Source organism: Oenococcus kitaharae, from assembly GCF_025758695.1.
GTDB lineage: Bacteria > Bacillota > Bacilli > Lactobacillales > Lactobacillaceae > Oenococcus > Oenococcus kitaharae_A.
Genome location: NZ_JANJQP010000003.1, coordinates 230,686 through 288,356, shown reverse-complemented (window position 1 = coordinate 288,356; position 57,671 = coordinate 230,686). Strand labels below are relative to the sequence as shown.

Here is a 57,671-nt window from a genome sequence, read left to right as displayed (position 1 = left end):
TTGGAGCTTGCGATGAAGATCGGCTAGCGTTGATCGGAAGCTGGCCACTGATAACCGAAGATGAATCACGCCCGTTTACAGTACCAGAAGAAGCTATATCGCTTTGTGCACTAGCAGAATCCATATTAGCAAGATTGCCGCGTGTTCCCCGCTTAACAATTAAAGCGACCATTGTAATAACTACAAAAGAAGCAAGTACGATCAGTAATGATCTGGATTTCATCTTTTCTCCTTTTACACGCCTCAATTCAGACTATCATTTGGAGTCCACTTCAAGTCAAGCCTTTTTCCTTGTGAAAAAAGTAATTCATTTTTATTGTATTTTTTCTTGACTTAGAGTCAGCTCCAAGGAATATGATCATTTCTGTTGACCGCTCGCTAATGAAAAGTTAGTAATCAATGAAAAAAATGAGGAGACATTGAATGGCATATCAAACAGTAAATCCATATACGAATGAAGTCGTTAAGACTTATGACTTCGCAACTAAAGAAGAAATTCAAGAGAGCCTAGCAACGACTCACAGTTTATATAAAGAATGGCGCAATCAGCCCATTGCTGACCGGGCCAAAATTTTGCACAAGGTCGCTGACATCTTCCGTCAAAAAGAAGACGAATTAGCTAAAATCGCAACCACTGATATGGGCAAACTTTTTAAAGAGTCAAAAGGCGAAGTTGAACTTTGTGCTTTGATCGCTGATTATTTTGCTGATCATGGTGAAGAATTATTGGCACCAACACCCATTGCAACACGGGCAACCGGTGCTGCCGAGATTGAAAAACAGTCTACCGGTGTCATCATGGCCGTTGAACCATGGAATTTCCCTTATTATCAAATCATGCGTGTGTTCGCTCCCAACTTTATCGTTGGCAATCCAATGATTTTAAAACACGCTTCTAACACACCTGGTTCCGCTGCGGCCTTTCAAGCAGCTGTTGAAGAAGCAGGTGCACCTAAGGGCAGCTTAATCAACCTGTTCCTCGACTATGATCAAGTCGGCGATATTATTTCTGATCCTCGTGTTCAAGGCATTGCTTTGACCGGATCTAAGCGTGGCGGCCAGTCTGTTGCCAAAGCCGCTGGTGAAAGTTTGAAAAAGAACTCCATGGAATTGGGCGGCACTGATGCCTTTATCGTCTTGAGTGATGCTGATGTCAAAAAAGCCGTTGACTTAGCTTGGCGCGCACGTTTGTATAACGCCGGACAAGTCTGCACTTCTTCTAAGCGTTTTATCGTGGCTGATAATCTTTACGACGACTTCTTGGCACAGTTAAAGGCCAAGTTTGCCGCAGTTAAACCTGGCGACCCCATGGATCCCAAGACAACTTTGGCACCAATGAACTCTAAGAGAGCTAAAGACAAGCTGCAGGCACAAGTTGATCAAGCCGTACAAGCCGGTGCTAAAGTGTATTATGGCAATCAGCCGATTGACCTGCCAGGACAGTTCCTGCAGCCGACTATTTTGACCAATATTGATCAAAAAAATCCTGCCTATTATGAAGAAATGTTTGGCCCAATCGCCCAAGTCTACAAGGTTCACAATGATGAAGAAGCGATTGAATTAGCCAATGATTCAGAACTCGGATTGGGTGGTATTGTCTTCTCTGCTGATCCAAAACATGGTAAAGAAGTTGCTAAACAAATCGAGACTGGCATGGTTTTCGTTAATACCTTCTTGAGTTCATTACCAGAATTGCCTTTTGGCGGAGTAAAAGGCTCTGGTTATGGTCGAGAATTAAGTTCGCTTGGCCTGATGGCCTTCGTGAATGAGAAATTAATCCTGACTGCACAAGCACCTGACTACACAAACGGTGCCGGCGGTCTGGCAGTTATGTAATCAATATTATTTGCACACTCGATACAGTAGATAATATTAATTTCAGGAGTAGACAAAGCTACTCCTTTTGTGTTTTTATAACAGGCTGTGTCATTTTCAAAATCTGGAGAGTAAAATGGAAAAAATTAAAAAACAAAGGATCATTCTGACAGCTGTCTTGATCAGCTATTTCCTGATTATTATGAGTAATTCAGTGATCTTTACAGGAGTGGTAAACATCCAACGCGATCTATCACTATCAGCTAAAGCATTGCCATGGGTCAGCAACAGTTATTCATTAACTTTTGGCGGCCTACTGCTGTTAGCTGGCAGATTGGGAGACATTTTTGAGAAAAAACTGATTTTCATTATCGGGATTGTCGTCTTTGGTATCAGTTCCTTGCTGGTCGGGATTGCTAATACTAGTGGTTTGATGATCTTAGCGCGAGCTGTTCAAGGTATTGGTGCCTCGATTATCGCGCCGACTTCATTAGCGCTTCTGCTAGATACTTTTGCCGGCGCCGAACGGACAAAAGCAATCGCTCTTTATGGTGCAACAGCCGGCATCGGATCCAGCGTCGGACTCGTGGTGGGCGGCTTGTTTGCCAGCTTGTGGACTTGGCGGATTGGTTTTTTAATTAATTTTCCGATTGCTGCCGTATTGCTCTATCTCGTTTTGAAATACGTGTCGTCGCAAGCGCAGCACGAAGGCTCTAAAATTGATTTTGGCGGTAGTTTGTTGTCAATTTTGGCGGTAGCCAGTATCTTATATGCGATGACCGCTGACAGTAATCAGTTAATATTCTTAGCTATCGGCATCGTCTTATTAATTGCCTTTATTGTGTTAGAGAAAAAAATTTCAAGGCCGATTATGCCGATAACACTTTTTCAGGATCCGGAACGTATTGGCGCTTATATTGCACGATTTTTTTACATGGCCGCGATGATGAGTTTTTGGTTTTTCACACCGCAATTGATGCAGAACACAATGAACTTCACGCCTCTATGGGTCGGATTCGGCTTCTTTCCTATGACCATGGTCATGTATATTGTTGCAATGCGCCTGCCAATCATGACTGAAAAAATCGGCAATGCCCGTATTCTGCGTATCGGTATGGTATTAACGTTATTGGGTATGATTTGGGTTTGCTGCTTTCAAAGCGGTTTCGGTTACTGGTTTGGCATCGCCGCGCCAATGATTCTTGTTGGGGCCGGGCAAAGCATGGTAATCAGTCCTTTGACAGTTTCCGGCGTTGTCAGGACTCGCGGTGAAGAATCCGGTGCAGCTTCCGGATTAGTAAACGCCGTGCACCAAATTGGTGGTGCTGTCGGTTTGGCCTTAATCACACTATTAGCAGGAAGTATCGGTAATCAGGTTTTCCGTTATCGCATCTCAATGATTGTGGCCACTGTTTTGGTGGGCCTTGCATATATCGCGACGCTGCTGTTAGTGCGTATCGAAAAGAACGATTAAGAAGTTTTGATAGTATAGAGTTATCAAGTTGGTTTGTTGACACAGATCGACTCAATTAAAGGGAGAAAAAAATGAATATGTTAATACTAGCGGCTAACGGTGCGATCGCACGTTTGGTCGAAGAAAAAATCCTCAGTGATGCAAAATATAAAGACGTTCAGTTGACATTGTTTTTGCGCAATAAATCGCGTTTGAGCGACTTGGCTGATAATGCACGTGTGAAACTGGTTGAAGGCGACTTGTTGAACGCAAGCGACGTAAATGCCGCCGCTGCTGGCCAAGATTTGGTTTTCATCGCCTTTGGTGCGACTAGCAATCTTCAGATGACACAGAACGTCGTTGACGCAATGCAAGCAAATCAAGTTAAGCGTGTAGTCGAAATCAATGACCTAGGCATCTACGATGAGGTTCCTGGCAAGTTTGGTGCTTGGAACAAACAGATTATCGGTGCCGGTATCCAAGTTGGTTTCCAAGCCGATGCATTATTAGAAAAATCCGGTTTAGACTACACCACTTTGCGTTTACCTTGGTTGAATAACCGTGACGAAGTTAAATACGTGCTGACTGAAAAAGATGAAACCTTCCCAGGCACATCCGGTTCGCGTAAAAGCATCGCTGATGTCGTTTTGAGAATTGTTGCAGACCCATCTTTTGGCAGCAAAGCCAGCCTTGGTATTGCAGATCCAGCGACTGCCGGATTAGATAAACCCGTCTATTAAACAACAATTAGCTGCTATTTAAAAAACACCTGAGAATCTTTTAAAGAAATTCTCAGGTGTTTTTATTTTCCCCCACACAAAAAGCAGGTTTCCCTGCTTGAGTTGACTGTGTGTTGTTTGTTGTGTCTTAGCCCTGCTGGTTGCTAGGACGCATGACAATTTCATTGATGTCCGAATCAACTGGCAAGTCGACAGCTAAGGCAATGGCGGCAGCTACACGCTGGGCCGGCATGGAGATATGGGCATAGAAGTCGGTTAAGGCTTTTTTTGTGTCCGGATCTGTGACATGGTTGACTAGTTCCGTATCCACAGCACCAGGAGAGAGCACTGTGACTCTGACATGGCTTTTAGCCGCCACTTCTTCTTGCCTTAAGGCTTCAGAGATCATCCAGACACCGGCTTTAGTGGCACTGTAGACGCCACCACCAGCATGGACCGCATGAGCAGCCACCGAAGCGATGTTGATAAACTGGCCGCTTGACTGCTGGCGCATAATGGGCAAAGCCGCATCAATGCCGTAAAGCACCCCGCGCAAATTGATATCAATCATCTGGTTCCAGTCTGCCACCCGGCCCTTGATAAATTCAGAGTGCGGCATCAGACCAGCGTTATTCATCCAGACATCCAAGCGGCCAAAGCTGGCAACAGCTTTATCAGCTAAGGCTTTCACCTGATCTAAGTCAGCGACGTCTGTGACCTGGTAGACTGCTTGGCCACCGGCTTCAGTAATGTCTTTGACAATGGCTTGTAGTCTGGCTTCTCTTCTAGCAGCTAAGACCAGTTTGTTTCCTTTAGAAGCCAGCAGCTTAGCTGTGGCTTCTCCGATACCCGATGAGGCACCGGTAATGACGATGACTTTTGACATAGAATCTCCATTGAATATTTTTGTATATGACAATAAGACTAATTAGTCCCAGATTTCTTTAGCCAGTGTGAAAGCTGACCAGGCCTTTGGCCAACCAGCATAAAAAGCCAGTTGGGTAATCAAAGCGATGATTTCAGTTTTGGTGACGCCGTTTTTCTTGGCTAATGCCATATGATCTTTTAATTGTGGAAAAAGGCCCAAAGACATTAAGCTGGACACCGTGATCATACTGCGGTCATGACGGCCTAACTCGTCTTCCTTATCCCAGACTTGGCCAAAAAGAACATCATCATTTAATTTGGCAAATTGCGGTGCGAAATCGCCTAAGCGATCTTGACCAGCGGTTTGTTTTTCTGCCATTAGTTTTCCTCCAAACGGTTATAGTCTTCATCGGAAACAGCTTCCAACCATTCTGGATGGCCGGCTGTGATTGCAATGTGACTGAACCAACTGTCTTTCGTTGCACCATGCCAATGTTTGACACCATCATGAGTCACAACGACATCACCGGGCTTTAACAAGCGGGCTGGATGGCCAGCTTCCTGGTACCAGCCTTTACCGCCAGTAACCAAAAGAATCTGGAAACCATCATGATGAATATGCCAATGATTACGCGTACCTGGTTCAAAAGTAACGACACCCACACCAACGTTTACGTCCGGGTCATTAACCAAGCCTTCCAGATAGCTTTGCCCCGTGAAATACTTAGCAAAAGCTTCATTCTTATCGCCAAGCGGAAAAATCACGCCTTGGCTGACAGCTTCATTTTCAACCATTGTTTCTCCTTGTGATCGTTTAGATCTTTTCCCTTAATCCACGTGCCGAACTAAGCTGTGGATACGTTCAACAGCGGCCGGGTCACGGTGGTCAAAGAACTGAGACTCTTTTTTATCTAAAGCAGCGATCGCAGTCAGTTCGTCATCCGTGAGCTTAAAGTCCAGGCTGTTGAAGTTTTCAGCCATACGAGTCTGATGCGTGGACTTAGCTAAGGCAATGACGCCGCGCTGAGTCAGCCAGCGCAAGATGACTTGACCCACTGACTTGTTGTACTTAGCACCGATTTCAGATAAGACCGGGTTGGTAAAGATCTCATGCTTGCCTTCGGCAAAAGGCGCCCAGGCTTCCGGCTGGATGTTGTGATCTTCTAAGAAGGCCACCGCGTCTTTTTGCTGGGTCCAAGGGCTGGTCTCAATCTGGTTCACGGCTGGGGTGACGTCGTTATAGAGCATCAAATCCATGACACGGTCGGAATCAAAGTTGGACACGCCAATGGATTTGACCTTGCCTTCTTTTTTTAGATCTTCCATGGCCCGCCAAGAACCATAGACATCGCCATAAGGCTGGTGGATTAAATACAGGTCTAGGTAGTCTAACTGCAGCTTTTTAAGCGAAGTCTCAAAAGCCTTCTTCGTGGCGTCATAACCTGTATCAGAGACCCAGAGCTTAGTCGTGATAAACAGCTCATCACGAGAAACACCTGACTCCTTGATGCCTTTGCCAACCGCTTCTTCGTTGCCGTAGGAAGCCGCTGTATCAATCAAGCGGTAGCCGCTACTAATGGCATCGACCACGGCCTGGGCCGCTTGTTTTGGATCCGGGATCTGAAAGACCCCAAAACCAAGTACAGGCAGTTTGTTGCCATCATTTAATGTTTTAAATTCCATTATGAATAACTCCTTTTTTAACTTACCCATTCAGTAAACACCTTAAAGTCCACTTCAAGTCAAGGGGAAAAAGAAAAAAAGAGAATCTGGGAGAGAAAAATTAAAAAATCCTCGGTACAAAGATAATAATTAACACAATCATCAGCAGAATCCAAATGATCAGGCCGATCGGGTTCTGTGGGTTAATTGTCAAACCAATGCCGATTTGTTTCGGCACAAATATTGGCGCGTTTTTATTGATTGGGCCGGGATAGATAAAACGGTAAAGTATCCAAGAAGCAATCATGATAAACATAACCAGTACGAAAAGTAGCGCGTTTATCAAATGAGAATTCCAAATATTGTGCACCTTAAATAAATTGAACGATACAGGAATGACAATCAAAAGCAGGGTCACAGTCAGTAACGAAAATTCCAGCTTTCTAATTTTCCTTTGACGACGAAGTTCTTGTGCATCTTCTTTGACTTTTTTCAAAATACCCACATCTCCTTTAATTAATAAATCCAGAGACAGATCATAGGCCCGACTCAATTCAATCAGAACATCCAAATCGGGATAATTTTTGCCCCTCTCCCAGTTCGAAACGGCCTGGCGATTAACGTGGAGCAGTTGAGCTACTTGTTCTTGAGTCATCCCCAGCTCTTTTCTTTTCTTAGAAATAAGTTCGCTAAAGGCCACGATTTTCTCCTTCAACATAAGCATAACGAGATTGGCCAACTTTACCTAGCAAGTATTTATTGCGTCCAGATATATCTGATTTTTTTAAATGCGGTAATAAAATTTTTTAGCATAATGTGCAGCAATTCATCCAAACACTTTTCACGGAATTTTTAATGGCGTGAATGAGCATACCAGACGCCATGAAAAAACTTTTTTCAGTTCACAGTGTGATCAATGTGGCAAAAAAATTTAAAATGTGGCAAAAGTGGCAAAAAATCAGAGAAAAATAGGGAAACATAGAGAAGGCTGGAATCCTTGCCATGACTGCGTTTAGACGCAAAAAAGCCCCCTATCAGCTTTTACTGACAAGGGGCCTAAATGGAGTAGATGGGAGTCGAACCCATGTCCAAATTATTCAATCACATAAACATCTACGCTTATAGTTAACAAACAAATTCGCCTTAGACCAAGTTGCTAACTTCTGGATAAAAGACTAGTTCGATTCGTTTTCACCAAGTCGGCTCCGAACAGAAGCCTTGTCAGCAGATCCACTATCAAGCCGAAAATGTTGCCGTGGACTCAACAAAGGGCTACGCGACTGCGATCAAGCAGCTAATGCGTAAGATGGTTCATTATTTTTTGCAGTTATTTCTGCAGTCTATGACCCGACAAACGGAAGCGCCGTCCATGTTTGTAATAACCTGTCGAATTCCGGAACTACCCCGAATGGCACACATCTATTATAACATGCCGCTTTTGTCGCTAAGATTGGGGTATCCTGCTTAGCAAACGAGCTGTTCGCTGTTTTTTTTGTTACAATATTAAACGTGCTTTGGCTCCATGGTCAAGTGGCTAAGACGTCGCGTTCTCAGCGCGGAATCATGGGTTCGATCCCCATTGGAGCTATATCAAACATTAAGAGCGTTCGTCTAGAACGCTTTTTTGTTGACTTATCAGCCGGCCTGGAAAAACAAAATCAGCCCTCTTACAGCAAAGATAACCAGCAGAATACCGTTTCCAATACCCGTTATTGCGCTATTAGCAACCTGAAAATAGGTCGCAATAGGATGAGCCAGCAGCGTTACCAACAGCATCGCCGCCGTCAGAATAAATAATCCTGAATCCTGAAAAACAAAAGCCAAAGCAATAAAATGAATCGCTACAACCGCACTGACCCAAACCACGGTCCAACTCATTTGCTTCAAATACACCAGCAGTATGACACCAATGACTGCAAACAACAGTTCCGCATAGAAAAAAATCAGATACCAAACAAAATTTTTTCCTTCACTTAAAGCCGAAGCATCATGCCAATGGTACACGCTTAAAATACCACCCCATATCGCAATTCCTAAAGCCACAATTGACAAAATAGCCAGCCACCAACGCCATTCCGGGCGAGGATTTTCCTGTGCCCAGCCAAACCAGACAAAAGCAAAAAATCCAAAAATGGCGGCATACATTGTATGATCACGAATAAAGTTCATGTGGACCTCCGAGATACCGTTTAATAATAATTACCCGACACGTAGGCACTTCTTCTTATGTAAGCGCTAACAATTCAGGTTCCACGTTCATTATATAATTTATTAACCAACTTGTGAAAATTGAGCAAATAAAAACACTCTTCCCAGAGTGTTTACCAAATCAATCTTCTTTTGCGTAAATATACTTGCGTGTCATCGGCAAGCCGGTCGAACTAGCGCCATTTGAAATCAAGAACTGCATCACGTCAATATTACCGCCTTCAAAAGAGCCAGCAGCCCCCTGCAAATACAGGTCCCACATGCGAGCGAAGGGCTCACCATAGGAATCAATGACCTGATCGTAGACTTTTTTAAAATTAGCATGCCAAATTTCCAAAGTCTTTTGATAATGGCGCCGTAATGGTTCAAGGTCGTCCAACTGTAAACCAGCGTCCATCACATGGCCCAGCATTTCTTCGACGTTAGGGATGTATCCGCCTGGGAAAATGTACTTATTCAAGAAGGGATCGACACCCACACCTTTATGCTGACCGGTAATCCCGTGAATCAAGGCAACACCGTTATCCACTAAGATATCTTTGACAACCTGCAAATACTCAGCTAAATTCTCTTTACCCACGTGCTCAAACATGCCAATCGAGGTCACGTAATCAAATTTCTCGCCTTTCAGATCACGGTAATCCATCAATCGTACTTCAACCTGACTCTCCAGACCTTCTTTTTTAATCTGAGCCTGTGTATAGTCGTATTGTTCCTGACTAAGGGTCACGCCAAGTGTTTTTAAACCATATTCCTTGGCCGCAATCATAATCAACGTGCCCCAGCCACTGCCAATATCAACTAAGCGACGGCCCGGCTGAGCGTCCAATTTATTTAAAACATGATGAACTTTATTCAACTGTGCCTCTTCCAATGAATCGCTGTCGGATTTAAAGTAGGCACAGGAATAGGTCATGCTCGGATCCAACCATTTAGCATAAAAATCATTGCCAATATCGTAGTGACTTTGAATTTCACTTTTGCTGGCTTTTCTTGAATGAGACATTTTTGGCAAAAACTTAGCAAATTTTGCACTGGTTAAAAAACTGCCGTGGGCCTGGTAAGCAGCCGCAATCAATTCCTGAACCGATCCAGAAACCTCAATCTGCTTACTCATGTAAGCTTCAGCCAAGGTCAGTGTCGGTTGACTCGTGAGATCGGAAATCGGAATAGGGTTATGGATAGATATCGTTGCAAGCGGATCACCTTCTCCATATGACTCTGTCGTATCATCCCAATAATTCACTTTGATGCTTTTAGCAAAAGCGTGATTGAACAGCTCACGATATAATGTTTTTTCAAGTACCAAATTGTTTCCTCCATTTATATTTTTCATGATGAATCTATCAAAAAAACAATCTTTCAAAGATCTACTTTGTTTCATTTTTGATAAAAACTTTGACTGAATATTAAAAATATCAGCCATCTTACTTTTGGATAGTCGCCCTTTTAGCATCAGGCATGGGATTATTCTAACGCCAAGGGCGGCAAGACTGCAAACCATAAAATTCTAGCAAATAAAAAAACCGCACAACGGTGCGGTTTTAGAAGAATCTACTTAAGCCAGCGCACCCATTGGATCCCACGGATCGAGAATTTTCGGTGAGGCACTTTGAGCTTGAGCAAGCTCTGGCGACAAGTATTTTTTATTGACAACAACTTGATAGGCATACAAGCTCATCCAGGCGTCAGACATGACAAAGTAGCCGTTTTTCCCGGCTTTTTCGCCCCAGGAATTTTCCACCTTCCAGCGCAAAGGCTTGCCATTCTCATCCAAATCAACACCAGTTAAAACCATGGCGTGGGTCATCAAAGAATCACCGTAATCTAACTGCTCAGCCTTAGAAAGTCCTAAATCAATCCCCAAGGCATCTTCTTGAGCAAAGTTATCCAAATCCATGATGCCAGAATCGCGATCCACCTGAGGACCCATATCGACACCAAACCAGACAGACTGGCCATCCTTCAATTGAGAAACAGCCAATTGCTTGAAAGTATCCAGCTCAACATTTAAATGTTTGACCTCACGGCCGCCAACAACATTGCCAAGATTTTCAATCGTATAGGTCTTGTTGTATGGCTTGTCGGCCGTCGGCGCATTAATGATCGAGACATAGTCTTCTAAGTTCTGATTCACAAACTTCTCAAAAAAGCTCTTTGGTGTCAAACCTTTTTCTAGATGATAATTCTTATCTTCGTCACGATACTCGAAGTCAAAGTGAGCAACATCAGCCGGATCGCCAAAAACCAAACTCAGCAAACGATAGTTATCTGAATTGAATTCTTTGATTTTCTCATCAATTTCAGCTTGATTAGACTTCTGTGCAGCCAAGGAACGCAATTCGACAGCATCTTTGCGCAATTTACGATTAAAAAGCCGGTTCAGAGGAAATGAGTGGCTGGAATCATAGCTTTCAGGAAAAACACTCTGTGGCACAAGGCCGTATTTTTCAATAATGGCGCAAATCATATCCCACTGGCCGCCATCCTGCTGAGGCGTTGCCATCAAATAGGAAACTTTGCGGTCATCAAGCGGTAAATCAGCTGTTTTCACAACATTATTGTAAAAATAATTAGCTTTTTCAAATTTGTCCCAGAAAAAAGTGTAACTCTGCGACAATTCAAATTTGTCTGAAATATTGAATAAATCAGCTGTATGATGCCGCATCGTGTTCAAAGCCGCAAACATCCAGCAGCGGCCTGAGGCCATCTGATTGGCAACTTTTCCTGTCTTAACCTCGACTGAAAAAACCGGCTGGGACTGAATCGCCGCTTTAGGGTCTAAAGTCGCTTTATTGATACCGTTGCTGCTGATGGCACGATGAATCGCATTAGCGGCTGGAAAACTTTTCAAACCTTTGTCGAATTCTTTGATCTGCTCCAATGAAATTTCTGTCATTTACTTAACATCTCCTGCACTTTTTCGCTACCCTTTGAGTAATTAGCCACGTCACTATTAATCAGCTTTTCGAACTCGTCGACAGACATTTCTTGTGTCTTATCGCTGCCGCGTAATCTAACTGTGACCGTCCCATTCTGAACTTCCTGATCCCCAACAACAAGGATATAAGGTGTTTTCAGACTGACTTGCGCGTCACGAATCAAATATCCCAGTTTTTCATCACGCTTGTCAAACTTAATCCGGCGGCCGTCTTTCATCAAGCGGCTGTAAATACTTTGCGCGTAATTGCCGTGAGCACCGTAATTAACTGGAATAATCACAGCCTGTACAGGTGCCAGCCAAGTCGGGAATTGACCCTTGTATTTTTCAATTAAGAAAGCCACAAAACGTTCCATCGTACCGACAACGCCACGGTGAATCAGAACTGGACGATGGTCCTGTCCGTCTTCACCCGTGTATTTCATGTCAAAGCGTTCTGGCAATAAGAAGTCCAATTGGATCGTTGACATGGTTTCTTCGTTACCCAGAGCTGTCCGGAACTGGATATCAAGCTTTGGCCCGTAGAAAGCAGCTTCGCCTTCGGCTTCAAAATAATCCAAGTGCATGTCGTCCATCGCGCGTTTCAAAGCGGCTTGTGCGTGCTCCCACATGGCGTCATCGTCATAATATTTCTTCGTATTCTTCGGATCGCGGTATGAAAGGCGGAAACGATAATCTTTGTCTGTGAAACCAAAATCAACATAAACTTCACGGATCAAACGCAGAATTTCCTTGAATTCAGATTCAACTTGTTCAGGTGCGACAACCGTGTGGCCATCGTTGAGCGTCATTTCACGAACACGCGACAGGCCAGTCAAGGCACCAGATTTCTCCCAACGGTGCATCTGGCCGAATTCAGCAATGCGGTAAGGCAGGTCGCGGTATGAACGCGGTTCATGTTCGAAGACTTCGATATGCGATGGGCAGTTCATCGGACGCAGCTCCAACTCCTCGCCATCATCGGCTTTCATCGGCGGGAACATGTCATCACGATAATGATCCCAGTGTCCAGAACGCTTGTAGAGATCAAGGTTGGAAACAACCGGCGTGTAAACATGCAGATAACCATTCTCACGCTCTTTTTCAGCCACATAGTCCTCAATCGTACGACGAATCGCAGCACCATTTGGCAGCCAGACAGGCAAACCGGCACCAATTTCCTGGTTCGTGAAAAACAGCTCCATTTGCCGGCCGATCGTCCGGTGATCGCGCTCTTTGCGCTCTGTAATAGCTGTCTGTTGAGCCTGCAGATCTTCAGCCGTCCATTCAGACAAACCGTAAATACGCTGCATCATTGGGTTATCAGATTTGCCGCGCCAATAAGCGCCGGCCACTGAAGACAGTGCAAAGTGTTTGATCCAGCCTGTCGACGGCACCAAACCACCACGGTCAAGATCTGTATAATCGCCTTGAACAGCAATTGTAATTTCTTCGTCTTCAGGAAGATCATTAATCAGCTCTACCTTGTATGGGTCATCAGCAAAAATTTGCAAAGCTTCTTGACGTGAAACGGGACGATTATTAATCGGCAAATCTGCTTTGACAATTTTAGCCATCTCAGCTTCGATAGCCGGGAATTCGTCTGCCGCAACTTGTTTGTCTGATTCACCAGAATCATCTGTATCGTAATAAAAGCCGTTTGAAATCGATGGGCCGACACCCAAATGGATCTTCGGGTGCAAATGGCGCAAAGCCTGAGCTAGAAGGTGTGCAGTCGAATGCCGCAGAATGTCCAAAGCCTCGTCTTCGTCTTTTGTGACTAATTTGAATTGGCCGCTAAAACGAATTGCTTCGTTCATACCAATGTAATGCTTGTCCACTCGAGCTGCTACCGACCTTTTTGCTAGTGACGGGCTGATTGCCTGAGCAATCTGCATTGGAGTCGTTTCTTGATTGATGTCTTTAATGCTGCCATCGGGCATCGTTAATTTAAAATCTGCCATAATTCCTCAAAAAATAAAAATGCCCTTCGCTAAAACTAGTGAGGGACGTCTTTCAACGCGGTACCACCCAACTTCATCGCCATAAAAATGACGACCTCTTTGGTCTTTTATTTGTGATTTATTAGAGCTAGTCAGTTTCGCGTTGATCTGTGTCGGCTTTCATCAATCCCGATTTTCTGTAACAAACAACTGCGGCTTCTGGTCTCGATGTCTATAAGTATAACCCGGAATGGTACCTTTGCAAGCCCTTAATTGCGCAAATAAAAACCCGCCCGAAGGCAGGCACTATTTTATAGATAGATTTTCGCAATGAGTTCTATCATGCTTAACAGCCTTGCAATCATCCAGGTATCATTTGGTCGAAAAACAGTATTTCGAAATAGTCAAGTTATCAGATTGCCGGCTACTAGGATCGCATCAGTTATCAGTTGATGCACCAACTCATTGCCTGTTGTTAATATAACATATTTTGTAAGCGCTTGCAATTTCAAAATCGGCTGTTCTTCGTTAAAATTGAAACTATGCAGATAGATATCATTTACACAACGATTACAGGAAATAGTGAAACCATCGTCACAGCCTTGGACGATGAATTTTTCAAACAAGGTTATGAGGCCGATATTCGTGAATTTGAGGAGACTGAGCTTTCCGACTTAAGCAAGTCGGATATTGTTGTTATCGTTCCCTATACTTACGATAAAGGCACCGTGCCCGATGAATCAATGGACTTTTTTGACGATTTAAATACAGCAGACTGGTCAAACAAAGTCTGTGGTGTCATCGGATCTGGGGATAAATTTTATGGCAAAGACTACGGCAAAGCAGTTGAAAAGTTTGCCAATCAAGTCAAAAAAGCCGGCGCTAATCTTGCAACTGCGCCGGTTAAAATCCAGTTGGCAATTGACGATGATGATCTACCAATCATTCATAAGTTTGTCAGCGAACTGCTGGCTGCTAAAAATTAATTTAATTCAACGATCGTAGCACCGTCGCCAGCGCCGTTAGCATTGGCAAATTCATAATGTTTGATACGGCGATCCGAACGCAGCATCTGTGTGACGCCTTCTCTTAAAGCACCAGTGCCCTTGCCATGAATGATTTCAATCGTGTCGATATTGTTCAGCATGGCTTGGTCAATATATCGGTCCAAATCCATCATCGCTTGTTCGTAACGCTCGCCGCGCAGGTCAATATGCCCAGAGACGTTGCGTGAGGCCGTTTTGACGACACGTGTATTGTGCATGACCGGCTTGTTTTTGGCTATTTTTTCCACTTGACTTTCCGGCAGTTTTTCCAAATCGTTTTCATGGACGGTCATCTTCAAAATGCCCATCTGAATCTGCCATTCATGATTGGAAACCTTGTCCGTAATCCTGCCAGGCTGATGGTAACTAGTTACCATGACATCCTCACCGATACGGAACTGTTTGGCACGCTTAGCTTTTTGCAGCACCTTATTCTTTTCAAGGGAATCATTTTGCCTAAGCTTGTCAAACTGATTGACGATCCGGTTCAGTTCCTGCTCATTTTTTTCCGATCCTTGGCCGGCTTTTAAACGCTCGCTGCGAATTTGATCCAGTAATTTTTTGGATTCACTACGAGTAGAAGCCACAATGTGATTCGCCTCATTTTTTGCGTCCAGCAGTAATTTAGCCTTGGATTGTTCCAGTTCACTACTTTGACGATCCAGATTCTCTTTTTCGCTATTGACATCAGCTAGGCGTCCTTGCAAGTCCTCTTGCTGCTGATCGAGATCCTGTCTTTGAAAAACCAGCCCCTGAATCAAATTATTCAATTCTTGATCTTTGGGATCGACATAGGCTTCAGCCCGCTCCAATACCCGTTTATCGACGCCTAAACGGCGAGCAATCGTAATCGCATTAGACTGGCCCGGAATGCCAATCAAGAGACGATAAGTCGGTCTCAAAGTTTTCAAATCAAATTCCATGCTGGCATTGACGGCAAAGGGCTTTTGGTCGGCGAAAACTTTTAATTCCGGGTAATGAGTCGTCGTCAGATTCAGAATTTTCCGCTCGGACAAATTCTCGACAATGGCCATGGCTAGGGCAGCGCCTTCGCTTGGATCCGTTCCAGCCCCCAATTCATCCAGCAGGACCAAGGAATCAGTATCAGAATCAGCGATAATTTCCTTAATATTCATCATGTGCGATGAGAAAGTCGATAAGGATTGTTCCAGGCTTTGTTCATCCCCAATATCGGCAAAAATATTATCAAAGACATAAATTGACGAATTCTTATCAGCCGTGATGAAAATACCGGATTGCGCCATCAGCTGCAACAGGCCCAATGTTTTCATCAGAACTGTTTTACCACCGGTATTAGGCCCTGTGATAATCAGAGAAATAAAATCATGGCCTAATTTGATATCATTTGCCACGGCATCACTAGGCAGCAAAGGATGACGCGCAGCTTGCAGATCAATCTCTTTTTCGCTATTAATTTGCGGCTTGATTGCGTCCATTGTATTGGCCAGCCGTGCTTTTGCCTGAATCAAATCCAGTTCGCCAATCAGCTCGTTATTTAATTTCAATTGTTCATACAGCGGGAAAAGCGACTGAGAAATATCGATCAGAATGGCATTAATTTCACGCCGTTCATCAATTTCCAAATCATGCAAATGGTCATTTAGCGAAACAGCTGCTTCAGGTTCGATATACAATGTCAGACCCGACTGGCTTTGATCGTGGACAATACCACCGAAATGTTTTTTATTCTCCGCTTTAACAGGCAGCACCAAAACACCGTCTCTTGTCGTTATCACGTTCTCTGAAAGATATTTGGCATCATTGCCCTTGGTCATTTTTAAGAGCAGTTCACGAATATTTGTTTCGGTTAATTGAATGTTTTTGCGAATATGCGCCAACTTTTTCGATGCGGTATCTAGCATTTTTCCTTGATCATCAATCGTTTGATCAAGTCTTTGGGACAATTGAGAAAAATCGGTCAAACGATTCACGAGAAACAAAATCTGCTGCAGATTGTCAAACCAGATTTCGTCTTTAATCGTTTGAAAGAAATCAATCACGGCTTGACTGGACTGCAATGAAGCATTTAAGTCAGCCAATTCACTGGAAGCCAGCACTGCTTTAAGCTTGATACGTTTGAAAATTTCCGTGAGGTCGTTAGTCGCCCTGATTGGCAATCCACCACGCCGGCGGTCGATTAACAAAGCATCGTCAGTCTGCCCTAACAGAATACTGACTCGCTGTGCATCTCCGGATGGCAGCAGCTGAGCGAGTTTTTCCTTTCCCTTAGCTGTTACTAAAAAAGAATCGAGTCGATTTTTAATCTCATCAAATTCTAAAGTTGTTAAAATTTTTGTATTCATTTGCGTCTTTTATTTCGCTTTTTCTTAGCTTTTTGAATTTTTTTAAAGGCACGCTTCATGGCGAAATCGGCGACTTTGCCACCAAACCCGCCCTGGTTAGGAAAACTCGGCATCATACCGCCCATTTGTGCTGGATCAGCACCTAACGCACTGGGATCAACGCCCGAAAGCATATCTTCCATGCCGGCAGGCAATCCGCCTTTGCCATTCGTGAACTTATACATCATCTGCCGCATTTGTTTAAACTGCTTGATCATTTTATTGACATCAATCACAGGCCGTCCAGACCCTGCAGCAATCCGACGGCGCCGTGCCGGTGATAGCAGTTCCGGGTCCAATCTTTCGGCCGGTGTCATCGAATAAACAATCGCTTCCATGTGAGCGAAGTCTTTGGGGCCGACTTGAACTTGCGCCAAAGCCGGATTATTGGCCATACCAGGAATCATTTTCAGCATGTCTTCCATTGGGCCCATATTCTGAACTTGTTTGAGCTGATCTAAAAAGTCATTGAAATCAAAACTGTTTTCCTGCAGCTTTTGTAGTTGCGCCGCTGCTTGTTTTGCATCAACATCTTTTTGTGTTTTCTCGATCAGAGAAAGGATATCGCCCATGCCTAGAATTCGGCTGGCCATACGATCAGGATAGAAAACATCCAGATCAGTCACTTTTTCGCCTTCACCGACGAACTTAATCGGCTTACCAGTGACTTCACGAATCGACAACGCAGCGCCACCACGTGTATCGCCATCCAGCTTGGTCAAAACGACACCCGTAATACCCAAAGCATCATTAAAGCCCTGAGCTGTCTCGGTCGCGTTCTGTCCGGTCATGGCATCGACAGTCAGCAGGATTTCGTCAGGTTTGGCAATTTTTTCGATGTCTTTTAATTCCTGCATCAAAAGTTCATCGATTTGCAGACGCCCAGCCGTATCAATGAAAACATAATCATTTTTTTCTTGGTCAGCTTGTTTTAAACCATCCTTGACAATCTGACGCGGATCAACGTCAGTACCCTCATCAAAAACAGGGATTGACAGCTGGCGACCCAAAGTCTGTAACTGTTCAATCGCAGCTGGACGGTAAACGTCGGCCGCAATCAATAGTGGACGAGCATGGTTGTCGTTTTTCAACTTATTAGCCAGCTTAGCAACAGTTGTCGTCTTACCAGCACCTTGCAGCCCAGCCATCATAATCACCGTTGGAATCTTTGGCGACTTATTCAGAGGCACCGCTTGAGCACCCATCATATCAGTCAGTTGGTCGTTAACAATTTTAATGATCTGTTCTGACGGATTTAAGCCCTCAAGAACCTTGGCTCCTAAAGCCTTCTCTCGTACCTGAGCAATAAAACTGCGGGCAATTTTTAAATTAACGTCGGCCTCTAATAAAGCCAGACGAATTTCTCGTAAGGTTTCATCAAGATCGCCTTCAGAAACTTTGCCCTTGCCGGACAGGTTCTTCATTGCTGTTTGAATTCTGGATGTTAGATTCTCAAATGCCATTATTTTTCTTCCAAATCAATTAAAGTAGTTAGTAAACGCGGATCAAATTTTTCTTGCAACTGTGTTTCGATTTTTCTGCGTGCAAGATAATTTTCTCTTAAGTGCAGCTTAGATTCAAATTCCTGCAGGCTATCAAGCGCGCGTTTCAGCTGATCAAACACCGCCTGGCGGCTGATTTCGTCGTTTTCAGCAATTTCCGACACGCTTAAATCATCAATTAAAAATGCCTGCAGGCCGTCCTGTTGTTTATCGGACAACAAAGGACCATAAAAAGCTAACAGTTCTGTTGATAATTGTTTTTCCGCTAATTTCAAATTAGATTAAATCCTTAAATAAACCGTAGACAAATTGGTCGGCGTCAAAGGGCGCTAAATCCGTGACTTTTTCACCTAAACCAACCCATTTGACCGGTAAATGCAATTCCTGTCGGATAGCTAAAACAATACCACCTTTAGCCGTGCCGTCTAATTTAGTCAGCACCAAGCCGGTCACGTCAGTCGAATCTTTGAAAAGGCGCGCCTGCTGCAAGGCATTCTGACCAGTCGTCGCGTCCAAGACCAGCAATACCTCTTGCGGGGCTTCCGGCAGCTGGCGCGTGATCGTTTTTTTCATCTTTTCCAATTCACGCATCAAGTTTTCGTTATTTTGCAAACGACCGGCTGTATCCACGAATAAGATATCATAGTGCTGGTCAACAGCTCGTTTAACAGCGTCGAATACCACAGCAGCTGGATCGGATTTTTCTTTTCCCGTCACAACATCGACTTGATCACGTTTTGCCCATTCAACTAATTGCTCGGTCGCGCCAGCTCTGAAAGTATCAGCAGCGGCTAATAAGACTTTTTTGCCTTGCTGACGGTACAATTGAGCCATTTTGCCAATCGTAGTTGTCTTCCCAACGCCGTTGACGCCGACAAATAAGAAGACCGAAGGATTACCAGCGGCAGCCATGTGCATACTGTTATCTTCACCATTGCCGGCTCGGTCATAAACGTCGACCAATTTTTCAATGATCGTTTCTTGAACTTCTTTTTTGCTGGTCGCGTTTTTTAAACGCACTTCATCTTGGAGTTCATCTGATATTTTTAAGGCAATTTCGAAACCGACATCAGCCGCAATCAAAGTCTCCTCCAGCTCATCAAAGAAATTTTCATCGACGGCGCGGAAATTGGCCATTAACAACTGGAATTTTTCAGCAAAACTTGACCGTGTTTTGGTTAAACCAGCTTCGTAATGATCTTCGCTGCTGGCAGAATCAGATTCTGCGGGCTTTTGCGGCGTCGAAGCTGGTTTGTTCTCTGCTAAGGTCTGATCTTCATCAGCCGATAAAGGCGCCAAAGCATCTTTAACTTTACCTAAAAAGGTCTTCTGCGGGGTTTCTTCGTCTTTTTTTCGTCCTAATAAGCGGTCAAATAAACTCATATCAGCCCTCCAATGCAGCTTTGGCTTGTTCCAAATCCACAGAAACCATTGTCGAAACACCCGGTTCCTGCATTGTCACTCCATATAATACATTAGCGTAACGCATTGTGCCTTTACGATGCGTAATCACGATAAACTGCGTCTTATTAGAAAAATCCTTCAGAAAACGGCCGAAATTGTCGACATTCGCTTCATCCAAAGCAGCTTCTGTCTCATCTAAAATCGCAAAAGGTACTGGGTGAACAATTAAAATCGCCAGCAGCAGTGCAATGGCCGTGAGTGCTTTTTCACCGCCAGAAAGTAGGGACAAACGCTGCAGTTTTTTTCCAGGCGGCTGAACGCGAATTTCGATACCACTCGTCAGAAGATCTTTCGGGTTGTCTAATTCCAAGCTGCCCTGGCCGCCGCCGAATAATTCAGAAAAAGTCGTCTTGAATTGTTCTGCAACTGCATCGAAAGTTTTTTTAAAGCGTCGAACCACTTCTCGGTCAATATCATCCATCACGGTCTGCAGATTCTCAGAAGCCTTGATCAGATCATCACGCTGGCTGATCAGAAAATCGTAACGGTCTTGAACACTTTTAAGTTCATCAATGGCGGCTAAGTTCACACTATTATGTTTAGCTAATTCCTCCTTCAAAGAGGCTGACTGGCGGCTAATATCAGCCAGACTTTCATCGGAATGCAAATCCAAGTGATCAATATCTGGATTTCCTAAATCCTGCAACTGCTGGTCTAGCTCAGTCAAACGACTAACGACAGCTGATTTTTTGGAATCAAGCTGATTTTTTTGATCTAATAGATGCCGCAATTGCTGCTGCTGCTCAGAAATAGCCTTTCTCAGCGCATCGGCCTGCTGCTTTAACTCAGACTGTTCGACAAGAAGCTGTTCACGTTTATCATTAGCTTCTTTTAAGGCTTGTGAAGCTTGGCCAGCGTCCGAAGAGAGCTGTATCTGTCTTTGAAGCTGCTGCAGCTGCTGATCAAGTGTTTGGCTTTTAGCTGCCTGCTGGTTCTGTTCTTGAATAAGCAGTACACGCTCATCATCAAGTTCTTTAAGACGTTTCTCATCGGCCTGTTTCTGTACTTTAAAGGCAGCCAGTTGTTCTCTGGCAGAAGCTAGACGATCATTTTGCTGGTGTGCCGAAGATTGTGCATCAGCCAGATTATCTGTTAAACGATGAATCGTCAGACGCAGCTGATCATTTGTCTGCTGCAATTTTTGCAAACGAACCGCGGCCGATTGCCGATTTTGTTTGGCTTGGGATAAATCCGTCTTCAAGGTATCTTCTTCTAGCTGATTAGCTTTTAACTGCTTAGCCATTTGCTGAAGCGATTCTTCAAGTAAACCCTTCTGAGCACTTTGAAGCTGCAAACGTTCTTTATCCGCTAACAGCTGGTTGCGTAATTTAACAAAGGCTGCTTCTGCTGCCGCAATTTCGCGCTGCTCTGTCAGCACATCCTGATTAGCTTGAATGCCCTGCTGTTTAATTTGGTCTAATTGCGCTGATAAACGGTCCAGCTCAGCTCTTTTAGACAATAATCCGCTTTGATGGCGATTGGCACCACCGGTAATTGATCCGCCAGCGTTAACCACATGTCCATCAAGCGTGACAATCCGGCAACGTTGGTTAGCCGTCTTTGAAAGACGAAAGGCAGCTGGTAGATTCTCGGCAATAACTGTTGTCCCTAGTAAATTTTCAATAATAGCTGAAAATTGATGATCGCGTTCAATTAAGTCGGTAGCCAGGCCAACATACTCGGATTCACCATCCAGACGCTGTAAAAGATTTTCAGGCAGATAACGCGCTTTAATCGTCTCAATCGGTAGGAAAGTGACGCGGCCCAAACGACGTTCAGTCAAAAAGCTGATCGCGTTTTTTGCCGTTTCCTGTGTATCAACCACGATGTTCTGTAAGCCTGCGCCCAGTGCCGTCTCAATGGCAAGTGCGTATGCCGGCGCAACTTTAATCAATTCAGCAACAGTTCCGAACAATCCAGGAAATTGGTTACGACTATTTAATAAATTCCGAACGCCCACGTACAAATCCAAATTTTCATTGGCATTTTGTAGCGATTCCACCCGTACACGCACCTGATTATATTGGCTAACCAAATCACTATGCTTTTGATTTAATGTCGATAAGTGAGTTTTTTTCTCATTTAACGCTTTTTGCGCCTGTTGAGACTGAGCTTCTAAATCCGAACTCTGATCATCATCCTGCTGTTTGCCTTGATTAACAGCCTGTTTTTTTTCAGCAATTTCTTTCATTACCTGCTGACGGTTAAGGTTTAAGCTATCCAGTCGAGAAGTCATACGCATCTGATCCCGATCTAAATTGGTCAGCTGATTGGACAATGTAGCAGCATCCTGCATGGATTGCAGATACTGGCTGCGCGTATTTTCCAATTGATCCTGAGCCGTTAAATCCCCACTATCGGCTAATTCCTGGCTGATATTATGGACAGCATCCTGAGCCTGAATCAATTGCTCCTGCAATTCAACAGTCTCAATATGCAAACTATCAGTTTGCTGATCCAGCTGTGCCAGCCGCTGCGTGTTCTTCGCCTCATCATCTTTAAGGTTTTTCTTATTCTGCGTCAACGAAGCAATTTTTTGTTCTTGGAGCTGATGCTGCCCGATAGCATGCTCATAGCGCTGGGTCAAAGTCTCAATCGTACGGTTCAATTCTAATAAATCATGATCCAAGCCATTGGTACGTAAATTCGTGTCCGTCTGCTGCTGGTCTTGATCCTTGAGAGCTTCTTCCTGTTTCTGAATTTTAAGCAAGAGTTGCTGCAAATCATCTGTAAACTGCTTTTCTTTTTGCGACAATTCTGCCCGGCTGCGAACCAATTTAGCTAGATTCAGTTGGTCAAATTGTTTGCGAAGAGCCAAAAAAGCTTCCGCCTCTTCGGCTTGGTCCTTGAGAGGCTGGAGACGATCAGAAATCTCTTTGACAATATCTAATAAACGAGCCAGATTTTCCTGTGTTTGTGCTAACTCATTCTGACTTTTTAATTTATTCTGCTTGTATTTAAAAACACCAGCGACATCTTCGATAATCGCTCGTCGGTCCTCAGCTTTGGCATTAAAAATTTCTTCTACTTTGCCTTGGTTGATAATCGAAAACGATTCCCGACCCAATCCTGTATCAACAAATAAATCCGTAATGTCTTTTAAACGAGATTTAACCCCATTAATTAAATATTCGGCTTGGCCATCGCGGTATAGACGCCGGGATACCTGTACTTCATCAAAATCTGTATGTAAAAAATGATCCGAATTATCAATCGTCATCGTGACCATAGCGCGGCCGAGTGCTCGGCGATTTTTTGAACCGCCGAAAATGACATCAGACATCGTGCTGCCGCGCAATCCCTTTGCAGATTGTTCGCCCATTACCCAACGGATGGCCTCAATGATATTGGACTTTCCCGAGCCGTTTGGACCGACAATACCGGTCATGCCAGGCATGAAATCAATGACTGTTTTATCAGCAAAAGATTTAAAACCATTAATTTCCAGCGACTTGAGTCTCATTTCGGAAGAACATCCCCATAGGCCACTTTAGCCGCTTTTTTCTCAGCAATTTTAATTGACCGGCCCGAACCAGAACCCAATGGCTGACCGTCTACAAAGACAGCAACCTCAAAGTGCGGCTTTTGCGCGTCAGACAAATCTTCTTTGACCACTTTGTATTCGATATCGACAGAGCCGTCTCTTTGCAATAGTTCCTGTAATTTGGACTTATAATCGATGAACTCTTCAAAAAACCCTGCATCAACAGCTGGGAAAAAAATCTGATTCAAAAAATCAAAAACAGCTTTCGCACCTTGGTCTTTATACAAAGCACCTACAAAAGCCTCCCAAATATCCTCCAATAAACCATCACGATTACGCGCACCGGACAACTCTTCGCCTTTGCCCAATCTAATATAACGGTCAAAATGAGCCAGTCTGGCAAAATGCGAAAAAGACTTGCTTTGGACCATCGCAATACGCATCTCGGTCAATTGGCCCTCTTCCCAATCCGGATAACGCGTAAATAAATAATCAGCCACAATCAGCTGCATGACAGAGTCGCCCAAAAACTCGAGTCTTTGATAATCACGCCCGCCTTCCTCGGGATGCTCATTGAGATAATTGCCTTGTGTGAAGGCTTCTAATAATAATTTTTGATCGGAAAACTCAATTCCGAAGTCTTTTTTAATCGATTCTTGAATACTAGCCATTAACTTGTTAATTATATCAAAAAGCCCCCCAGACAAGGAGGCATGAAAGTTTTAACGTCTGATTAATTGCAACAAACTAACTCTTTTATGATCTTTTACTCACGTGATCGTACAAATAATCAACTGTTGACTGAAAGGTAATCAATTTGGTTGCATCATCGTCAGAAATCTCGATATCGTACTTGTCTTCTAATTCCATGACTAATTCGACAAAATCAATCGAATCGGCATCGACATCTTTTGTAAAATCCAAATCTGGTGTGATTTTGGATTCCGGTAAATTAAAACGTGCTGATACTTCTTTTGTTAACTGAGCAGCAATTTCTTCTTTTGTCATTTTTCCTCCACATGAACTTCGAACTGGTCTTTATTTTCCTGAACATATTTCGTGATATCCGCCACCAAATTAACCTCAAGAATCGTTTTAATTTGACCAATCGTATTTGCGACAGCCTTTGCTTTGGCTGAACCGTGCGTTTTAACCACTGGTGCTTTTAAACCAGCAATAACCGCACCCCCAGCATTATTATAATCCAGAACAGAAGCGAATTTTTTCAGTGCCGGCTTGACCAGTGCGGCCCCGATTTTAGTCTTTAAACCGCTGTTAACCAAGACATTTTTCAGCCCAGCAAACATCGTTAAAGCCGTCCCTTCAATCGCTTTAAGTGCTGCATTGCCAGAAAAACCGTCAGCCACAACAACATCAGCGTGACCGTTTAATAATTCACGGCTTTCAATATTGCCGGTAAAATTCAATTCTTTGACATGCTTTAATAGCTGATGTGCTTCGATATGAATCTTATCGCCCTTATCTTCTTCAGCGCCATTATTCAAAAGTCTGACCTCAGGGTTCGGGCGTTTTAAGACATGTGTGGCATAGAAATCACCCAAAACGGCAAACTGTACCAAATACGGTGCTTTTACTTCAGCGTTAGCACCAACATCCATAAACACCCACGAACGCTGCGGGTCGTCTACAGAAGGCATCACAGTCAATAAACCAGGTCGTTGAATGCCATCAATCCGGCCCACGATAAAGATGCCGCTCGCAAGCAAGGCACCGGTATTACCAGCTGAAAACAGTGCATCCGCTTTGCCGTCTTTAACTGCATTAGCAGCCACGACCATCGAAGAATCTTTCTTCCGGCGGACTGCCTTAACCGGCTCTTCGCCCATTTCAATGCTCTCAGTGGTATTAATGATTGTCAGCCTGTTTTGATCACTATCGCCAATAATCTCTAGAATCCGGCCTTTATCCCCATATAAATCCAATTGCAGATTATCATACCGGTCTCTAGCGATTAAAGCGCCCTTCACAATTTCTTCAGGAGCGTTGTCGCCCCCCATTGCGTCGATCGCAATTGTATATAATTTACTCATCTTAGTCAAAGTCCTTATATCGATACATAGTCAACGACAAATATTTTACCAGTCCGGCATGGTCTTTGTCAGAATCCCAGTGCGGCTGCCTCGTAATCTCGATTGCGGCTTGCTGAGCGATCTCCATCATTTTTAAATCATGCACTGGATCGCCTACATTGAATTCCGGCAGACCAGCTTGTTTGACACCGATCATATCGCCGGGACCGCGTAATTGTAAATCTTTTTCAGCTAATTGAAAACCATCTGTCGTGGACTCGATGGCTGTCATCCGATCAATCCCATACTGCGTCTTGGGATCGGAAATCAAAATCGCATAGGACTGTTTATCACCTCGTCCGACTCGGCCGCGTAATTGGTGCAGCTGCGCCAGGCCGAAACGATCCGCATCCAAGATAATCATAACGGTCGCGTTTTTAATGTCTACACCCACTTCAATGACCGTTGTTGTAACCAGTAATTGTGTCTTATTAGCAGCAAAATCTGAAATCACTTGCTGTTTATCCTCATTTGACATACGGCCGTGCAATAAAGCCACATGATAAGGTGCCATTTCTGTCTGCAGCTGATCATAAACCAATAAAGCATTTTGTACGTCCAGTGTCTCCGATTCCTCAATTAAAGGTGTCACCACATAGACTTGCGCACCAGCAACAATTTGCTTTTTTACCCATTGGAAAACATTGTCAGTCTGATTAGATTTAACCCATCGTGTGACAATACGCTTCCGGCCGCTGGGCAATTGGTCAATCGTGGAAACATCCATCTCGCCGTAAGCGGTAATGGCTAAAGTCCGTGGGATGGGGGTGGCTGTCATGGCTAGAATATCCGGATTCTGTCCCTGTTCCCGTAAAGCTGCACGCTGCTTGACACCGAATCGGTGCTGCTCATCAACAACAGCTAAAGCCAAGTTATGAAAATGCACGTCTGGCTGAATCAGAGCGTGAGTACCCACAATAATATCAATCTCGCCCGATTGCAAGTCCTGCAGGATCTGTCGGCGGGCAGCTGCTTTTAGGCCGGATGTGAGTAGCTCAACACGCAAATGCAGGCCGCAGGACTCATATAAATTGCTCAAATTAATGGCATGCTGCTGAGCCAAAATTTCGGTCGGCACCATAATCGCAGCCTGAAAACCAGCACTATAGGCGGCAAGCATCGCGACAGCAGCCACGATCGTTTTACCAGACCCAACATCCCCCTGCAGCAGGCGATTCATGTGGATCGGTGCGCTTAAATCCTGAAGAATTTCGTCCAGCACTTTCTGTTGAGCATCAGTCAGGCGATATGGCAGCCGCTCAACAAAATCCTGTAGGACTTGGTTATCATAATTGACTGCTCGCCCTTGGTGTTCCTGAGCAGATAACTTCAAAAGCTGCAGACGCATTTGAAAAATAAAGAACTCCTCAAAAGCGGCAGAACGGCGTGCCAGACGAGCCTCCTCGGCATCATTTGGAAAATGCATATCGTGAATCTGTTTTTTCCGAGGCTGCAAACGATATAGCTGACGTAAATCAGCTGGTATCAGATCTTCAATTTGGTCGGCATAGAGACTGTAAGCTTTTTGAATCAGCTGCTGAATTGTTTTTGCATGAATCGCTTGGCTGGAAGGATAAACAGCTGCCAACGAATTCTCAGCCAAATTGATAATCTTTTGGCCGGCTAACGATGCGTGAATCGCATCATAGGTCCCAAAAACAGCGATTTCCTGCTCTACTTCAACACGTTCTTCCAACCATGGCTGATTAAAAAAAGAAACAGAAATATTATCATGGGCAATCAGCAAGTGGAATGAGAGCCGGGATTTATGATAACCAAAATGCGTCAAAACCGGGGGTGAACTGACAACACCCTTAAAAGTAACTTTTTGGCCATCATCCGTTTGGCTGGGCAGACGCGTCTCAAAGTCATCATAGCGAAAGGGATAATAAGTCAGCAAATCCTCAATGTTTTCAATTCCTAATTGCTTCAAAGCCTCAGCGCGTTTATCGCCAACACCAGAAAGTTTTGTAATTGGATCAAAAAGACTCACAGAAAGATTATATTACTTCCACTGTTCAATTTTGCCAAGAGCTCTTGGTGGCGGGCCAAACAAAAAATCCGCCTAGGACGGATTTTGATGCTGTGTTATGAACTAAAAAATTATTCAACCGAAATCAAAAATGGATATAAAGGCTGATCACCCTCATGAACTTCAGTTTCCAAATCACTATTCAGCTTAGAAATTGCTTTTACTAATTGGTCAGCTTCTTTTTCATTAGATTCACTGCCATAGATAACTGTGACAATTTCAGAATCTTCATCAAGCATTGTTTTGACTGCATTAACAGCCACATCACGAATCTTTCGACCATTCGCCTGAATCTTGCCATCGACAATCGCAATGTACTCACCGCGTTTGATATCTTTGCCATCTAAAACAGTATCGCGAACAGCTTTTGTAATTTCAGCTGATTTGACCGTATCCAGCTGATCAATCATTTCCTTGGCATTCTCTTTAACATCAAGCTCCGGATTATAACCCAGCATGGCTGTCAAACCTTGCTGAATGGTCTTGGATTTGACGATCTCAACAGGTACTTTTGCCATCTCAGCGGCCTGGCTGGCTGCCATAAAGATATTGCTGTTGTTAGGAAGAATAATCGCTTTTTTGGCACCACTAACTTTGATTGCATTCAATAAATCCTTGGTTGATGGATTCATGGTCTGGCCGCCTGTAATTACATCAGTCACACCCATTGACTCGAACAGTTCAGCCACACCATGACCAGAAGCAACCGTAATTACAGCCGTCTCAACAGGTTCTCTTTTTTTCTCAGTCTGCTCTTTTGCAACACGATCGATCACAGCCTGCTGCTGATCGCGCATGTTATCGATCTTGACCCAACGAATCGAACCATAATGCGTTGCCTCAGTCAAAATAGCACCAGGATTTTCTGTATGTACATGTGTTTTGACCAAACCATCGTCAGCGATAACAAGCAAAGAATCACCCAATTCACTCAAATCTTTGTAAAAATCATCGTAACTCCAGTCACGATCATAAGTTGTTCCCTTACCAGTCTCAAAAAGAACTGTCGTGCAGTAGCCATATTTAATATCTTTAGGATCCAAGGAAACCTGTGCGTCAAACTCATCGCTCTTTTCATCGAACTGAGCCATATCTGGCGGCGTATCCAAATCATCTTGTGTGGTCTTGCCTGAAAGCACCTCATACCAAGATTGAAAAACAAAGACTAATCCTTGGCCGCCGGAATCAACGACACCAACCTCTTTTAGAACAGGGAGCAACGAAGGTGTCTTAGCCAATGCTTTTTTTGAAGCATCGTAAGTCGCCTTGCTGACCTTAATCAAATCATTGGATTTAGCTGCAGTCTGCCCAGCTGCGGCTGCCGACTCGCGAATAACCGTTAAAATCGTGCCTTCGGTCGGCTTCATGACAGATTTATAGGCCGCTTCGGTACCAGCCTTCAACGCATTAGCAAACTGCTGTGCATCCAAGGTATCGAAGTTAGCAATGTATTTTGTAAAACCGCGCATGATTTGCGACAAAATAACACCAGAATTGCCACGCGCGCCCATCAAAAGCCCCTTTGACATCGCAGCCGATAAAGCGGCGACAGATGTTTCCGTAGAATCACGCTCGTATTGAGCTCCGGATTGCATCGTCAGACTCATATTGGTGCCTGTGTCGCCATCCGGCACCGGAAACACATTCAATTTATTTATATGCTGCGCATTTTTCGTCAAAATTTGGGCAGCAGCATTGATCATCCGACCAAATTCAACATTCGTAATTATTTCCATTTGATCTCCTTAGGCGCGGATGCCTTCGATAGTGACATTTACTTGATTAATGACAACACCCAGATTTTTCTCCAAAGCATAGCGAACCTGCTTTTGAACGGCTTTTGAAACTTCGGAAAGCTTTGCACCATATTCAACAACAATATGAACATCAATGGTAAGCTGATCCTTCTCTTCGGATACTAGAATACCGCGTCCATAATTAGGGCGCTGCAAAACCTGATTCACACCATCTTTGAAAGACTTTGATGCCATACCAATCACACCAAAGGATTCAGAAGCAGCAGTTCCGACGATCGTCGAAATAACATCATCATCAATATTTACTTGGCCAATCTTGGTCTTCATCTTTAGGCTCATGATTTTACCTCTGATTAAATTTTAACAGTCTTTTCGAATTTGGCTTTTCGCTTTAAGATATAAAAAAACCGCTTTCAGCGGCCCAATTTATACGCGTTCGATAGAACCATTCTTCAAACCTGCGCGCAAAGTACGAGCAGTCAGATAAACGGTCTTGGGAGCGTCGCCGTTAATCTTAACGGTCACTTTTTGCAAATTCGGCTTCCACGAACGGCGATTGGCATTCAAAGCGTGCGAACGCTGATTACCAAAACGAGTCCGCGCGCCGGTGATAGCATCTTTTGCCATGGCGTCCTCCTTACATGTAACTTTTAAATTTTATATGATTTGTGCCTGAATTGCAAATCTTAAGTCCTGAAAAGCTTTAATATTCGTTTAACTTGTTTTTTAAATTGTTTTAATGTTGGATTTCAATAATGATCTTGTTCCAAAGGACGCCCCAGAGGAACGATTTTCATAAATAACTATCCCTTCCAAAATTATAAAACTCTCTTTATAAAAATCCCTTACACCGACCAGCGTCGGTGTTTTTTATTGCTATCAGTTGGGACAACATGCTAAAATATACAAGTTCTGCGGATGTGGCGGAACTGGCAGACGCGCAGGATTTAGGTTCCTGTGAGGCAACTCGTGCAGGTTCGATTCCTGTCATCCGCATAAAAAACGTCGATTTAGAGGCGTTACTAAGTGTTTTATAAGCAAATTTGCGATAGCCGATTTTAATCGGTTATTTTTTTATCTCTAAGTGCAAAATATCACTTGACAATCATTACATTAATTGTTTTAATTCATGTAACCAATATTTAGAGGGAGAATTTCCAGTGTCTAGTCTTTTTTTAACTAAACAAGTCATTATCAGCGTCATCATTATTTTGTCATAATGATGAGCTGTTATTGAGCTGCTCGTCATTTATCGAAGACGAGCAGCTGAGAGATTGAAAATTTTTCAAATCGGTCAACTGCAAAAACAGTTGACCGATTTTTTTATGGTAACAAAGGAGAAAATGAATTATGACAAAAAAAGAAAAAAGACGTAATACAGTTTTGCTGGCGTCTTTGATTTTCGGAATGTTTTTCGGGGCCGGCAATCTGATTTTCCCAGTTCAACTGGGTCAGAATGCTGGCGGCAATTGGGTCACGGCGACTCTTGGTTTTTTAATCACAGGCACACTCGTGCCTTTTTTGGCTATGCTGGCCGTCAGCGTGACCAATAGTAAAGGTGTATACGACGTTGCAAAACCTGTCGCACCTTGGTTTGCAGCAGTCTTTCTCGTCTTGCTTCATCTAACAATCGGGCCTTTTTTCGGGACGCCAAGAACTGCAGCAACAGCTTTTTCTATGGGTGCAGCACCCTTTCTGCCCAAGAATTTCCAAGGTCTTGGTATGCTGATATTTTCAGCTCTCTTCTTTGGCTTGGCTTACTTTTTGACAATTAAACAAAAGAATCTGGTTAAATGGATCGGCAAATACCTCAATCCTTTGTTTTTGGCACTATTAGTCATCGTCCTTCTATTAGCATTAGTACTACCGATGGGCAGTCTGCATCAGGCAGTTCAGCCGAGCTATAGCGGCAATCCCTTTTTCCAAGGCTTTCTTGATGGCTACAACACAATGGACGGTTTGGCCCTCTTAGCCTTTGCGGTCACAGTGGTTTACGCCGTACAAGGACTGGGTTATCAAAAAGAACAAGTACCCAAGATGCTGGCCAAATCTGGATTCTTCAGTATTTTAGCCGAAGCAGTTCTTTACGCAGGGCTGGTTTTTCTCGGCACCAGCAGTCTAGGCCTGTTCAAGGTCGCAGCAAATGGTGGAACAGCCTTTGCGCAAATTGTTCAGCACTTTTTGGGTAATGTCGGCATTGTCTTCACAGGTGTTTTGGTCACTTTAGCCGTTTTTACAACCGCGATGGGCTTGTGTGCCTCATTTGCTCAAGATATGCACCGGACTTTTCCAAAATTGAGTTATGCAACCTGGCTGAAAATCACAACGGTTGGGTCTTTTGTCACTGCCAATGCAGGCCTGACAAATATCGTAGCCTGGGCAATCCCAGTACTGATGCTCATGTATCCCTTGGCATTGGTTTTAATCGGCTTGTCTCTATGCGCAAAATTTTTCAAACGGTCCAAGTATGTCTACCGATCAGTTGTATTTATGACTTTGCCCGCTGCGCTGCTGGATAGTGCTGCCAACCTGCCAACCGGAAAATTGCCAGTCTTATCTGATCTAGTTGCGGCTTACCATCAATCCGTGCCACTTGCGTCTCTAGGATTAGGATGGCTGCTGCCGGCCCTGGTCGGTGCTGTTGTTGGTACTTGCCTTTATCTGCTTTTTGACAAAGGGCAAAGAGCCGCGGTTAGTCAAACAGAAGCAAACTGAGTATCGTTTGTGTATTGAATATATTTTAAAAAGGTCCCCATTTGGGGACCTTTTTTGAGTGGCATAACAATCAGAAATGAAATCATTACTTAAGATAACGAATTGATATGCTTTTTTGAAAAAATAAAATATCCCAATATCAAGGCCCCAAAAACGTACTCAGCTGTCAGTCCCAATGACAGTGGCAGACTGATGCTTCGATATGGCCAGGGCTCCAAGACCAGCTGATTTGTAAATCGGGAGAATAAGGACATGATCGCATTCTTAAAATCCGTTCTACCCAAATTCGGTATCACCGCCTGATAAATCAGAAAAATAACGATGGCAATTGATGAACGTTTGCATATCAGGCCAACAGAAAACCAAATCAAGGCAGTGACCACGCCGATCAAACAGGCCACCAAGACTGTAAGGATCATATCTCCGGCATTTAACGCTTGAAGAGAAATACCATATTCCGAAAGATCTCGTAATTTAACAAAATGCGGCAGAATCAGGCCTAACAAAGACGCTAAAACAGCAGCGAGCACATAAATGGCGGCAGTTGCTGCAAAAAGAGTCAGCACTTTGCCTGAAAAAACCGCTAGCCAAGTGTGATTGTCCAGTTTTCTTTTATAAGTCGCACTGGCAAAATCGTGTATGGCAATTGAAATTCCCAAAATGCCTGTCAGGAGCGGAAATAGAACTAATCCCAATGAGCCAAATAAAAATCGCGTGAATTCAATGGAGTGGAGTTGATTTTGAGAATGAATCACGTTTTCGTAATTATAGCGTGCGCTATTATCCACTGTCGTACTGACTTGGCCAAAACGATTTGATTGTTGTTGGATTTGGTAAGGCTTTTGAATATCTTGATTGAATTCGGCCGAACTCTGATACATTCCACGAGTTATCTTAAAGGCCTGCCAAGAATCTGCCTGAGTATTGACGGCTTGAAATCCAGCAAAAGCGACCAGCAAGCAAATAATCACCAGAACGACGCGCGATATCTTACTTTTCAGCAGATACAGACTTTCTTGTAAAAAAGTAGTTTTCATATGTTTGTGCCATTCCTTTCTGTCGCCATGTTGTGTCTTCTATGATTTGATGATCGCAAATGACGTAAAGATGATTAATAAGATTGTCGCAATTAATCTCCTCTAGAAAGTTATTCGGAATTCATTTTCGAAAATAAAATTAAATTTAAAAGATAAAAAACAAATAGAGTTTTAGAATTTCAAAAAGCAAAGCAGCAGTGAAAATTGCCATATAGACTAAAGTTTGTTAAACTGTTTTAGTCAATTGATTGCCGACTTAGCTCAGTTGGCTAGAGCACCTCACTAGTAATGAGGGGGTCGGAGGTTCGAATCCTCTAGTCGGCATAAATCAGCCTGCATGACTGCGTTTCTAGCATATCGTTGTGAATAATTCAGACAAAAAAAGGATCCAATTCAGGATTCCCTTTTTTTATTGTTTAATTCAACTCACCAGCAGCAATTTTATCAATCAGATCCCGTGATGGAATGAAGAAGAGTTGGCCTGACAAAATTGTGGAGAATTTCAAAAGGAAATCCGATGTATCCAACATTTGCTGAAGCATCATCTTAGTGATATGCCAATGCCTAGCGTATCCCATGAAATAGGTACCTGTTTTACCTGAAGCCGGATCGGAAAAAGGCACGTTCATACGAATAATTTTTTGTTCCTGCCCATCAATTTCGATTTTAGAGCTCACATTATGCGCATTTTTAAATTTATCAGCATCCTCTAATTCCAGATCGCTGAATTTTTCGCGCCCAACGGCTTTTTCCTGATCTTCGGTCTTCAAATGATTCCAAAAATCCATATCGTGCTGCCATTTCTGGGCAAAAGCATACGAACCATTGATAAAATCAGGATCTTCATCACCGATTAAAGCGTAACCGGCGGCATCCTGTACGGCCGGTGCTTCTGTCCCATCGATAAAGCCGATAATAGCCCGCCCTTCAAAATAGCGAAAACCCTTTGTCTCATCAACAACTTCAGTGATGTCTTTTAAAAAGCGGCGAAATTGTGTCTGCGCTTCATAGACGACGGCCTCATTACTGGCACGAATATGAAAAAATATGTCGCCCTCGCTAGCTGGCATGGCGTACTCCGGACCGGTCAGGCCTTCATACGTTTCCAATTCTTTTGGCTGAGACGCATTGGGAAACAAGTATTCCCAAGCCTTCTTGCTAAAACCAAAAGCCACTTTCAAACCTGATTCTGTGGCTAAATGGGCATCACGAATTTTTAATGAACGGATAATCGCTTGCGACCGATCAGCGAATTCTGCAATGGCCTGCTGATCTTTTTGCTGATCTTTTCTCAGCAGGCGCAAAACCGTAAACTGCACATGCTCGCCCACATCTTTCCATACATCTTGTGCTCTATCTGGATTGATTGTCATTTTCTACCTCTTTTTTTACAAATTCGGCGATTCAATAAATATTGAAAGGATAATTCCACCGTATCATATCTGAAAGGGCAAATTAAACTCTTCTTTCAAAATAAAAAAAGCCTTCACTATAAGGCTTCATTACTTAATTGCGATGTTCTTGGTCGATCTTATCTTCGCCGAAATAAGGACGCAGAACTTTTGGAATTGTGATCGAACCATCTTCATTTTGATAATTCTCTAAAATAGCAGCAACTGTACGGCCGACAGCGAGTCCAGAGCCATTTAACGTGTGGACAAAATGCAAACGGCCATCCCCATCGCGATACTGAATATGCGCACGACGAGCCTGAAAATCCTCGTCATTCGATACCGAAGAAATTTCGCGGTACTTATTTTGCGTCGGGAACCAGACTTCTAGATCATAAGTCATGGCCGACCCAAAGCCCATATCGCCAGTCGAGAGGCGAATTACATGGTAAGGCAGTTCCAGTTTTTGCAGAATATTTTCCGCATTCACAGTCATCTTTTCCAATTCATCATAAGAATCTTCCGGTTTTGTAAACTTAACCATTTCGACTTTATTGAATTGGTGCAGGCGAATTAATCCGCGCGTATCTTTGCCGGCAGCCCCAGCTTCTTGACGAAAAGCCGGTGACAAAGCCGTGATATAAAGCGGCAATTCGGATTCGTCCATGATTTCATCGCGGCGCCAATTAACCAAAGCAACTTCGGCCGTCGGAATCATTGTCATAGCCTGGTCTTTGCCGACTTCATAAGCATCATCGACAAATTTCGGGAATTGACCAGTCGCATACATTGATTCATTGGTCACCATATAGGGTGTCAGCAATTCCGTGTAACCTTCGCGACGGTGTTCATCAAGCATAAAATTATAAATGGCGCGTTCCAAGCGGGCACCAGCACCGACATAGTATAGGAAACGCGCTCCAGAAACTTTGGCTCCTCGTTCAAAATCTAAAATTCCCAAATCCTCGCCGATATCATAATGTGGCTTCAGCCAATCAGGCGTTTTTGAGAAAGCAGCCGGACGGCCCGACAAATTAGCCGGTTCCCAAGTCCTTTGTTCCACGTTATAGCTGTCATCAGGCCCCACTGGGACACGAGGATCAGCTAAATTCGGTAACTGTGCCTCTTGATCGTGAACAATTTTATCGATTGCCGTTACTTGTTGATCGAGATCTTTAATCTGGTCAGAAACGAGCTGCATATCAGCGATGGCTTTTTTAGCAGAAACGTCATCTTTTTCACGCTTGGCCGCACCGATTTGATCAGAAACTTGGTTGCGTTTTGCCTTTAACTGCTCAACTTCTTTAATCAGCGAACGCCTTTTTTCATCATCAGCTAGCAGTTGATCCAAAACACCATCAGCAACATTGCGGTCCAGCAAACGTTGATTTGCTTCATCGCGATTATTTCTCAAATACTTAATATCTAACATATATTCGATTATACATTGGCAATAGAAAAAATCTTAAAAAGCATTCTTATTTAGTGCTTTGAGGGGACGATAATTTCTCTGTTACAAAATGGTGGTCTTGAAATTTAATTCTGACATCCGCTCGACTAGCAAGTTCCTCACTATCTGTGCTGATAATGACGGTTTTTTTCCATTCGTGTGCTGCTGCAGCAAAAGCCGTCAACAGTCTTTGAGCAGCGGCTGTATCTAATTTTTCTGTCGGATTATCGGCCAAAATAATTGGCGCATCAACTGCCAAGGCGCGTACCAAGGCGATCAGCTGTCGTTGTTCTAACGAAAGATCAGCGACGACCCGTTTCAGAAAACTATTTTCGACACCAACCTGAGACAATAAGTCCATCGCATAGCGTTTGCTGCCAGCATGTTTGGAATTGGTAATTGATAATGCTGACATAATATTTTCAACAGGCGTCATATAATCAATCAAGTTGCCATCAGAAAACAGTAAAGAAATTTTTTCATTACGATATTTATTTAATCCTATTTTTTGGATATTTTTGCCATTAAAGTTGACAGTTCCTGAAGTTGGAGACTTGAGGCCGGCTAAAAACAGCATCAACTCTCGCTGGCCGGTAATGGCGTAGAAACGTGCATTATCGAATTTAAGGCTGACATTTTTATAGAGATATTTTTTGCTGTGATCAGCGTATTGCGTCAATTTTTGAACTGTTAATGTCATGAAATACTTTTTTAAAATGCAATCCGATCAAATTTGGAGCGAAGAACAATAAACAATGAAAGCCCAGTGGCCACAGATACCATGATGATGCCTAAGACGACCAAAATGATTAAACTGTTAATATCAAGCGGCGTTGAAAAAAATGCGGGATGGGCAATAACCTGTGTACCAATCAAGCCGCTAAAGAAACTGCCGAATGCCCCGGTTAAAATCAAGGAGATCAATAAAACCAAGCCCGTTTCAATAAAAAACTGTCCGGCTATTTTTCCTTTTTTTTCACCCAAGGCCATGAGCAAACACACTTCTTTTTGCCGTTTTCTGGCCACGATCGCTAAAATGATGAATAAAATCAAACTGCCTGCAATCACGGCCGACCAGATCAAACGAAGTGCGGTTCTCGACAAGTCCTGAATCCAAGTAGTGACAGCCAAGTAGAGCTGGTCATTACTTGTCAGCTGCAAAGAGGCAGGAATCAATTGATTAGCTCTTTCCATAAATGCACGCTCTTGTTTACGATTCGCTAAAGTATAAGCTGCTTGGGTAACCACACCAGCATTGCCTGCCAGATTTGAGGCCAAACTATAGCTTGCAAAAATAGTTCTTGATGGATCCTCAAGGGCTCGAAACAAATGCCCATTAGCACCCTTAGCAGTATAAATGCCAACCACTTTAAGGCTGCTGACGCGGCTTTGAGAATTTCGTACCCTGATAATGTGACCGATATCAATATTATCCGCTAAAGCCAAGCTTTTTTCGATCACAACATTATGGCTGCCTAAATCAGAATTATAAATGCCGCGTCCTTTGATAATGGCATATTTTCTTGCTTGAAAGTTCGGATCGTCTAAATTCGTGGATAGACCGAAAATCGTGATTTGGTTGCTGGAAAGCGGAATTGTTGCTTCCACTGACTGTTTGCTGTTAGCTTTCAAGGGCGGCAGTCGAAAAGAAGCCGCTCTTACTTGTGTTTGAGAATGGATCTGATAGCTGACAACGTTATTGAGCTGCGCAAGCCGTTTGGCAATTTTTCGGCTGACTGCTGCCTGGCCAGAATCGGCGGCAGGATACGACCAAAAACCCGTACTAGCAAAACCGCTCAATAAGGCCTTTTGTGTAAGTTGATGATGACGAGACGATAAAATGACTGTATTGCCAAGGGGCTTTTTATTATTTTCGCTGGATTTGAGAAGTGCATTCTGAATACTTAGACCGGTTAATATCACGATCAGACTTGTGGTTGTGACCAAAATCAATAAAAGGCTTTTTCCGATTCTTCGTCGAAGATACAAAAAAGCACGTTTTATGTAATCCATAAAAACTCCTAACAGTAGCAGATTATTATTGGAAAATTAAAGGGTGCTTAAATAAGTATTAAATGAAAATTAATCCTGTGATCATCTCATCCAACCAGATTTCCGAGATCGAATAATTTTGCATCTATTTGTTTTAAAACTTCATCGGCAGCGGGCTTTGATTCCACAAAATCATACTTGTCGCCATTGATCTCCATCTTAGGGCCGCGATCATAGGAAGCATACCAAGCCTCGTAACGCTTGTTGAGTTCCTCGTAGTAAGTATATAAGTCAGGGTGAACCGAAATCTGTTCAAATGACCGCCCTCTTTTTTGAATCCGGTCCAGCATCGTATTAAAAGAAACGCGAACATGGATTAGCAAGCCCGGATCTTTAGAAGGCAGTTCCGTGAGCTTTTCCATCATGTTGGTCAGCAGCGACTTGTAAATCTGTACCTCAGTCTCTGTGGAACGGCCTAGATCTGCATTTAATTGAAACAGCAGCGCATCTTCAAAAATTGATCTGTCGATGACATCCAATTTATTTTCTTGTGCATTTTTAATATTATCTAAACGCTTGTTTAAAAAATAAATCTGCAGCAAGAAGGCATACTTCTTCGGATCGTCATAAAATAGCGGCAAAATTGGATTGTCGCTCACGCTTTCATAGATTGCTTTGCTTCCTAGGTGATTAGCCAGCAAAGCAGTCAGGCTTGTTTTTCCGGCCCCAATAGTTCCTGCTAAAACGATCATTTTTCCTCCTAAATGCTACTTTATATAATTTGACAATTTAAGCAGATAATGTCAAATCTTTTTATGAAATACATAAAAACGTGTAAACGCGAATCAAATCCAGCTGCCGCGAAAAGTTTTCAAACGAGAGAAAAGGCCTGCATATTCAAAATACACTTCTTCTGAAAAAAGAAACCAAGCATAACCCAGCAGCAGTGCACTCACAACATCCAGCACACTATTGTAGTGGAAAGCAATAACTGACAAGCAGACCAGAAGCAGCCAGAAAATCATAAACGTAATCGTACGATTTTTAGCCTTTCTGGCCTTTTTATTGAATTCTGGAACCAGCAAAACAAAGAAGAATTGCAGCAGCAGAAAAGTCAGCAGCACCGGCAGACTAGGAAATGTTTTTCCAATTGATACCGGCCTTCCTGCCAGCGCCGGCCGATGGATCAGCAGGGTCAGCAACGCATCGATAGGAAATGCAGTCAAAGTTGTCAGTAAAAACCAAAGAGCCGGGATTTTGAAGTTGCTGCCCCACATATAGAAAGCGATTGCCAAAATAAAAAGTACAATAATCAAAGGACGGCTTAAATGGGCCGCCGGCCATAGAATCACATGCCAAATAAAGCTATGGGGCTGTGAGAGAAAACGTGTTGCAAAGTCGTCAAACAAATTGATCATAAATGACGAACGCCACATCAAAAGAACAACGATCAAAAATAAGAAAGCAAAAATAAAAATTAAGGGCTTTCGTGCTCTATCCCGATCCACAATCATAATTCACCATCTATTGTAACAAAGCCGTAATCTTTAATGTTTTAAATTAGAACTTTAGATAGAATGTAAGATATGCCAAAAACCAAACCATTAAAAGCCGGAAGAGAACGCCGCCCCGGCAAAAAAAATAGACATTTAATCAGAAATATTCTCCTGACTGTTTTCGGAGTGTTCTTTATTGCAATCGGTATTACTTTTTTCATTGCCTATTCCAATATAAAAGGTGCCATCAATACTAATACATTTGTGCCGACGAAGTTGAAGAAAAGCCGTGACGTCAATTCCGTGTTAAATGATGGGCGGCCTGTTTCCATCCTGCTCATGGGTACTGATACAGGCGAGCTCGGCCGAAGCTGGGTTGGCCGAACAGACTCGATGATACTCGTAACCATCAATCCGAAAACAAAACGGACGCTCCTTATGTCAATTCCAAGAGATTCGATGATCGCCATCCCTGGTTATGAAGATACGTTCCCACAAAAAATAAATGCTGCCTATGAATATCCGGCAAATGGACAAGGGCATCCCGAAACCACCATTCGAACAGTACAGAAATGGTTGAACGTACCAATTGATTTTTACGCCATCGTCAACATGGGTGCACTCGAAGAGGTTGTTAATCGGGCTGGTGGTATCAGCGTGAAATCACCGCTATCATTTGCTTTTTCATCAGATACAGCACACGCATATGGCGCGCATCTTTACCGTTTTACAAAAGATTCTGATCAATACAGCTATTATGCTGACGGCATTAACCTCACTAAAACTTCACGTGTGATGGACGGCACAGCTGCCTTAGCTTTTGCCCGTATGCGTTATGAAGACCCGCTAAGCGACTACGGCCGAACCTTGCGTCAGCGCTTAATTTTGGAAGCTATCGCCAAAAAAGCCGGTAGCTTGATTCCACAAATTATTAATCAGCGTTTTCTGAATTCAATATCAAAACAAGCACAGACTGATTTGAGTTTCAACGACATGCTGGCATTGGGATCAAAATATCGCAGCGCGATTAAAAGAATTGATTCTGACCACTTGCAAGGAGTCGGTTATAAGTATGGCCTGATTTCCTTTGAAATTATTCCAACTAAAGAAAGACAACGCGCAACTGACAAAATTAGAAAGTTTTTGGGTCTGCCTGCCGGACAAACCGGACCTAAATTTGCCGGAACTGTCAGCAACGGTGTCGTGATTGACGATGGCACACAAGACTCAACGGCCACAGCTGCCAGCCAGCAATCATATACCTATACACCGCCCGCTGCACCGGCAGCCAGTTACTCTTCCAGCTACACGGCTCCAGCCTATACAGCACCGGCTGCCTCCAGTACCGCTTCATCTGCCCCACCAGTAACCGGTGAATCTTCCTCATCCGACGATTCTACTAAATAGTGCAATCAAAAAACCGCAGGCAAACACCTGCGGTTTTCGTTTTGATCAGTTTACTTAGACTGTTTATTTAACTTAGCAATCAATTGTTCAATATGGTCGCCATATTCAATTGCTTTATCACGTTTAAAGACCAAATCAGGGATCTTAAAAGTTGTCATTTTCTTTGCCAATTCACGCTTGATGAGTCCCTTGGCAGCCTCTAAACCAGCTGCTGCTTTTTGACCAGAACTAGCAAGATCGGAATAAATGGTCCAATAGACATAGGCAATGGAAAAATCTGCCGTCATATCAATACCAGTAATCGTGACATCATCTAATCTGGGATCAGAGACCTGTTTGACAAGGATCTGACCCAAATCACGCTGGATTGTTCCTTCTACACGCAGGAGCCGCGGTGATTTCTCACGTTTAGGCATTTGCCTTGACCTCTTCCATTGTGTAGGCTTCGACCACATCGCCAACCTTTTCATCGTTGAAATTGGCAATCGTCAAACCAAGCTCAAAGCCTTTTTTGACCTCTTTAGCATCATCTTTTTCGTGTTTGAGTGAGGCAAGCACGCCATCGTACACAACAACGCCATCACGAACCAAGCGGATTTTAGCATCACGCGTGATAACACCGTCAGTCACCATACCGCCAGCAATCGTGCCGATCTTAGAAAAGTGAAATAATTGTCGAACATCAACCGAACCCAGATTCTTTTCTTTATAGACAGGTTCCAGCTGGCCCTTCATAGCGGACTCAACTTCGTTGATGGCATCATAAATCACGTTATATAGACGAACATCGACATGTTTCTGCTCTGCATCGGATTTGGCCTGACCCACCGGACGAACGTTAAAGCCAATAATAATTGCACCAGAAGCCTCGGCTAAATTAATATCAGATTCATTGATAGCACCGACGCCAGCATGGATAATTTCCACTCGAACGCCTTCGACCTTAATCTTCTTAAGCGAAGAAGCTAGGGCTTCGACAGATCCCTGCACATCAGCTTTGACAATCAAAGAAACTGTCTTCATCTCTTGTTTAGCCATCGTAGAGAACAAGGTATCCAGCGTCACAACCGTGCCGTTGTTACGTTCCTCTTCCATTGCAGCCTTTGCACGAGATTCACCCGTTTCACGAGCCTCTTTTTCAGAATCCATCACGACAAAGTGATCACCGGCTTGTGGCACCTCATTCAGCCCGGTAATTTCAACCGGCGTAGCTGGAAGCGCGGATTTAATATTGTGATGCGAAGCGTCGTTCATCGTCCGAACACGTCCGAATGTATTGCCAACAACAATTGGGTCACCAGTCTTCAAGGTGCCTTGCTGAATTAGCAAAGTAGCAACGGCGCCGCGACCCTTGTCCAGACGAGCTTCGATAACAGAGCCTCGCGCTTTGGCCGTTGGATCCGACTTCAATTCCATAACATCAGCCTGCAGCAAAATCATCTCAAGAAGTTTATCAACATTCTCGCCTGTTTTGGCTGAGATTGGCACTTCAATCGTGCTGCCCCCATATTCCTCTGGAACTAAATCATATTCCATTAATTCATTCACAATATTTTGCGGGTCGACACCTGGAATATCAATTTTATTGATTGCGACAATGATTGGCGTTTTCGCAGCTTGCGCATGGTGAATCGCCTCAATCGTCTGGGGCATAACACCGTCATCGGCAGCAACAACCAGAACCGTAATATCTGTGACATTAGCACCACGCGCACGCATTTCCGTGAAGGCTTCATGCCCAGGTGTATCAAGGAATGTGATCAGCCGATCATTCAATCGAGCCTGATAAGCACCGATATGCTGTGTGATACCGCCTGCTTCGCCTGCAGTCACATGTGTATGGCGCAAATAGTCAAGCAGGGTTGTCTTACCATGGTCAACATGTCCCATAATTGTGACAATTGGCGCACGGGGAACTAGCTTAGCTGGATCGATATCATTATCATCCTCATTAAAGAAGCGATCAATATCAGCAACATCAACTTCTTCTTTTTGCTTGGATTCAATACCATAATCAGCAGCCAACAATTCGATCGTATCAGCATCCAAGCTCTGATTTTGGTTAACGACAACACCTAGCAAAAAGAGCTTCTTAAGAATTTCGGTAACATCACGATGAATAATTTTGGCAATATCTTGAACATTCATGCCCAGACGATATTCCAAAACTTGTGGTAACGGCTGTTCCTTACGCTCATTTTGACGATTTCTCGCTGCCGTTGCTGCTGCGATACGCTGTGCTTTCTTGGATCCTTTTGGTTCAGACTTCCTCTGCGTGCCCCTTGCTGGACCGCTAACAAAATGCGTACCTGTTGTACCTGGTGTTGTCTGATTCCGACGGCGTGTATTATTTCGAGCCGAATTGTTGCCAGAAGCTAAAGCGCCGCCAAAACGGCCACTGCCATTTTGCGCTGCATTCGGTTTGTGGGTGTTATTATTTCTATTTTGGCTGTTCTGCGCATTAAACGGACGGTTCGCACCGCGATGATTATTGTGCTGATTGGTCGTGGGATGCTGATTGGGCAAAGGATTATGTGTATGTGTGCGGTGCAGCGGGTCATTGGCATTGCTATTGACAGAAGCTGGCCTGCCGTTGCCCCGTGGGCGTTGGCTTAACGGTCTTCTCTGCTGATTACGCGAATCATTATTGCCAGTACCGGTTGGCGCACTAGCAGATCCCGCTCTAATAGGACGATGATCTTTTGGTGCTGGACGGCCAGTATTAGATTCAAAACTAACGCGGCGCCGTTGACGAGGCTCTGGCGAATTCTGGGTTGATTCTCCTCTTCTCTCACCTTGTGCACGACTCGAAAGACCTGCTGAATGCCGACGCTGCGATGCTGGCAGTTCAGATTGAGAAGCAGATTGTTTTCGAATGTGATGGACCAATGGGCGTCGTTTCTTTTCTTCTTCAGTCATAAAGTCACCTCCTTTAATAACTCTTTGATTTTTCTTGCTATGCCAAGATCAGTAATGCCAAGAATTTTTCTGGGCTCTCCAATTGCTTGACTGATTTCTGTACTTGAAAATTGATTAACTATAGTAATTCTTCCTCGGATTAAATCTTTAAAATCTTTTTTTGTGTTTTCGCTTGCATCAGAAGCGATAATCGCGATAGCAATATTCTGCCTCTTAATGGCTTTTGCAACTAATTCCTGTCCAGTCACAAGCAGTCCGGCTCTTCTCGCTAAGCCGAAATAATTAAGAATTTTTTGCTTTAATAATTTGTTCGTGACTGAAAAGTTCCTTTCTGGCTTGCTGATGATCTACCCAGTCGATTAGCTGGTCATAAAAATCATCCGGCACAGACATCTCGAAGACAGTGTCAAGAATTTTTTCCGTTTTTGCCTTCTTAGCTAGTGTAACATCTACGCTGATATAGGCGCCGTGACCATTGACTTTGCCGCTGGGATCAAGATGCAAAAGTTTATCATCAGCTTTAACAATTCTCAAAAGATCTTTTTTAGGCAGCATTTGGCCACTGACAACGTCTTGACGCATCGGAATTTTGCGCTTGCGGAATTGTGTCTTATTTTTTGCCATTAAAAACTAATTACTTATCCTCGTCCTTCTTTTCTTCGCCCTCTTTTTCTTCCAAAACCGCGTCAAAATCAACATTATTCAAAGCAGCTGCGAATTCATCCTGTGCCTCTTTGGTCTCTTTGGCACTCATGTCTTTTTTCGCGGCAGCTGCAGCCTTATCTGAATCAGTGCCATCTACTGGCGCGGCGTCGGCACTATCGTCCGCATCTTCACTTTGGCCATCTTCATCATTTGAGACGAAATAATCACCTGCATCAGCATATTCTGTCTCATCTTCTAAATCACCAGCATCATTTTCATCAACTGATTCATCATCTTCATCGGCATATTTAGCGGATTCTTCCAAAATAGCCTGCAGCTGAGGATCGTTCTCTGCCTGTGTCTCTGATTTGATATCAATCTTGAATTTGGTTAATTTAGCTGCTAAACGTGCATTTTGGCCACGTTTTCCAATAGCCAGACTTAATTGATAATCAGGCACAATCACAGTTACCTCATTGTCATTGTCAGGATTAAAGATAACGTCCACAACTTCAGCGGGGTTCAAAGCATTAGCAATATACTGTGCCTCATCTTCAACCCACTCCACAATGTCCATATTTTCCCCGTGGAGCTCATTAACAACCGCTTGGACACGAGAACCGCGCGGGCCAACCAAAGTCCCGACAGGGTCCAGATTAGGATCAGTCGTACGGACGGCAACTTTCGAACGATCACCGGCTTCACGAGCAATAGATTCAATCACGACGACACCGTCATAAACTTCCGGAACTTCCTGTTCGAACAAACGCTTTACCAATTCAGGACTAGTTCGTGATACATATATTTGAGGTCCGCGAGTGGCTGAATCCTCAACGCGGTTGATCAAAACCTTGATCGGATCGCCGACTTTATAAGTTTCGCCTGGAATACGATCCTTTTCGCCCATAGCCGCTTCTTGGCCATCAGGCATCGTTACCCACAAAAAACGCTGGTCTTCACGCGCAACACGTGCAGAAACAATTTCGTGTTCGAAGCCTTCATACCGTGCATGAATCGCTTCTTTTTCTTTCTCACGAATTAATTGCGTTGATTTATTTTTGCCGGATTGTGCAGCCAAACGTCCAAAGTTGCGTGGATTGATTTCAAATTTGATCTGGTCACCGACCTCATATGCTGAATTAATCTCACGTGCATCTTTTAGATAAATTTCTGAATAAGGGTCGATCATGTCGCCATCAGCAACGACTTCTTTAATCTGCAAAAGATTGAATTCTTGTTTTTCAGGGTCAACATCAACTTCAACATTAGTCTCGCCTTCAAAATTCTTTTTATAAGCCGTTACCAGCGTATCTTTTAAAGAAGCAATTGCATCTTCTTCACTAATTCCCTTTTCAGCTTGCAGTGCCTGCAAAGCAGAAAATAATTCTTTTCTATAATCTGATGCCATGTTTATACCTCCTGGTTTAACGAGATTTTTGTAATTTTGTCTCTCGGAAAATCTTCAATTTGTTCTGCTGAATTTTTTAGCTCAATATAAGAATCTGAGTAGTCGAGTAAAATACCTTCAGCGTTCTTCTGGCCATCAATTTTTTCAAAAAAATTGATCTTGACTGGTTCACTGACAGCCCAAGCTAATTGGTCATTACTTTTAATCGTGCGGTCAATTCCCGGAGAGGAGATATCCAGATTATAGTGGTCTGGAAACGGATCAGGTTCAATTTGATCCATTGCTTCACTGATAAAAGGCGTGATCTCGGAAATTTCATTCATTGTAATCGGTGTCTTATCTTGACGGTCAATTAAAATCGTTAATACCGGTGAGGCAGCACCAAAGAAACTAACATCCCACAACATCAACTCACGTTTTTTGACAATTGGGCTGATGCGTTCTTTAATTGTTTCTAGTTGTTTTGAATTCATTTTCGAATTGGCTTGACCCATAAAAAATGAGCTGGCAGATGCCAACTCATTTACTTCAGTAAATCAAGTTACGTCTATTATAACTTGCCCGTGAGGATATATCAATAACTATATAAGTAAATAATTCTGTAGCTGCTGTTGCTGTCCTTGGTAATGACCGCCATGAGCTGATTTGAAGCACTTAACGAAATTCGTATCGGAATACTGTTGTTAAAATATTTTGGCGCAGTTTCCGCAATGTAAGTGGCAAAAGCTTTAATTTCCGAAACAGAATAGAAGCTTGTATTAATATTGATATTCAGCCCGTTCAGACTGCCGTTTTCATAGTGAGCTTGGGCAGTTGCATAGGAAATATTCGGGAAAAAGTTTTGAATCTCGTTTTTGAAATTCACAAAATTAGTATTATCTTGTGTGCCGATGGATGACCGGTCAGTATCAGTTTTAGGGAAAACAACATTTTGAAAATCAACATTGGTCCACTTGCCAACAGTATTGCCGGACTTTGATAAATAGTAAGCATAGGGGGCACCGCCTGCCAACGAATCCTCCGGTGCATTCTCATACATCACGATTAAAATAGGCAGATCTTTAGGGATTTGGTTCATAGACCGCAATCGCCGCAATACTTTGGCAGCAGCTGTGCGGCCTTGTGCAATCATCTCAGCACGAGAAATATTCTGAGTATATTCCGGCCCTCCGAGTGCGCGGGTATAATGATCAATTCGATTCATAGCAAGGCCGATAGTCATGCCCTCCAAATTTAATTTGGTGCCATTCACCTGGTTCATAAAATCATTTTCTTCAATTGACTGTAAATAATAAGGGTTGCGGCTATCATCGGTTCGGCCGTTATCAGGGGGGTTCAGGCCGCTGCGATTACTGTTGGAATATCTGTCCAGCCATGAGCTCAACAGGTCAGATGACAAATACTGTCCTTCTTGAAAAATATACCTGCGGGTCGAAAAAAAGCGTTTTGACAATTCATTTAATGAAAGTTCAAAGGACTGAGCGTTAAAATTCGATTCCGTGGTTACAGTCATACCGCGCGCCGAAGAGGTCAGATAATTGCCATTGGATATCACCGACCGGTATTCACCCTGCTGATTATTTTGATTAATCACCTGCACACTGCTTGGGCTGGATGAACTGCTGCTTGTGCTGACAGGCTGACGATTATTAAAAAAATACAACGCGCCGACAATCACAAGCAGCACAGCAAAAAGAAGAATTAAAAATTGTGTAATTGTAAGTCCGCGTCTATTCTGCTGCATTGCTTAAATCGCTAAAATCCTGTTCATTAATAATTTTGATACCTAATTTACTCGCTTTATCTAGTTTACTACCTGCATCGTGCCCTGCAATTAATAAATCTGTTTTTGACGATACAGATGAGGAAACATTCGCACCATGTTCTTCCAGCCAAGTCTGCATTTGTGGACGCGTCCAGTGATCTAATTTTCCGGTCAGAACAATCTTTTTATTGAAGAAATAGTTATTCTCATCAATATTGCTGCTGGTCAGATAATCGAAATTGACTTGAAAATTGTCCAATTCATTAACTAATTGAGCAACCGATTCCGTATTGAAATATTGGACAACGGCGTCTGCCATGATCTCCCCGATGCCGTCAATATCGGCAATCTCTTGGGCTGAAGCATTCTGCAGATTGCGTAGATTTTTAAAATGAGCAGCTAAGACCTTAGCCGCTTTAGCACCAACACCACGAATACCTAAGGCTGTTAATAAGCGTTCAACCGAATTTTGGCGGGAACGGTCAATGGCGGCAATTAGATTCTTAGCCGATAATTCAGCGAATTTGTCCAGTCCGGTCAATTGCTGCTCTGTCAAAGAATACAAATCAGATATTTTTCTGATTAACTTTCTGTCTAAAAGCTGCTGGACCACGCGTGGTCCTAAACCATCGATATTCATCGCATTTCTAGAAGCGAAATGAGTCAAGCCTTCTTGAATTTGTGCCGGGCATTCAGGATTAATGCAGCGCAAAGCCACTTCGCCTTGGACATGCACAAGTTCTGAACCGCAAGAAGGGCAGCGGCTGGGAATCGGATAAGGCTGGTCGGCCGTCTTCGGCCGCCTATCTATAATGACCTGACCAATTTCAGGAATAATATCGCCAGCTTTATGCAGCGTGACCGTGTCTCCAATACGCACGTCTTTTTCTTGCAGATAATCAGGATTGTGCAGGCTGGCCCGTCGAACAGTCGTCCCGGCTAAAAGCACTGAATCCATCACAGCAGTCGGTGTGACAACGCCGGTCCGGCCTACAGTCCAAGTGATGTCGCGAACAACAGTCAAAGCCTCTTCCGGCGGGAATTTATAGGCAATGGCCCAGCGCGGAATCTTGACGGTATTGCCCAGTTCGTTTTCCATATTTAAATCGTTGACTTTGACAACCACACCATCAATACCAAAGGGCAGCTGATCGCGTTTGGCCGTGAATTCATCAATATATGCCTTCACATCCGCCATTTTTGTAATCACACGATTATCAGCGTTTACAGGGAAACCTAATTCCCGAAAACGTGCCAGCACACCTGATTGTGTATCAGTGCCTAAAACATCATTTTGAGCTGTGTAGTAAATAAATGACGATAACTGACGAGCTGCGGTTATTTTTGGATCCAGCTGACGCAGACTACCGGCAGCTGCGTTACGCGGATTAGCAAAGACAGCTTCGCCTGCTTCATCTCTTTCTTGGTTCAAACGGGCAAATGAAGCTTTTCCCATATAAATCTCGCCGCGAACCTCAATCGTTAAAGGTTCGGATAGAGTCTCTGGAATTTCTTTGATCGTGCGGACGTTGGCCGTAACATCCTCGCCGATCGAACCATCCCCTCGTGTCGAAGCCTGGATCAGACGACCGTTTTCATATTTTAAGGAAATAGCCAAGCCGTCAATTTTTAATTCCAAGTTGTAGTGCTGCTGGCTGCCAGCATTCTTCGTCGTCACAGCATCCCAATCCATCAATTCTTGAATCGAAAAAACATCTCCTAAAGACAGCATCGGAACCGGATGGACAACTTTAGCCAAGCCGCGTGACTCAGTTTGTGCTGCATTGCCAGCTGCGACCCTTTGAGTAGGCGAATCAGGCATGACTAAGGTCGGATAAGCTTTTTCAAGGGCAACTAAGCGGGCATAATTGGCATCGTAAACATAATCCTCAACACTAGGATTATCGTCTTCGTAATACTCGCGGCCCCATTTGATCAGTTCGTCAGAAAGATCTTTAATTTCCTGCTGAGCCTGAGTAAAACTGAGTTGTTCAATTGGCGTGAAATTGATTTCTGGATTCATGATTATATTTTCTCAATCGGAGCAAAAGAAGCCATCAGTTGTTTGATACCTTTAGAAGCAAAAGCGATCTTCAATAACTTATCACCGCCATCTTGTTTGATTGCCACAATCCTGCCGATACCAAAAGTTTTATGTTTAACTTGGTCACCTAACTGCCAATCCTGCTTCTCGGCACCAGTCCCTTTATAGGTCGTTGCAAAAGCCGGCCGATAATCGTGGCGGCTGCTGACAGAATCACTTTTACGGTCAAAGGGCATTGGCTGATCATAACTGCTATAAGACGGCACCGTCGGTGTTGGATTTTCTTTGTCTAAAAGAGCATCATCGATCTCATCGATGAAGACGGATGGGTCATTGCTTTGCATCCGCCCGTATAAAAGGCGTCCGTAAGCGTTAGTTAGATAAAGTTCCTGTTGTGCTCGCGTAATAGCGACATAAGCCAGGCGCCGCTCTTCTTCTAAACCATCTCTTTCAATCATCGATCGCGCCGATGGAAAAATGCCCTGCTCTAGTCCGACAATGAAAACGACTGGAAATTCCAGACCTTTGGCGGCGTGAACCGTCATTAAGGTAACTTGGCCGGCACTTTCATCATAAGAATCCAAATCACTAGCCAAAGCTGTTTGGCCCAGAAAATCCACTAACTGGTTTTTCGTCTCGGAAACTTCCGAGTCATAATCATCATCAAACTGTTTGGTTTGCGACAAGAATTCATCTAAGTTTTCAACCCTCGCCTGCGATTCCAGGTCATCTTTTTTGACATATTGTTCTCGGATGCCTGTCTTATTAAAAATCTCTTGTGTCAATTCGGTAACAGATAGAAAATGAGACTGATCCATAAATCCTTTGATCATGGCCGCGAACTTGCGAAAATTGTTTTGTGCCTTGGCCGATAACAGGCTTTCATCGGTCAAAACAGCAATCGCCTGCATGAAGGACAGATCTTTTTTGACGGCAAAGGAACGCAGTTTCTCAATCGAACTTGCGCCAATCGCACGCTTAGGTTCATTAATAATCCGCTCAAAAACCGTATCGTTATCACTATTGGCAACTAGCTGCAGATAGGCCACAATATCTTGAATTTCTTTTCTCTCAAAGAAACGCGTACCGCCTACAATCGTATACTGCATCTGATTGGCATTAAAAACTTGTTCGAAAACACGCGACTGAGCATTGGTTCGGAAAAGAATCGCAAAATCGTTTAAACTGCGGCCTTTTTTGACACCAGCTTGAATGTTTCTAAAGACATAACGGGCTTCATCGGACTCGGATTGCGCGCGATAATAGTGAATCAAATCGCCTTGCTCATTGTCAGTCCACAGATTTTTAGCCTTGCGTTCAATATTATTTTTAATTACCTGGTTGGCGGCCATTAAAATATTTTTCGTCGAACGATAATTTTGTTCCAGCAGAACCGTCTTAGCACCAGGGAAATCTTTTTCAAAATTCAGGATATTATTCATATCTGCACCGCGCCAGCCATAAATACTTTGGTCAGAATCACCTACGACAGCTAGATTTCGTGAACCAAAATCACCAGCTGCCAGCATTTCAACTAATTTGTATTGCGCATCATTTGTATCTTGATATTCATCGACGTGAATATAGCGGAATTTATGCTGATAATAATGAAGCACATCCGGTGCCTGTTGAAACAGCTGAATTGTGCGCATGATCAAATCATCAAAATCCATTGACTGCGATTGAGTCAAACGACGCTGGTACAAATCATAAGATTCCGCCACAGCTTCGTCAAAGACAGTCTTGGCGGCATTTCTGGCGTCATTAGGCGTCTGCAGTGCATTTTTAAAATTAGAGATCGCGGCCAATACTGATCTTGGATCATATTGATTTGTATCATAATTCAAATCATTTAAAACATGCTTGATCAAGACTTTTTGGCCGCTTGTATCCAAGATAGAAAAGCTGCTCGTAAAACCGATTTTCTCAACATCACGCCGCAAAATCCGTGCTGAAAGCGCATGAAAAGTCGAAACCCAAATGGCACGTGCATCCTCTTCATCGACAAGGCTGGCAATTCGTTCTTTCATCTCGGCGGCTGCTTTATTTGTAAAAGTAATCGCTAAAATCGACCAAGGCGTCACTTGTTTTTCTTGAACCAAGTAGGCAACTCGGTGCGTCAAAACACGCGTCTTGCCAGAACCAGCGCCAGCTATAATCAAAAGCGGCCCTTCGGTAGTCAGAACCGCTTCTTTTTGTTTATCATTCAAACCTGCTAATAAATCATTCACTCAAATTATTTTAACATTGAATTTTCAAATAATTTTCTCTATTCAGACAAAGTCGCTGTGTGAAAATTAATGGATTAAAAAGCTCAATCGTAGATATCCAAATGATATCTCACAATCAGAGTAATCAATTTGTCCGCATAGCCTGGATCGGTTGCATAGGCATTTTTGACCAAAGCTCGTGCGGCCTGATGGTAATTTTCAGCTTTCAAAACATCTTGATATTGATTTTTATTCCAACTGGTCCCTCTGAGGAATAACCGATTATGCTGGCGGACAGATTCCTGCCAATTTTTGTAAACAGAAAAACGACCGGTCACAGTTACCCACTTATTGCCGCTGAACTCTCGCGTCTGGAGATTGACACTTTTTTTAGGATCTGAAGACCAGCTTTTGACACCAAAATAATTATGGTATTGCGCAGCTAATCGGCTTTTCCCCCAATCAGATTCTAAGATCATCTGAGCAATGGTAATAGATGACAGGATATGTTCCTCTTGCTGCCGTTTTTGAATATAAGGTGCGACACGATCAATAAAACGCTGCTGCGACAGGACTTCTTTTTCCTTTTTAGAGATTGCATGCCTGCCAGGCAGATGCTGCTGAACCGATACATAATAAGTTAGTACAAAAGAAGTCGTAAAGACCATGAGAACAAGACCAAGACGAAAAAACAAAATCAGATGTATTTTTTTGTTTCCTTTCACAAATTGACCGATTCGAAAGAAAAATAATTTAAAATATTTTAGCAAACGCTTCATAGCGGAGTGATAACCTTCAAATAATAAGTCTACATAGCCAAGACTATTTAAAGATTAAGTCTAATAAACAATTAAATAAAAAAATCCGCGTTTAAGCGGATTTTCAGAAAACAGCTGTTTGTATCTTTTACAGTTTAACAGCGTTTCTTGTCTCTTCACCCTTGGCAAAGGCAACAGCGGCATCGAAACTCTGGTGAACCATTTCCAAAACGGCTTTCGTCGTATAGAAGGCTGTATGAGGTGTTACGAGAACGTTTGGACGATCAATCAAATCATTGAGACGGGCATCAGGGAACTTTTTGCCTTCCCAATCTTCATTGAAGATACCGACTTCGTTTTCATAAACATCCATAACCAAGCCAGACACTTTACCGGAATCCAAGGCAGCAACAACAGCGTCTGTATCCATTAGATCGCCACGAGCAACGTTAACCAGCACAACACCGTCTTTCATCTTGGAAATAGTGTCTTTATTGATCATGTGAATATTTTCTTTGACAGATGGCACATGGTAAGAAATAACGTCAGACTGTGCGTATAACTCATCCAAACTGTCAACATAAAGCCCTTGCTTATCAATATCAGGGTTCTTGAAGATATCGTAGGCAACAATTTTAGCACCAAATCCCTGAAGAATTTGGATCAAAACACGGCCAATCCGGCCAGTACCAACAACACCAACCGTCTGCATACGAACTTCGCGTCCAATTGTTGGTGCCCAACGCAAATCACGTTTGGCAATTTTAGCATCCAATTCCTTGCTGCGGCGCAAAACACGAGCTAATTGGATAGCTGCATGTTCAGCAATCGCATTTGGTGAATAAGCTGCAACATTTGAAATCTTGAAACCAAGTTCTTTAGCTGCATCAAGATCAATGTTATCAATACCAACATTTCTTAAGCTCATTTGGTGAATGCCTTGGTCGGCTAACGCCTGCAATGTCTCACGCGTGTAAGGCAGCTGCTGATAAACAACAACCCCGTCAGATCCAGCCGCTTCTTTGGCTGAATCAGGTGTCAATAATTCTTCAGTGTATCCAACTTCAACATCAGGATGAGCATCTTCCCATTCTTTAAGGGATGGTTTTTCGTCCTCACGAATTCCGTAAGCAAAAATTTTCATTCTTTCCTCCATAAAAGTACAATTCTCATTATATCTAAAAATTCACAAAGTTCCTACTATAACTCTTGCTGAAAATCTGTTGCATGATAAAGTTTCAGAACTTTTCTAAACAGGAAATCCACTAAGAAGCCAACAATTACAGGGACCACAAACCAGACAATCAAAGCCAGAAACGGATTGATGTAATTGCTGATATAGTTGGCCGTATCAGCTCTTTCAGCATTATTATTCACAAATGATTGGATGGGCGAGACCATACCAATCCAGCCAAATCCGGCCGTTGTCGAGGTTCCTTGAATATTAAACAAGGCAACTGCTAGGCCTGAAATTGCCCCAGAAAGTGCAAAGGCAATTAATGTAATCGGCTTTTTGAAGACTGACGGCATCATGCCCTTCATCGCACCCAAAAAAATTGCGACAGTCACACCTTTTTTATTGACAAACCAAGAATTAATCATCAAAACCACAGTCGTTGCAACAACACCCATGGCAGCTGCACCAGATCCCATTTGGTTCAAATTGATCGCTAAGGCGATACCCACTGTTGAGACAGGGGTCACAATAATCATAGCAAACAGAGCCGCAACCAAAGGCGCCATGATAAATGGCTGCTGATCAAAAGCCCAGCGAACAATATCACCAATCCAAGTCGTAATATCAGCAACATAAGGTGCAATCATCGTACCGATTAAACCAACTCCTCCGCCAATCACAATCGGCCCCAAGATAATGGCAACTGAGCCAAAGCCCTTCAAATACCTTGCAACCAGCCAAGTTACCAAAACTGCAATCGCAGACACAGCCATCGCATTAATAACATCCCCAGCACCTTGTGCTTGATAAAATGTACCAGTTAAAGGTGCCGCTTTGGCTGCTTTAGCCAATGGTGACAAATAACTATGAACTGCAATCCAACGAATCGACCCGGAAGAGGCTGCCACAGCAATTCCGATAACACCTGTGCTTAGGGCATTCATTTTGAATTGGAAGGCAATTGCCATACCAATCAAAAATGGAATAAACACCATAAACAAGTTCAGAATTGCGTTAAAATTTGCGCCAGCATGGGTCTGCAATAAACCTGAATACTGCAAAATATAGCGCATCACAGCGCTTGGTAAAACACCAATTAAAATTCCTTGTGCCGATCCTGTTAATATCTTGACACCAAAACCGCGTAAATCCGATTTGGCACCAGAAAAAACAGCCACCGGGCTACTTTCTTTCCCACTCATCTACTATCCTTCCTTTAATCCTTCAATGTTATTTTACTCACAAATGCTTGTGAAGTATATGAACAACATATTTTAAAGCAATTCCGCTTGCCCTGCTCTCTGCGATCCACAAGGCTTATAGGAACTAGAAAATCAAGAAAAATCTGTGGGTAACACAAATTTTGGATAAACTAATTAAAGACTTACATGTAGATGCAGCTGATTTTTCAATTACCTATTTGTGTGAGGCTTATCCAATATGTAAAAAGGTAATACTAGGAAGAGGAAAACATGGACACAACTTATCTCAAAGATACAATGGATCAATATATGCACAATCCGAAACTTCTGTATCAAAGCTGGTATATCAACAACGAAAATCGTCAAAAGGCCTTCAACCAAGTCAAAAAAGGTGTTCGAAAAATAGTCAAAACCATTGCAGATGGTAGTTTTCCTAGAGACTTGCATGGATCTGCTTTAGAAGAAGTCATGGACATTATTTGCGGACAGCAGGAAATATTCAAAGGCGCCAAACATGCATTTATGTGGAAACCAAAAATGAGAATTCCTGATATTTACGAGAACAGAAGTAATCAGGTTGCTTTCGCGGATATGCTCAGCCAAGTACTTGAGACTAATCAAGAAGTCAAAATGCTAGTTGCGATCGAAGAACTTGATAAGCAGCATATAAAAGGTCTTGGCCCATCAGTGGCTAATATTCTCTATTTTTTAGAACCCAGTATTTTTCCTCCTTTTAATACCAGCATCAAAGATGGGTATAATCTCTTAACGCACTCAAACATCAAATTAGGAAAATGGTCCGAATATTTTAAATTAAGAGACGGCATCATGGCACTCAACCAGGCTGGCGGTCTATTCTCAAAAGATCTAGGGGCAATTTCAGGTTTTCTATTTGATGTCGGAAAAGGTAATTACGCGATCAGAGAGAATGCCGATATGATCATCAAACAGCAAGAAGGCGGAACTAAAAAGAAAATAGATGAGAAAATAGAAGAACAAGAACTCAAAAATCTTCATCAGGAAATGCAGTACATTCTGGCGGAGATAGGCAATCATATCGGATACCATTCGTGGATTGCTTCCAACGATCATAACAGAACGTATAAAGGAATGAGATTGGGAGACTACTCCCTACCTGTATTGCCGAAATCTTTTCAATCTCTCCCCGCCAGTTTGCAGGAAACAATTGGCCTGATTGACGTCATATGGTTCTCAAAAGAAAATAAACCAGTTGCTGCTTTTGAAGTTGAAAAATCAACATCTATCATGTCCGGCATGAATCGGATGGACGATCTTGATCAAGCCGACGATGAAAATCAGATGATGCTCTATATTGTGGCACCAGAAAAGCGAGAGAACATGGTGATTGCCCAGTTTTCGCGTCCCCACTATATGCATAATCATCACCTGCACGATCACCTGCGATATATATTGTTTAAGGATCTGATTGAAAATTTTCAGTCTATGAAACGCTTTGGCAATGACTTTTCTATCTTAGCTCCGATTTCACATTTTCCAGATGGCAGAATGGCAGAACAGTCCAGCAATTGAAAAATATGCCAATAAATTCCCTGTATTTCTTGCAACTTCTAGCATTTAATTAATGGACAAGAACCCTTTAATATCAAGGATTAAGCAAACAAAAACCGCCACTTCAACGATGGCGGTTTTATTGTCATAATGGCCCAGCCCGGACTCGAACCGGGAGCTTAGACTTAGGAGGTCCGTGTTTTATCCCGTTAAACTACTGAGCCAAAAAAATCAATCATCGGCGGCAAAGCGGATACCAGCGCTTTTCCTCAGGTCAAACATCAGCGGATTAATCTGAGACGCGGTTGCAAGCCAATTCTCATATTCTACAAGATTAGCTTCTGAATGTCGATCACTCAGTATCCGAGCAAAATCCCGTGCTTCTGCCAGCAGCGGATTTTGTTCTGTCCCTAATGCTAATTGTTCACGATGACCATTCCCGTCAATCAGCTCGACATGATTTAATTCAGAGGGACTATCAATCAACAAACGATCCTTTAATCCGAAGACCTCGCTTGGCGCCGAAGACGTAAAAATCTTGGAGATCAGAATGTTCACCGTAAAAGCAGCATAATCCAAACTGATGACACCAGAACCATCAATGCCGTTTTCAAGCAGACGCGCCCGATAGTCAGCCTTATCAGGATAACCAAACCAGCCAATGGCGTCATAAAGCGGGTAAACGCCTAAATCGTATAGGGCACCACCGGAGAATTTCCTAGTAAAAACATTCGGTGCATGCAGCTGGTCAGCTAAATATTGATCATAACGACTTGAATAATTGGCATAAACCAAGTTGGCACCTTGTATTGTCTTCAAATCGGTAATCTTGTCTTTGATAATCTTGAAAATAGGATCATGGTAGTTCCGAGCCGCTTCAAAGAAACGACGCTCAGGATTTTCAGCCAGCAGCTTCATAATTTCCTGAAATTCATGTGTGTTTGAAAAACTTGGTTTCTCAACAATGATATCAAGACCATGTTTGAGAGCAGACTGTGCGTGCCGAAAATGAAATGAATTTGGGGATGCAAGATAGACTGCCTGTATACCGGAATCTAAAAATGCATCAAAATTGTCAAATGCCGCGGCTGGCTGACCAATCTGTTTAATAAAATCATCAGCCGTCTCTTTGCTGCGCGAGTAGACAGCCGATATGATAAATCCTTGTGATTCAATAGCCGCTTGAGCAAACTGTGCGGT

At 43.2% G+C, this 57,671-nt stretch carries 49 protein-coding genes, 4 tRNA genes and 1 other RNA gene (2 of these 54 only partly in view); 10 read left to right on the top strand and 44 right to left on the bottom strand.

Annotated elements, in window-relative coordinates; all coding sequences use genetic code 11:
* On the bottom strand, positions 1-223 hold the 5' portion of the coding sequence (locus tag NRF22_RS07600; protein ID WP_263779949.1) for a hypothetical protein. It extends 41 nt beyond the left edge of the window; the window shows 223 of its 264 coding nt (coding positions 1-223); its start codon is at positions 221-223; the stop codon falls past the left edge of the window.
* Positions 224-423: 200 nt separating this feature from the next.
* Here NRF22_RS07600 and NRF22_RS07595 point away from each other — a divergent pair, with 200 nt between their 5' ends.
* From NRF22_RS07595 to NRF22_RS07585, 3 genes are all read left to right on the top strand, one after another.
* Positions 424-1,836 (top strand): NAD-dependent succinate-semialdehyde dehydrogenase, encoded by a 1,413-nt coding sequence (locus tag NRF22_RS07595; protein WP_263779948.1) that lies wholly within the window; start codon positions 424-426, stop codon positions 1,834-1,836.
* A gap of 115 nt (positions 1,837-1,951) precedes the next feature.
* The gene (locus tag NRF22_RS07590; protein WP_263779947.1) at positions 1,952-3,289 is read left to right on the top strand and encodes an MFS transporter; all 1,338 of its coding nucleotides are present in this window, start codon (positions 1,952-1,954) and stop codon (positions 3,287-3,289) included.
* Between the two features lie 71 nt (positions 3,290-3,360).
* Entirely contained in the window at positions 3,361-4,008 is a 648-nt protein-coding gene (locus NRF22_RS07585) for an NAD(P)H-binding protein (protein ID WP_263779946.1), read from the top strand.
* A gap of 127 nt (positions 4,009-4,135) precedes the next feature.
* On the opposite strand, the gene NRF22_RS07580 is transcribed toward NRF22_RS07585, so the two are convergent.
* From NRF22_RS07580 to ssrA, 6 genes are all read right to left on the bottom strand, one after another.
* Complete coding sequence (locus NRF22_RS07580; RefSeq protein ID WP_263779945.1) at positions 4,136-4,873, bottom strand: SDR family oxidoreductase; 738 nt, start codon at positions 4,871-4,873, stop codon at positions 4,136-4,138.
* Positions 4,874-4,915: 42 nt separating this feature from the next.
* Positions 4,916-5,233: a carboxymuconolactone decarboxylase family protein gene (locus NRF22_RS07575; protein WP_263779944.1), complete on the bottom strand. Its 318-nt coding sequence runs from the start codon at positions 5,231-5,233 to the stop codon at positions 4,916-4,918.
* Positions 5,233-5,649: a cupin domain-containing protein gene (locus tag NRF22_RS07570; RefSeq protein ID WP_263779943.1), complete on the bottom strand. Its 417-nt coding sequence runs from the start codon at positions 5,647-5,649 to the stop codon at positions 5,233-5,235. The genes NRF22_RS07575 and NRF22_RS07570 overlap by 1 nt, the downstream gene beginning before the upstream one ends.
* A 33-nt stretch (positions 5,650-5,682) precedes the next feature.
* Entirely contained in the window at positions 5,683-6,537 is an 855-nt protein-coding gene (locus NRF22_RS07565) for an aldo/keto reductase (protein WP_263779942.1), read from the bottom strand.
* 100 nt (positions 6,538-6,637) lie between these two features.
* Complete coding sequence (locus NRF22_RS07560) at positions 6,638-7,234, bottom strand: helix-turn-helix transcriptional regulator (protein ID WP_318528718.1); 597 nt, start codon at positions 7,232-7,234, stop codon at positions 6,638-6,640.
* Positions 7,235-7,574: 340 nt separating this feature from the next.
* Positions 7,575-7,922: a transfer-messenger RNA gene (gene ssrA, locus NRF22_RS07555) on the bottom strand.
* 110 nt (positions 7,923-8,032) lie between these two features.
* Between ssrA and NRF22_RS07550 the strand changes: the two genes are divergently transcribed.
* A tRNA-Glu gene (locus NRF22_RS07550) sits at positions 8,033-8,104 on the top strand.
* Positions 8,105-8,151: 47 nt separating this feature from the next.
* Here NRF22_RS07550 and NRF22_RS07545 read toward each other — a convergent pair.
* From NRF22_RS07545 to thrS, 4 genes are all read right to left on the bottom strand, one after another.
* A complete protein-coding gene (locus NRF22_RS07545; protein ID WP_263779940.1) occupies positions 8,152-8,685 on the bottom strand; it encodes a hypothetical protein in 534 nt (177 codons plus the stop codon).
* A 160-nt stretch (positions 8,686-8,845) separates the two neighbouring features.
* Positions 8,846-10,060 (bottom strand): SAM-dependent methyltransferase, encoded by a 1,215-nt coding sequence (locus tag NRF22_RS07540; protein WP_263779939.1) that lies wholly within the window; start codon positions 10,058-10,060, stop codon positions 8,846-8,848.
* Between the two features lie 222 nt (positions 10,061-10,282).
* A complete protein-coding gene (locus tag NRF22_RS07535) occupies positions 10,283-11,623 on the bottom strand; it encodes a C1 family peptidase (protein ID WP_263779938.1) in 1,341 nt (446 codons plus the stop codon).
* On the bottom strand, positions 11,620-13,608 hold the full coding sequence (thrS, locus tag NRF22_RS07530) for a threonine--tRNA ligase (RefSeq protein ID WP_263779937.1): 1,989 nt from the start codon (positions 13,606-13,608) through the stop codon (positions 11,620-11,622). The genes NRF22_RS07535 and thrS overlap by 4 nt, the downstream gene beginning before the upstream one ends.
* A gap of 521 nt (positions 13,609-14,129) precedes the next feature.
* Here thrS and NRF22_RS07525 point away from each other — a divergent pair.
* Positions 14,130-14,573 carry a flavodoxin domain-containing protein gene (locus NRF22_RS07525; protein ID WP_263779936.1) on the top strand — a complete coding sequence of 148 codons (444 nt, stop codon included), beginning with the start codon at positions 14,130-14,132 and terminating at the stop codon, positions 14,571-14,573.
* Here NRF22_RS07525 and NRF22_RS07520 read toward each other — a convergent pair.
* The 12 genes from NRF22_RS07520 to rpmB form a co-directional block, all read right to left on the bottom strand.
* A complete protein-coding gene (locus NRF22_RS07520; protein WP_263779935.1) occupies positions 14,570-16,957 on the bottom strand; it encodes an endonuclease MutS2 in 2,388 nt (795 codons plus the stop codon). The genes NRF22_RS07525 and NRF22_RS07520 overlap by 4 nt on opposite strands.
* On the bottom strand, positions 16,954-18,459 hold the full coding sequence (ffh, locus tag NRF22_RS07515) for a signal recognition particle protein (RefSeq protein WP_263779934.1): 1,506 nt from the start codon (positions 18,457-18,459) through the stop codon (positions 16,954-16,956). Before ffh ends, NRF22_RS07520 begins: the two co-directional genes overlap by 4 nt.
* A complete protein-coding gene (gene ylxM / locus NRF22_RS07510) occupies positions 18,459-18,773 on the bottom strand; it encodes a YlxM family DNA-binding protein (RefSeq protein WP_007745640.1) in 315 nt (104 codons plus the stop codon). The genes ffh and ylxM overlap by 1 nt, the downstream gene beginning before the upstream one ends.
* A gap of 1 nt (position 18,774) precedes the next feature.
* A complete protein-coding gene (gene ftsY / locus NRF22_RS07505) occupies positions 18,775-19,881 on the bottom strand; it encodes a signal recognition particle-docking protein FtsY (protein WP_263779933.1) in 1,107 nt (368 codons plus the stop codon).
* 1 nt (position 19,882) lies between these two features.
* Entirely contained in the window at positions 19,883-23,425 is a 3,543-nt protein-coding gene (gene smc, locus NRF22_RS07500; RefSeq protein ID WP_263779932.1) for a chromosome segregation protein SMC, read from the bottom strand.
* On the bottom strand, positions 23,422-24,117 hold the full coding sequence (gene rnc, locus NRF22_RS07495) for a ribonuclease III (protein WP_007745636.1): 696 nt from the start codon (positions 24,115-24,117) through the stop codon (positions 23,422-23,424). Before rnc ends, smc begins: the two co-directional genes overlap by 4 nt.
* A gap of 85 nt (positions 24,118-24,202) precedes the next feature.
* Positions 24,203-24,454 carry an acyl carrier protein gene (gene acpP, locus NRF22_RS07490; protein ID WP_263779931.1) on the bottom strand — a complete coding sequence of 84 codons (252 nt, stop codon included), beginning with the start codon at positions 24,452-24,454 and terminating at the stop codon, positions 24,203-24,205.
* A complete protein-coding gene (gene plsX, locus NRF22_RS07485; RefSeq protein WP_263779930.1) occupies positions 24,451-25,497 on the bottom strand; it encodes a phosphate acyltransferase PlsX in 1,047 nt (348 codons plus the stop codon). Before plsX ends, acpP begins: the two co-directional genes overlap by 4 nt.
* Before the next feature lies 1 nt (position 25,498).
* Entirely contained in the window at positions 25,499-27,529 is a 2,031-nt protein-coding gene (gene recG / locus NRF22_RS07480) for an ATP-dependent DNA helicase RecG (RefSeq protein WP_263779929.1), read from the bottom strand.
* 110 nt (positions 27,530-27,639) lie between these two features.
* Positions 27,640-29,304, bottom strand: a complete 1,665-nt coding sequence (locus tag NRF22_RS07475) for a DAK2 domain-containing protein (RefSeq protein WP_263779928.1) — start codon at positions 29,302-29,304, stop codon at positions 27,640-27,642.
* A 9-nt stretch (positions 29,305-29,313) separates the two neighbouring features.
* Complete coding sequence (locus NRF22_RS07470) at positions 29,314-29,664, bottom strand: Asp23/Gls24 family envelope stress response protein (protein WP_028291895.1); 351 nt, start codon at positions 29,662-29,664, stop codon at positions 29,314-29,316.
* Positions 29,665-29,751: 87 nt separating this feature from the next.
* Positions 29,752-29,952 carry a 50S ribosomal protein L28 gene (rpmB, locus tag NRF22_RS07465; protein WP_007745617.1) on the bottom strand — a complete coding sequence of 67 codons (201 nt, stop codon included), beginning with the start codon at positions 29,950-29,952 and terminating at the stop codon, positions 29,752-29,754.
* A gap of 287 nt (positions 29,953-30,239) precedes the next feature.
* On the opposite strand from rpmB, the gene NRF22_RS07460 reads away from it, so the two are divergent.
* Positions 30,240-30,321, top strand: a tRNA-Leu gene (locus NRF22_RS07460).
* 351 nt (positions 30,322-30,672) lie between these two features.
* The gene (brnQ, locus tag NRF22_RS07455; protein WP_412178728.1) at positions 30,673-32,040 is read left to right on the top strand and encodes a branched-chain amino acid transport system II carrier protein; all 1,368 of its coding nucleotides are present in this window, start codon (positions 30,673-30,675) and stop codon (positions 32,038-32,040) included.
* A gap of 89 nt (positions 32,041-32,129) precedes the next feature.
* On the opposite strand, the gene NRF22_RS07450 is transcribed toward brnQ, so the two are convergent.
* Entirely contained in the window at positions 32,130-33,077 is a 948-nt protein-coding gene (locus tag NRF22_RS07450) for a hypothetical protein (protein ID WP_263779926.1), read from the bottom strand.
* A 250-nt stretch (positions 33,078-33,327) separates the two neighbouring features.
* Here NRF22_RS07450 and NRF22_RS07445 point away from each other — a divergent pair.
* A tRNA-Thr gene (locus NRF22_RS07445) sits at positions 33,328-33,401 on the top strand.
* 92 nt (positions 33,402-33,493) lie between these two features.
* Here NRF22_RS07445 and NRF22_RS07440 read toward each other — a convergent pair.
* From NRF22_RS07440 to NRF22_RS07415, 6 genes are all read right to left on the bottom strand, one after another.
* Positions 33,494-34,450, bottom strand: coding sequence for a Dyp-type peroxidase (locus NRF22_RS07440; protein ID WP_007745612.1), 957 nt, complete (start codon positions 34,448-34,450; stop codon positions 33,494-33,496).
* A gap of 133 nt (positions 34,451-34,583) precedes the next feature.
* Positions 34,584-35,900, bottom strand: coding sequence for a serine--tRNA ligase (serS, locus tag NRF22_RS07435; protein WP_263779925.1), 1,317 nt, complete (start codon positions 35,898-35,900; stop codon positions 34,584-34,586).
* A 46-nt stretch (positions 35,901-35,946) separates the two neighbouring features.
* On the bottom strand, positions 35,947-36,618 hold the full coding sequence (locus tag NRF22_RS07430; protein WP_263779924.1) for an ATP-binding cassette domain-containing protein: 672 nt from the start codon (positions 36,616-36,618) through the stop codon (positions 35,947-35,949).
* Between the two features lie 11 nt (positions 36,619-36,629).
* Positions 36,630-37,931, bottom strand: a complete 1,302-nt coding sequence (locus NRF22_RS07425; protein ID WP_263779923.1) for an ABC transporter permease — start codon at positions 37,929-37,931, stop codon at positions 36,630-36,632.
* An 86-nt stretch (positions 37,932-38,017) separates the two neighbouring features.
* Entirely contained in the window at positions 38,018-38,662 is a 645-nt protein-coding gene (locus tag NRF22_RS07420; RefSeq protein ID WP_263779922.1) for a deoxynucleoside kinase, read from the bottom strand.
* A 93-nt stretch (positions 38,663-38,755) separates the two neighbouring features.
* The gene (locus NRF22_RS07415; RefSeq protein ID WP_263779921.1) at positions 38,756-39,424 is read right to left on the bottom strand and encodes a phosphatase PAP2 family protein; all 669 of its coding nucleotides are present in this window, start codon (positions 39,422-39,424) and stop codon (positions 38,756-38,758) included.
* 72 nt (positions 39,425-39,496) lie between these two features.
* On the opposite strand from NRF22_RS07415, the gene NRF22_RS07410 reads away from it, so the two are divergent.
* Positions 39,497-40,813 (top strand): LCP family protein, encoded by a 1,317-nt coding sequence (locus NRF22_RS07410; protein WP_263779920.1) that lies wholly within the window; start codon positions 39,497-39,499, stop codon positions 40,811-40,813.
* 50 nt (positions 40,814-40,863) lie between these two features.
* On the opposite strand, the gene rbfA is transcribed toward NRF22_RS07410, so the two are convergent.
* The 12 genes from rbfA to NRF22_RS07350 form a co-directional block, all read right to left on the bottom strand.
* Positions 40,864-41,229: a 30S ribosome-binding factor RbfA gene (gene rbfA, locus NRF22_RS07405; protein WP_263779919.1), complete on the bottom strand. Its 366-nt coding sequence runs from the start codon at positions 41,227-41,229 to the stop codon at positions 40,864-40,866.
* Positions 41,222-43,732 carry a translation initiation factor IF-2 gene (infB, locus tag NRF22_RS07400; RefSeq protein WP_263779918.1) on the bottom strand — a complete coding sequence of 837 codons (2,511 nt, stop codon included), beginning with the start codon at positions 43,730-43,732 and terminating at the stop codon, positions 41,222-41,224. Before infB ends, rbfA begins: the two co-directional genes overlap by 8 nt.
* Positions 43,729-43,980 carry a 50S ribosomal protein L7ae gene (locus tag NRF22_RS07395; protein ID WP_412178724.1) on the bottom strand — a complete coding sequence of 84 codons (252 nt, stop codon included), beginning with the start codon at positions 43,978-43,980 and terminating at the stop codon, positions 43,729-43,731. Before NRF22_RS07395 ends, infB begins: the two co-directional genes overlap by 4 nt.
* 34 nt (positions 43,981-44,014) lie before the next feature.
* Entirely contained in the window at positions 44,015-44,356 is a 342-nt protein-coding gene (gene rnpM / locus NRF22_RS07390; protein ID WP_263779917.1) for an RNase P modulator RnpM, read from the bottom strand.
* Positions 44,357-44,366: 10 nt separating this feature from the next.
* Positions 44,367-45,785 (bottom strand): transcription termination factor NusA, encoded by a 1,419-nt coding sequence (nusA, locus tag NRF22_RS07385; RefSeq protein WP_263779916.1) that lies wholly within the window; start codon positions 45,783-45,785, stop codon positions 44,367-44,369.
* Positions 45,786-45,787: 2 nt separating this feature from the next.
* Complete coding sequence (gene rimP / locus NRF22_RS07380) at positions 45,788-46,258, bottom strand: ribosome maturation factor RimP (protein WP_263779915.1); 471 nt, start codon at positions 46,256-46,258, stop codon at positions 45,788-45,790.
* 101 nt (positions 46,259-46,359) lie between these two features.
* Entirely contained in the window at positions 46,360-47,529 is a 1,170-nt protein-coding gene (locus tag NRF22_RS07375) for a CamS family sex pheromone protein (RefSeq protein WP_263779914.1), read from the bottom strand.
* Positions 47,516-49,573: an NAD-dependent DNA ligase LigA gene (gene ligA, locus NRF22_RS07370; protein WP_263779913.1), complete on the bottom strand. Its 2,058-nt coding sequence runs from the start codon at positions 49,571-49,573 to the stop codon at positions 47,516-47,518. Before ligA ends, NRF22_RS07375 begins: the two co-directional genes overlap by 14 nt.
* 2 nt (positions 49,574-49,575) lie before the next feature.
* A complete protein-coding gene (gene pcrA, locus NRF22_RS07365) occupies positions 49,576-51,825 on the bottom strand; it encodes a DNA helicase PcrA (protein ID WP_263779912.1) in 2,250 nt (749 codons plus the stop codon).
* Between the two features lie 83 nt (positions 51,826-51,908).
* A complete protein-coding gene (locus NRF22_RS07360; RefSeq protein WP_263779911.1) occupies positions 51,909-52,529 on the bottom strand; it encodes a glycoside hydrolase family 73 protein in 621 nt (206 codons plus the stop codon).
* A gap of 181 nt (positions 52,530-52,710) precedes the next feature.
* Complete coding sequence (locus NRF22_RS07355) at positions 52,711-53,706, bottom strand: D-2-hydroxyacid dehydrogenase (protein ID WP_263779910.1); 996 nt, start codon at positions 53,704-53,706, stop codon at positions 52,711-52,713.
* Between the two features lie 56 nt (positions 53,707-53,762).
* The gene (locus tag NRF22_RS07350) at positions 53,763-54,941 is read right to left on the bottom strand and encodes a PTS sugar transporter subunit IIC (RefSeq protein WP_263779909.1); all 1,179 of its coding nucleotides are present in this window, start codon (positions 54,939-54,941) and stop codon (positions 53,763-53,765) included.
* 309 nt (positions 54,942-55,250) lie between these two features.
* Here NRF22_RS07350 and NRF22_RS07345 point away from each other — a divergent pair, with 309 nt between their 5' ends.
* Positions 55,251-56,492 carry a type II restriction endonuclease gene (locus tag NRF22_RS07345; RefSeq protein WP_263780051.1) on the top strand — a complete coding sequence of 414 codons (1,242 nt, stop codon included), beginning with the start codon at positions 55,251-55,253 and terminating at the stop codon, positions 56,490-56,492.
* Between the two features lie 130 nt (positions 56,493-56,622).
* Here NRF22_RS07345 and NRF22_RS07340 read toward each other — a convergent pair.
* Both NRF22_RS07340 and NRF22_RS07335 read right to left on the bottom strand, forming a co-directional pair.
* Positions 56,623-56,695 (bottom strand) — tRNA-Arg (locus tag NRF22_RS07340).
* Positions 56,696-56,702: 7 nt separating this feature from the next.
* On the bottom strand, positions 56,703-57,671 hold the 3' portion of the coding sequence (locus NRF22_RS07335; protein ID WP_263779908.1) for a Gfo/Idh/MocA family protein. 36 nt of this gene lie beyond the right edge of the window; only the last 969 of its 1,005 coding nucleotides appear in the window; its start codon lies beyond the right edge, outside the window; its stop codon occupies positions 56,703-56,705.

What these genes read in the sequence shown, in the direction of transcription:
- NRF22_RS07595 (WP_263779948.1), top strand. Translation starts at nt 424, where the DNA reads ATGGCATATCAAACAGTAAATCCATATACGAATGAAGTCGTTAAGACT.
- NRF22_RS07590 (WP_263779947.1), top strand. Translation starts at nt 1,952, where the DNA reads ATGGAAAAAATTAAAAAACAAAGGATCATTCTGACAGCTGTCTTGATC.
- NRF22_RS07585 (WP_263779946.1), top strand. Translation starts at nt 3,361, where the DNA reads ATGAATATGTTAATACTAGCGGCTAACGGTGCGATCGCACGTTTGGTC.
- NRF22_RS07580 (WP_263779945.1), bottom strand. Translation starts at nt 4,873, where the DNA reads ATGTCAAAAGTCATCGTCATTACCGGTGCCTCATCGGGTATCGGAGAA.
- NRF22_RS07575 (WP_263779944.1), bottom strand. Translation starts at nt 5,233, where the DNA reads ATGGCAGAAAAACAAACCGCTGGTCAAGATCGCTTAGGCGATTTCGCA.
- NRF22_RS07570 (WP_263779943.1), bottom strand. Translation starts at nt 5,649, where the DNA reads ATGGTTGAAAATGAAGCTGTCAGCCAAGGCGTGATTTTTCCGCTTGGC.
- NRF22_RS07565 (WP_263779942.1), bottom strand. Translation starts at nt 6,537, where the DNA reads ATGGAATTTAAAACATTAAATGATGGCAACAAACTGCCTGTACTTGGT.
- NRF22_RS07560 (WP_318528718.1), bottom strand. Translation starts at nt 7,234, where the DNA reads ATGTTGAAGGAGAAAATCGTGGCCTTTAGCGAACTTATTTCTAAGAAA.
- NRF22_RS07545 (WP_263779940.1), bottom strand. Translation starts at nt 8,685, where the DNA reads ATGAACTTTATTCGTGATCATACAATGTATGCCGCCATTTTTGGATTT.
- NRF22_RS07540 (WP_263779939.1), bottom strand. Translation starts at nt 10,060, where the DNA reads ATGAAAAATATAAATGGAGGAAACAATTTGGTACTTGAAAAAACATTA.
- NRF22_RS07535 (WP_263779938.1), bottom strand. Translation starts at nt 11,623, where the DNA reads ATGACAGAAATTTCATTGGAGCAGATCAAAGAATTCGACAAAGGTTTG.
- thrS (WP_263779937.1), bottom strand. Translation starts at nt 13,608, where the DNA reads ATGGCAGATTTTAAATTAACGATGCCCGATGGCAGCATTAAAGACATC.
- NRF22_RS07525 (WP_263779936.1), top strand. Translation starts at nt 14,130, where the DNA reads ATGCAGATAGATATCATTTACACAACGATTACAGGAAATAGTGAAACC.
- NRF22_RS07520 (WP_263779935.1), bottom strand. Translation starts at nt 16,957, where the DNA reads ATGAATACAAAAATTTTAACAACTTTAGAATTTGATGAGATTAAAAAT.
- ffh (WP_263779934.1), bottom strand. Translation starts at nt 18,459, where the DNA reads ATGGCATTTGAGAATCTAACATCCAGAATTCAAACAGCAATGAAGAAC.
- ftsY (WP_263779933.1), bottom strand. Translation starts at nt 19,881, where the DNA reads ATGAGTTTATTTGACCGCTTATTAGGACGAAAAAAAGACGAAGAAACC.
- smc (WP_263779932.1), bottom strand. Translation starts at nt 23,425, where the DNA reads ATGAGACTCAAGTCGCTGGAAATTAATGGTTTTAAATCTTTTGCTGAT.
- rnc (WP_007745636.1), bottom strand. Translation starts at nt 24,117, where the DNA reads ATGGCTAGTATTCAAGAATCGATTAAAAAAGACTTCGGAATTGAGTTT.
- acpP (WP_263779931.1), bottom strand. Translation starts at nt 24,454, where the DNA reads ATGACAAAAGAAGAAATTGCTGCTCAGTTAACAAAAGAAGTATCAGCA.
- plsX (WP_263779930.1), bottom strand. Translation starts at nt 25,497, where the DNA reads ATGAGTAAATTATATACAATTGCGATCGACGCAATGGGGGGCGACAAC.
- NRF22_RS07475 (WP_263779928.1), bottom strand. Translation starts at nt 29,304, where the DNA reads ATGGAAATAATTACGAATGTTGAATTTGGTCGGATGATCAATGCTGCT.
- NRF22_RS07470 (WP_028291895.1), bottom strand. Translation starts at nt 29,664, where the DNA reads ATGAGCCTAAAGATGAAGACCAAGATTGGCCAAGTAAATATTGATGAT.
- rpmB (WP_007745617.1), bottom strand. Translation starts at nt 29,952, where the DNA reads ATGGCAAAAGATGCTATCACCGGCGCGCGGACTCGTTTTGGTAATCAG.
- NRF22_RS07450 (WP_263779926.1), bottom strand. Translation starts at nt 33,077, where the DNA reads ATGAAAACTACTTTTTTACAAGAAAGTCTGTATCTGCTGAAAAGTAAG.
- NRF22_RS07440 (WP_007745612.1), bottom strand. Translation starts at nt 34,450, where the DNA reads ATGACAATCAATCCAGATAGAGCACAAGATGTATGGAAAGATGTGGGC.
- serS (WP_263779925.1), bottom strand. Translation starts at nt 35,900, where the DNA reads ATGTTAGATATTAAGTATTTGAGAAATAATCGCGATGAAGCAAATCAA.
- NRF22_RS07430 (WP_263779924.1), bottom strand. Translation starts at nt 36,618, where the DNA reads ATGACATTAACAGTTCAAAAATTGACGCAATACGCTGATCACAGCAAA.
- NRF22_RS07425 (WP_263779923.1), bottom strand. Translation starts at nt 37,931, where the DNA reads ATGGATTACATAAAACGTGCTTTTTTGTATCTTCGACGAAGAATCGGA.
- NRF22_RS07420 (WP_263779922.1), bottom strand. Translation starts at nt 38,662, where the DNA reads ATGATCGTTTTAGCAGGAACTATTGGGGCCGGAAAAACAAGCCTGACT.
- NRF22_RS07415 (WP_263779921.1), bottom strand. Translation starts at nt 39,424, where the DNA reads ATGATTGTGGATCGGGATAGAGCACGAAAGCCCTTAATTTTTATTTTT.
- NRF22_RS07410 (WP_263779920.1), top strand. Translation starts at nt 39,497, where the DNA reads ATGCCAAAAACCAAACCATTAAAAGCCGGAAGAGAACGCCGCCCCGGC.
- rbfA (WP_263779919.1), bottom strand. Translation starts at nt 41,229, where the DNA reads ATGCCTAAACGTGAGAAATCACCGCGGCTCCTGCGTGTAGAAGGAACA.
- infB (WP_263779918.1), bottom strand. Translation starts at nt 43,732, where the DNA reads ATGACTGAAGAAGAAAAGAAACGACGCCCATTGGTCCATCACATTCGA.
- rnpM (WP_263779917.1), bottom strand. Translation starts at nt 44,356, where the DNA reads ATGGCAAAAAATAAGACACAATTCCGCAAGCGCAAAATTCCGATGCGT.
- nusA (WP_263779916.1), bottom strand. Translation starts at nt 45,785, where the DNA reads ATGGCATCAGATTATAGAAAAGAATTATTTTCTGCTTTGCAGGCACTG.
- rimP (WP_263779915.1), bottom strand. Translation starts at nt 46,258, where the DNA reads ATGAATTCAAAACAACTAGAAACAATTAAAGAACGCATCAGCCCAATT.
- NRF22_RS07375 (WP_263779914.1), bottom strand. Translation starts at nt 47,529, where the DNA reads ATGCAGCAGAATAGACGCGGACTTACAATTACACAATTTTTAATTCTT.
- ligA (WP_263779913.1), bottom strand. Translation starts at nt 49,573, where the DNA reads ATGAATCCAGAAATCAATTTCACGCCAATTGAACAACTCAGTTTTACT.
- NRF22_RS07355 (WP_263779910.1), bottom strand. Translation starts at nt 53,706, where the DNA reads ATGAAAATTTTTGCTTACGGAATTCGTGAGGACGAAAAACCATCCCTT.
- NRF22_RS07350 (WP_263779909.1), bottom strand. Translation starts at nt 54,941, where the DNA reads ATGAGTGGGAAAGAAAGTAGCCCGGTGGCTGTTTTTTCTGGTGCCAAA.
- NRF22_RS07345 (WP_263780051.1), top strand. Translation starts at nt 55,251, where the DNA reads ATGCACAATCCGAAACTTCTGTATCAAAGCTGGTATATCAACAACGAA.